General features: G+C 71.4%; 54 protein-coding genes and 1 pseudogene (2 of these 55 only partly in view). 30 read left to right on the forward strand and 25 right to left on the reverse strand.

Going from position 1 to position 56,510, the window contains the following annotated elements:
* A protein-coding gene (locus AB0I60_RS05600) for a helix-turn-helix domain-containing protein (protein ID WP_360726024.1) crosses the window boundary here: on the forward strand, nt 1–351 show its 3' end. It extends 1,863 nt beyond the left edge of the window; only the last 351 of its 2,214 coding nucleotides appear in the window; its start codon lies off the left edge, out of view; its stop codon occupies nt 349–351.
* A gap of 590 nt (nt 352–941) precedes the next feature.
* Nucleotides 942–1,175: a hypothetical protein gene (locus tag AB0I60_RS05605; RefSeq protein WP_360726025.1), complete on the forward strand. Its 234-nt coding sequence runs from the start codon at nt 942–944 to the stop codon at nt 1,173–1,175.
* Between the two features lie 773 nt (nt 1,176–1,948).
* On the opposite strand, the pseudogene AB0I60_RS05610 reads toward AB0I60_RS05605, so the two are convergent.
* The 6 genes and pseudogenes from AB0I60_RS05610 to AB0I60_RS05635 all read right to left on the reverse strand — a co-directional run.
* Nucleotides 1,949–2,161: pseudogene (locus AB0I60_RS05610) on the reverse strand (IS5/IS1182 family transposase); the annotation flags it as partial.
* 125 nt (nt 2,162–2,286) lie between these two features.
* Nucleotides 2,287–2,706, reverse strand: a complete 420-nt coding sequence (locus tag AB0I60_RS05615; protein ID WP_360726026.1) for a hypothetical protein — start codon at nt 2,704–2,706, stop codon at nt 2,287–2,289.
* 2 nt (nt 2,707–2,708) lie between these two features.
* On the reverse strand, nt 2,709–7,181 hold the full coding sequence (locus AB0I60_RS05620; RefSeq protein WP_360726027.1) for an RHS repeat-associated core domain-containing protein: 4,473 nt from the start codon (nt 7,179–7,181) through the stop codon (nt 2,709–2,711).
* Nucleotides 7,178–7,483, reverse strand: a complete 306-nt coding sequence (locus AB0I60_RS05625) for a type VII secretion target (protein ID WP_360726028.1) — start codon at nt 7,481–7,483, stop codon at nt 7,178–7,180. The genes AB0I60_RS05620 and AB0I60_RS05625 overlap by 4 nt, the downstream gene beginning before the upstream one ends.
* Nucleotides 7,484–7,487: 4 nt before the next feature.
* On the reverse strand, nt 7,488–7,934 hold the full coding sequence (locus tag AB0I60_RS05630; protein ID WP_360726029.1) for a YbaB/EbfC family nucleoid-associated protein: 447 nt from the start codon (nt 7,932–7,934) through the stop codon (nt 7,488–7,490).
* Nucleotides 7,935–8,487: 553 nt separating this feature from the next.
* The gene (locus AB0I60_RS05635) at nt 8,488–9,738 is read right to left on the reverse strand and encodes an FAD-dependent monooxygenase (protein ID WP_360726030.1); all 1,251 of its coding nucleotides are present in this window, start codon (nt 9,736–9,738) and stop codon (nt 8,488–8,490) included.
* A gap of 70 nt (nt 9,739–9,808) precedes the next feature.
* On the opposite strand from AB0I60_RS05635, the gene AB0I60_RS05640 reads away from it, so the two are divergent.
* From AB0I60_RS05640 to AB0I60_RS05655, 4 genes are all read left to right on the forward strand, one after another.
* Nucleotides 9,809–10,378: a TetR/AcrR family transcriptional regulator C-terminal domain-containing protein gene (locus AB0I60_RS05640; RefSeq protein ID WP_360726031.1), complete on the forward strand. Its 570-nt coding sequence runs from the start codon at nt 9,809–9,811 to the stop codon at nt 10,376–10,378.
* A 227-nt stretch (nt 10,379–10,605) separates the two neighbouring features.
* Complete coding sequence (locus tag AB0I60_RS05645) at nt 10,606–10,896, forward strand: hypothetical protein (RefSeq protein ID WP_360726032.1); 291 nt, start codon at nt 10,606–10,608, stop codon at nt 10,894–10,896.
* 174 nt (nt 10,897–11,070) lie between these two features.
* Nucleotides 11,071–11,343 (forward strand): hypothetical protein, encoded by a 273-nt coding sequence (locus tag AB0I60_RS05650; protein ID WP_360726033.1) that lies wholly within the window; start codon nt 11,071–11,073, stop codon nt 11,341–11,343.
* Nucleotides 11,344–11,403: 60 nt separating this feature from the next.
* Nucleotides 11,404–11,745: a DUF1877 family protein gene (locus tag AB0I60_RS05655; protein ID WP_360726034.1), complete on the forward strand. Its 342-nt coding sequence runs from the start codon at nt 11,404–11,406 to the stop codon at nt 11,743–11,745.
* A 108-nt stretch (nt 11,746–11,853) separates the two neighbouring features.
* Here AB0I60_RS05655 and AB0I60_RS05660 read toward each other — a convergent pair whose 3' ends face one another.
* Nucleotides 11,854–12,723, reverse strand: coding sequence for a helix-turn-helix transcriptional regulator (locus AB0I60_RS05660; protein WP_360726035.1), 870 nt, complete (start codon nt 12,721–12,723; stop codon nt 11,854–11,856).
* 170 nt (nt 12,724–12,893) lie between these two features.
* On the opposite strand from AB0I60_RS05660, the gene AB0I60_RS05665 reads away from it, so the two are divergent.
* The 3 genes from AB0I60_RS05665 to AB0I60_RS05675 all read left to right on the forward strand — a co-directional run bounded on the left by AB0I60_RS05665 (nt 12,894) and on the right by AB0I60_RS05675 (nt 17,353).
* A complete protein-coding gene (locus AB0I60_RS05665; RefSeq protein ID WP_360726036.1) occupies nt 12,894–14,384 on the forward strand; it encodes an MFS transporter in 1,491 nt (496 codons plus the stop codon).
* A 284-nt stretch (nt 14,385–14,668) separates the two neighbouring features.
* Nucleotides 14,669–15,859, forward strand: a complete 1,191-nt coding sequence (locus AB0I60_RS05670) for a hypothetical protein (protein ID WP_360726037.1) — start codon at nt 14,669–14,671, stop codon at nt 15,857–15,859.
* Between the two features lie 231 nt (nt 15,860–16,090).
* A complete protein-coding gene (locus AB0I60_RS05675) occupies nt 16,091–17,353 on the forward strand; it encodes a prolyl oligopeptidase family serine peptidase (protein ID WP_360726038.1) in 1,263 nt (420 codons plus the stop codon).
* A 615-nt stretch (nt 17,354–17,968) separates the two neighbouring features.
* Here AB0I60_RS05675 and AB0I60_RS05680 read toward each other — a convergent pair.
* Nucleotides 17,969–19,042, reverse strand: a complete 1,074-nt coding sequence (locus AB0I60_RS05680) for a hypothetical protein (protein ID WP_360726039.1) — start codon at nt 19,040–19,042, stop codon at nt 17,969–17,971.
* 148 nt (nt 19,043–19,190) lie between these two features.
* Between AB0I60_RS05680 and AB0I60_RS05685 the strand changes: the two genes are divergently transcribed.
* Nucleotides 19,191–19,595: a hypothetical protein gene (locus AB0I60_RS05685; protein ID WP_360726040.1), complete on the forward strand. Its 405-nt coding sequence runs from the start codon at nt 19,191–19,193 to the stop codon at nt 19,593–19,595.
* A 93-nt stretch (nt 19,596–19,688) separates the two neighbouring features.
* Here the strand turns inward: AB0I60_RS05685 and AB0I60_RS05690 are convergent, their stop codons facing one another.
* From AB0I60_RS05690 to AB0I60_RS05700, 3 genes are all read right to left on the reverse strand, one after another.
* On the reverse strand, nt 19,689–19,994 hold the full coding sequence (locus tag AB0I60_RS05690) for a hypothetical protein (protein ID WP_360726041.1): 306 nt from the start codon (nt 19,992–19,994) through the stop codon (nt 19,689–19,691).
* A gap of 14 nt (nt 19,995–20,008) precedes the next feature.
* Nucleotides 20,009–20,236 (reverse strand): deaminase domain-containing protein, encoded by a 228-nt coding sequence (locus tag AB0I60_RS05695; protein WP_360726042.1) that lies wholly within the window; start codon nt 20,234–20,236, stop codon nt 20,009–20,011.
* Nucleotides 20,237–20,582: 346 nt separating this feature from the next.
* The gene (locus tag AB0I60_RS05700; protein WP_360726043.1) at nt 20,583–20,906 is read right to left on the reverse strand and encodes an STAS domain-containing protein; all 324 of its coding nucleotides are present in this window, start codon (nt 20,904–20,906) and stop codon (nt 20,583–20,585) included.
* An 840-nt stretch (nt 20,907–21,746) separates the two neighbouring features.
* On the opposite strand from AB0I60_RS05700, the gene AB0I60_RS05705 reads away from it, so the two are divergent.
* Nucleotides 21,747–22,697: an AraC family transcriptional regulator gene (locus AB0I60_RS05705; protein WP_360726044.1), complete on the forward strand. Its 951-nt coding sequence runs from the start codon at nt 21,747–21,749 to the stop codon at nt 22,695–22,697.
* Between the two features lies 1 nt (nt 22,698).
* Here AB0I60_RS05705 and AB0I60_RS05710 read toward each other — a convergent pair whose 3' ends face one another.
* Together AB0I60_RS05710 and AB0I60_RS05715 are read right to left on the reverse strand one after the other, a co-directional pair.
* Entirely contained in the window at nt 22,699–23,694 is a 996-nt protein-coding gene (locus tag AB0I60_RS05710) for a chemotaxis protein CheB (RefSeq protein WP_360726045.1), read from the reverse strand.
* Nucleotides 23,695–23,750: 56 nt separating this feature from the next.
* Entirely contained in the window at nt 23,751–25,742 is a 1,992-nt protein-coding gene (locus AB0I60_RS05715; RefSeq protein ID WP_360726046.1) for a SpoIIE family protein phosphatase, read from the reverse strand.
* A 188-nt stretch (nt 25,743–25,930) separates the two neighbouring features.
* Between AB0I60_RS05715 and AB0I60_RS05720 the strand changes: the two genes are divergently transcribed.
* The 5 genes from AB0I60_RS05720 to AB0I60_RS05740 all read left to right on the forward strand — a co-directional run bounded on the left by AB0I60_RS05720 (nt 25,931) and on the right by AB0I60_RS05740 (nt 30,325).
* A complete protein-coding gene (locus AB0I60_RS05720; protein WP_360726047.1) occupies nt 25,931–26,548 on the forward strand; it encodes a chemotaxis protein CheB in 618 nt (205 codons plus the stop codon).
* Entirely contained in the window at nt 26,545–28,398 is a 1,854-nt protein-coding gene (locus AB0I60_RS05725; RefSeq protein ID WP_360726048.1) for a CheR family methyltransferase, read from the forward strand. Before AB0I60_RS05720 ends, AB0I60_RS05725 begins: the two co-directional genes overlap by 4 nt.
* A 50-nt stretch (nt 28,399–28,448) precedes the next feature.
* Nucleotides 28,449–28,928 (forward strand): DUF6301 family protein, encoded by a 480-nt coding sequence (locus AB0I60_RS05730; RefSeq protein ID WP_360726049.1) that lies wholly within the window; start codon nt 28,449–28,451, stop codon nt 28,926–28,928.
* 1 nt (nt 28,929) lies between these two features.
* A complete protein-coding gene (locus tag AB0I60_RS05735) occupies nt 28,930–29,409 on the forward strand; it encodes a hypothetical protein (protein ID WP_360726050.1) in 480 nt (159 codons plus the stop codon).
* A 190-nt stretch (nt 29,410–29,599) separates the two neighbouring features.
* Nucleotides 29,600–30,325 (forward strand): alpha/beta hydrolase, encoded by a 726-nt coding sequence (locus tag AB0I60_RS05740; RefSeq protein WP_360726051.1) that lies wholly within the window; start codon nt 29,600–29,602, stop codon nt 30,323–30,325.
* Between the two features lie 51 nt (nt 30,326–30,376).
* Here the strand turns inward: AB0I60_RS05740 and AB0I60_RS05745 are convergent, their stop codons facing one another.
* Nucleotides 30,377–31,048, reverse strand: coding sequence for a hypothetical protein (locus tag AB0I60_RS05745; RefSeq protein WP_360726052.1), 672 nt, complete (start codon nt 31,046–31,048; stop codon nt 30,377–30,379).
* A 43-nt stretch (nt 31,049–31,091) separates the two neighbouring features.
* Nucleotides 31,092–31,673, reverse strand: a complete 582-nt coding sequence (locus AB0I60_RS05750; protein WP_360726053.1) for a TetR/AcrR family transcriptional regulator — start codon at nt 31,671–31,673, stop codon at nt 31,092–31,094.
* Nucleotides 31,674–31,820: 147 nt separating this feature from the next.
* Between AB0I60_RS05750 and AB0I60_RS05755 the strand changes: the two genes are divergently transcribed.
* The 4 genes from AB0I60_RS05755 (at nt 31,821) to AB0I60_RS05770 (ending at nt 34,746) form a co-directional block, all read left to right on the forward strand.
* Nucleotides 31,821–32,168, forward strand: coding sequence for a DoxX family protein (locus tag AB0I60_RS05755; RefSeq protein WP_360726054.1), 348 nt, complete (start codon nt 31,821–31,823; stop codon nt 32,166–32,168).
* A 253-nt stretch (nt 32,169–32,421) separates the two neighbouring features.
* Entirely contained in the window at nt 32,422–33,408 is a 987-nt protein-coding gene (locus AB0I60_RS05760) for a hypothetical protein (RefSeq protein ID WP_360726055.1), read from the forward strand.
* A 104-nt stretch (nt 33,409–33,512) separates the two neighbouring features.
* Entirely contained in the window at nt 33,513–33,824 is a 312-nt protein-coding gene (locus AB0I60_RS05765) for a barstar family protein (RefSeq protein WP_360726056.1), read from the forward strand.
* Between the two features lie 262 nt (nt 33,825–34,086).
* Nucleotides 34,087–34,746, forward strand: coding sequence for a DUF4328 domain-containing protein (locus AB0I60_RS05770; RefSeq protein WP_360726057.1), 660 nt, complete (start codon nt 34,087–34,089; stop codon nt 34,744–34,746).
* Nucleotides 34,747–34,867: 121 nt separating this feature from the next.
* Here AB0I60_RS05770 and AB0I60_RS05775 read toward each other — a convergent pair whose 3' ends face one another.
* The 4 genes from AB0I60_RS05775 to AB0I60_RS05790 form a co-directional block, all read right to left on the reverse strand.
* Nucleotides 34,868–36,025, reverse strand: coding sequence for a M6 family metalloprotease domain-containing protein (locus AB0I60_RS05775; protein WP_360726058.1), 1,158 nt, complete (start codon nt 36,023–36,025; stop codon nt 34,868–34,870).
* Between the two features lie 198 nt (nt 36,026–36,223).
* A complete protein-coding gene (locus AB0I60_RS05780; RefSeq protein WP_360726059.1) occupies nt 36,224–38,977 on the reverse strand; it encodes a hypothetical protein in 2,754 nt (917 codons plus the stop codon).
* Nucleotides 38,974–40,647 carry a polyprenyl synthetase family protein gene (locus tag AB0I60_RS05785; protein WP_360726060.1) on the reverse strand — a complete coding sequence of 558 codons (1,674 nt, stop codon included), beginning with the start codon at nt 40,645–40,647 and terminating at the stop codon, nt 38,974–38,976. Before AB0I60_RS05785 ends, AB0I60_RS05780 begins: the two co-directional genes overlap by 4 nt.
* Nucleotides 40,637–41,662, reverse strand: coding sequence for a hypothetical protein (locus AB0I60_RS05790; protein WP_360726061.1), 1,026 nt, complete (start codon nt 41,660–41,662; stop codon nt 40,637–40,639). Before AB0I60_RS05790 ends, AB0I60_RS05785 begins: the two co-directional genes overlap by 11 nt.
* A 307-nt stretch (nt 41,663–41,969) precedes the next feature.
* Here AB0I60_RS05790 and AB0I60_RS05795 point away from each other — a divergent pair, with 307 nt between their 5' ends.
* Complete coding sequence (locus AB0I60_RS05795) at nt 41,970–42,821, forward strand: TIGR04222 domain-containing membrane protein (protein ID WP_360726062.1); 852 nt, start codon at nt 41,970–41,972, stop codon at nt 42,819–42,821.
* 495 nt (nt 42,822–43,316) lie between these two features.
* Entirely contained in the window at nt 43,317–43,853 is a 537-nt protein-coding gene (locus tag AB0I60_RS05800; RefSeq protein ID WP_360726063.1) for a hypothetical protein, read from the forward strand.
* Between the two features lie 13 nt (nt 43,854–43,866).
* On the opposite strand, the gene AB0I60_RS05805 is transcribed toward AB0I60_RS05800, so the two are convergent.
* Entirely contained in the window at nt 43,867–45,600 is a 1,734-nt protein-coding gene (locus AB0I60_RS05805; RefSeq protein ID WP_360726064.1) for a hypothetical protein, read from the reverse strand.
* A gap of 90 nt (nt 45,601–45,690) precedes the next feature.
* A complete protein-coding gene (locus AB0I60_RS05810) occupies nt 45,691–46,698 on the reverse strand; it encodes an NAD-dependent epimerase/dehydratase family protein (RefSeq protein ID WP_360726065.1) in 1,008 nt (335 codons plus the stop codon).
* A 229-nt stretch (nt 46,699–46,927) separates the two neighbouring features.
* Between AB0I60_RS05810 and AB0I60_RS05815 the strand changes: the two genes are divergently transcribed.
* The 4 genes from AB0I60_RS05815 (at nt 46,928) to vanX (ending at nt 50,000) form a co-directional block, all read left to right on the forward strand.
* Complete coding sequence (locus AB0I60_RS05815; protein ID WP_360726066.1) at nt 46,928–47,191, forward strand: hypothetical protein; 264 nt, start codon at nt 46,928–46,930, stop codon at nt 47,189–47,191.
* Between the two features lie 204 nt (nt 47,192–47,395).
* Entirely contained in the window at nt 47,396–48,352 is a 957-nt protein-coding gene (locus AB0I60_RS05820) for a D-isomer specific 2-hydroxyacid dehydrogenase family protein (protein ID WP_360726824.1), read from the forward strand.
* Entirely contained in the window at nt 48,349–49,377 is a 1,029-nt protein-coding gene (gene vanA, locus AB0I60_RS05825) for a D-alanine--(R)-lactate ligase (protein WP_360726067.1), read from the forward strand. Before AB0I60_RS05820 ends, vanA begins: the two co-directional genes overlap by 4 nt.
* Nucleotides 49,374–50,000 (forward strand): D-Ala-D-Ala dipeptidase VanX, encoded by a 627-nt coding sequence (gene vanX, locus AB0I60_RS05830; RefSeq protein WP_360726068.1) that lies wholly within the window; start codon nt 49,374–49,376, stop codon nt 49,998–50,000. Before vanA ends, vanX begins: the two co-directional genes overlap by 4 nt.
* 14 nt (nt 50,001–50,014) lie before the next feature.
* On the opposite strand, the gene AB0I60_RS05835 is transcribed toward vanX, so the two are convergent.
* The gene (locus AB0I60_RS05835; RefSeq protein ID WP_360726069.1) at nt 50,015–51,103 is read right to left on the reverse strand and encodes a HAMP domain-containing sensor histidine kinase; all 1,089 of its coding nucleotides are present in this window, start codon (nt 51,101–51,103) and stop codon (nt 50,015–50,017) included.
* A complete protein-coding gene (locus AB0I60_RS05840; RefSeq protein ID WP_360726070.1) occupies nt 51,096–51,788 on the reverse strand; it encodes a response regulator transcription factor in 693 nt (230 codons plus the stop codon). The genes AB0I60_RS05835 and AB0I60_RS05840 overlap by 8 nt, the downstream gene beginning before the upstream one ends.
* A gap of 198 nt (nt 51,789–51,986) precedes the next feature.
* On the opposite strand from AB0I60_RS05840, the gene AB0I60_RS05845 reads away from it, so the two are divergent.
* The 3 genes from AB0I60_RS05845 (at nt 51,987) to AB0I60_RS05855 (ending at nt 54,144) form a co-directional block, all read left to right on the forward strand.
* The gene (locus AB0I60_RS05845; RefSeq protein ID WP_360726071.1) at nt 51,987–52,409 is read left to right on the forward strand and encodes a M15 family metallopeptidase; all 423 of its coding nucleotides are present in this window, start codon (nt 51,987–51,989) and stop codon (nt 52,407–52,409) included.
* 297 nt (nt 52,410–52,706) lie between these two features.
* On the forward strand, nt 52,707–53,270 hold the full coding sequence (locus AB0I60_RS05850; RefSeq protein ID WP_360726072.1) for a papain-like cysteine protease family protein: 564 nt from the start codon (nt 52,707–52,709) through the stop codon (nt 53,268–53,270).
* A 10-nt stretch (nt 53,271–53,280) separates the two neighbouring features.
* Complete coding sequence (locus tag AB0I60_RS05855) at nt 53,281–54,144, forward strand: hypothetical protein (protein ID WP_360726073.1); 864 nt, start codon at nt 53,281–53,283, stop codon at nt 54,142–54,144.
* A gap of 23 nt (nt 54,145–54,167) precedes the next feature.
* On the opposite strand, the gene AB0I60_RS05860 is transcribed toward AB0I60_RS05855, so the two are convergent.
* On the reverse strand, nt 54,168–55,190 hold the full coding sequence (locus AB0I60_RS05860; protein ID WP_360726074.1) for a glycosyltransferase: 1,023 nt from the start codon (nt 55,188–55,190) through the stop codon (nt 54,168–54,170).
* A 63-nt stretch (nt 55,191–55,253) separates the two neighbouring features.
* Nucleotides 55,254–56,279 carry a glycosyltransferase family 4 protein gene (locus AB0I60_RS05865; RefSeq protein WP_360726075.1) on the reverse strand — a complete coding sequence of 342 codons (1,026 nt, stop codon included), beginning with the start codon at nt 56,277–56,279 and terminating at the stop codon, nt 55,254–55,256.
* Nucleotides 56,280–56,498: 219 nt separating this feature from the next.
* Between AB0I60_RS05865 and AB0I60_RS05870 the strand changes: the two genes are divergently transcribed.
* Nucleotides 56,499–56,510, forward strand: the 5' portion of a protein-coding gene (locus AB0I60_RS05870; RefSeq protein WP_360726076.1) for an ANTAR domain-containing protein. 1,080 nt of this gene lie beyond the right edge of the window; the window shows 12 of its 1,092 coding nt (coding positions 1–12); the start codon lies at nt 56,499–56,501; the stop codon falls past the right edge of the window.

Consider the following 56,510-nt stretch of genomic DNA (forward strand, 5'->3'; position numbering starts at 1 on the left):
GCCTGCGAGGCCATTGACCTCGCCCAACTCCCCGTCGAGGTCGCCATGGGCCTCAACTGCCTGGCCTGGGTCTGCTTCCGGGCAGGCCGGGTCGATGGAGCAGGCCTCCTCTACCAGAAAGCCGCCCGTCAAGCCGAGTTGGCGGACATCCCCTACGAACGGACTCGCGCACTGGTAGGACTCGGCAACACAGCAGCTCACCGTGGCTTGGCCGCCGAGGCGGCCGAGCTGTGGAATCAGGCGGACGGGTCGAGGGTGTCGGTCAACGCGCTGGTCGTGGGCGAGGGTGAAGCCCGCTCTCGGCTGGAACCGCTGATCGAGGCGAAGGTGCCAGTTGCTATGCATGGCTGAGCGGTTTCCCGGCCCCCACCGACGCCGGCCACGTGTTGCTCTTCAACGTGGCATTCTGACCTGCGTGACAAGTGCCTTGATACATAGTTTTCCGAACGTCGATCGCTTCGTTGTCCGTGGAGGCGGATGTGCGAAGTCGTTGACTCCTTTACTCGGCCCGCTACACTGGACCCCGACCTGGAAGAACAGGTCCGAGCACGTCGCTCAGTCGTTCTGCGACTGGGGGTCAAGGGGTCTCAGGTTCAAATCCTGTCGTCCCGACGGTCTGAGGAAGCCCGCTGGCTCTGGAGCGAAAGCCCAGGTCAGCGGGCTTTTCGTGCGTTCTTGTCGATCTTGAAAGTGGTTACGGGACGGTTCCGGAACGATCTTCGTGGATGCCGTGAAGGAGCGGATCAGGAGCGACTCGCTCCTTATCTTTGCCAACGCCAAGTGGGGTCGCCACCCGATCGGGTGATTCTGTCGAACCTGCCCGGTCCTGGTCCGATCTGCGCGGAACGACGTCAACCGACCCGAACCGGAAGACCCGTGGAGCGGCGCTGGTCGTGGGGTCGGCGGGGTGGCCGGAGTGGTGTGGGCGATGTCGTTTCAGGGTGACCGTCGAGGTGTTGGTCGAGGTGGTCGAGGAGTCAGCGTCGGAGCGCGCAGCTCTGCGGTCGATCGCCGAGGCGGACCAGGTGGTCGAGGACGGCTCCGGGCGGACTGTGAAGCAGGTCCGCGTTGAGGAGTCCGACGGCGTGTGGGGTGATCCGGTGCTGGTTAGTCGCGGCGCGATTCGCGTTGTGACATGTCGTAGACCGGCGTGCCTGGGGCTGCCATCGTGCTGAGTGCGGTTCAAGCACTGCTCGGACTGATTTCTGCGAACGTTATAGCAGTGTCGGTGATTGTCGAGGCGGACCGCGTGGAGCTTTCTTTCTAGGTTCGTCTACACACGCCCGAGGTCGAGGAGGATGCCGATCAGGCGATTTTTGAGATGGAAGCAATGTACGACGAGGACCAGCCGCTGTTCGAGTGCAAGATTCGCGCGGGGCGCCAGATCCGAATGTGCTACCTTCGTGCGGACGGATGATTTATTGGGCTAACCAGTAAACGGCCCGGAAGGCAACTAAGGTTCAGGTTGAGCCAGTTGCCCCGTCGACTGGTCTGCTCACGAGGCAACTGGTGGTGCGGCGGCAGCACGTTCAGGCCGGTGGAATCCTTTGGTCAGTGCCGATTCATCTGCGGCGGCCAGAGTGGTGATATCAGGTCGTTGTGAGGACTGTATTCATAACATGGTAAAACTCGTCCACAGTCCAGCGGTCAGATCAAGCCGCATTCGGCGACCCGGTGGTGGCGACCCGGGCGATGATTGAAGTCGACTCCGCAGCGGCCGAACTATGTGCCGCACAGCCGGGCGGTGTCGTAGGAATTAAGCCATTTCCGACTTGGAGGTGTGGGCGGCCATCGTGGTGGAGACATGACGAAGCTCCTGGTAGATGACTCCGCGACCAGGAGCAGGGCCATCACCAGGAGCTTCATGTGCTTGTCCACCCACCCGCGATCGACCTGCCCAAGGGATGTCACGTAACTGATCTTGTGGGTTGTGGCGGGCCTGTTCCGGTCAGCCGGTGATGGCGAGGTCGTGCAGGAGTGCGATGCCGGCGGCTGTGTCGCGGAGGGTGTGGGCGGCGCGTCGGTGGTCGCGCAGGATCTTCCAGTTCTTCATGCGCGCGAGGGTGTGTTCGACGCGGGCACGGATGCGGCGGTGGGTGGTGTTGAGGTCTCCCTGCCAGTCCGCGAGCGGGCTGCCGTCGCGGGGTTTGCGGTAGGGCATGAACGTCCTTGCACGGAGTGGGCGCCACCGGTGCGGGAGCGTTGTGCCTGCGGGGGATGTCGTCTGTGCCGGTCGGACCACGTGGTGGTCGTTGTGGAGGCTTTCCGGTGGTGAGGTCGCCGAAGTCAGTTGATGACGAGCCAGACGGCGTACTCCTCGGTGGTGACGCCGACGATCGCGGTTCCGTCGGCGGACGCGGTGACGAATTCGGGCTCGTTGGGGTTGGTGGTGAGGTGGCGGGCGAGGTGGGTGTGGTCGGTGAGCCGGACGGCGGTCCACGGTGCGGTGAACGCGCCAGAGCCCGGAGGGCTGATCAGGAAGGTGCCGTCATCGGCCAGCACGCCGTGTCGCAGAGCCAGTTCACGCCATTCGGCGTCGACTCGGTCGTCCGCGTCGGCGGTGTCGTCGGGGACCTCGACCGTGGGGCGGGCGGTGCCGGAGACGACCCGGCGCCACGCCTCCGCCGGCGCCAGGTCACCCGCGAGGTCGAGGGTGCCCAGGACCTCCAGGCCCGCTGCGGTGAGCATTGCCGTGCGGTCGGCCATCTCTAGGTGCCCTCCGGGTAGTAGTAGTGGTGCTTGCCGTCGACCTGACCGTACCTCTCGAACTCCGAGCTGCCGCCCCAACCGAAGTCGACGCCGTCACGAGCCGGATCTCCCTTGGGCTGTCCGGCGTGGAAGTGCGGTTGCGGTGCCCTCGGGTCGTTGGTGTGCTCGGCGATGACGCGCGAGCCGTCCGGTGTCTCGAATTGCGAGTAGTTGCCGTGTGCTCCTGGGTCCTCCGAGTACCGGTAGCCCGGCTCGCCCCGGCGCGACGCGTCACCACCGACCTCCCAACGGGCGTCCGGCTCGGAGCCGCGCGGGATGCCCGCCCGGTCGTATGCGGCGTCCAGTGCCTCCTGGCGGCTGTTGAACGGCCGGTTGTCGATGCACTTCTCCAACCCGAGCGGGTCGGTCCACCCCATGGGGTTGAACACGTAGGCGTAGGGGTTGGGCGACGGGGTCAACCCGAGCGGGTCGACGCTGGTGTACCGGGCAGTGGACGGGTCGTAGTAACGGTGGTGGTTGTAGTGCAGGCCAGTCTCCGGGTCGTGGTACTGGCCGGGGAACCGCAGCGGGCAGGTGACCTGGCCGGTGCGGGCGATGCCGGTGCCCCAGATGCCGGGGCGCGCGTGCCAGGCGACCGCACCGCTGCTGTCGACCAGTTCGGTCGGCGTGCCGACGACATCGGTGACGATGGCGTAGAAGCGGGCATCCACTTCGTCCTGATCGAGTTGGCTGACCGCGCGGAAGGTGCCCGGCTGCCACTCCCAGACCGTGCTGGAACCGGAGCTGTGCTGCTGTTCGGCGAGTACGGGGCCGTCCCAGGCGAACCGCACGGAATCGGCCACCGACCCGTCGGTTGCGAGCCGGTCCTTGGCGACCCGGCGGCCCAGCGGGTCGTAGCGGTAGCGCCAGCGGGCACCGTCCGGGGTGACGGCCTCGATCAGTCGGTCCTCGCTCGACCAGGTGAAGCGCCACTGTCGGACTGTGCCGGAGAGCGTGCGGCTGCGCCGGGCCACCACCCTGCCCTGCGCGTCGTGCTGGAAGGTCGCGGCACCCGCGCGCCGGACCTGTCCACCGGCGAACTCCCGGGAGCCGACCGCCGGTGAGTCGTGCTCGTCGGCCGGCCAGTGGCCTTCGGTGACATTCCCGGCGGCGTCGTAGGCGTACCGCTCGCTCCACTGTGGACCATCGACCGAGGTGACTCGTCCCACCGGGTCGAGCGAGTACTCCCGGACTCCGCTGAGCTGGTCGATGATCCTGCTCAGGTACCCGTCGCTGCGGTAGTTGTAGGACCGTCGCTGGATCAGGCCGGTGGTGCCCGGCCCGGTGACGGCCTGCGCCCTGAGCCAGTGGTTGGCGTCCCAGGTCTGGGTGAGGACCGCGGCGTCGGCCAGCGTGCGTTCGACCTCACGGCCCGCCGCGTCGTACCGGAACCGCAGGGAGTGCCCCGCGGTGTGCAGTTCGACCGGTGCGCCGGCCTGGTCGTAGACCCATCGGCTCTGCGCGCCGGATGGGGTGCGGCGGGAGATCCTGCGCCCGACCCGGTCGTAGGTGGACACGACGGACTCGCCGTCCACGGTCTCGCGGAGGACCCGGCCGAGCGGGTCGCGCTCGATGACCAGGTGGGTGCTGTCGTTGCGGGCTTCCAGCACGCGGCCCGCGCTGTCCCGGCGGAACACCGCGGTCGAGTCCGGGCCGCTTCGCTCGACGACGTACCCCACCGCGTCGCGGACGATTCGCACGGTCTGTCCGGCCCCGTTGGTCCGGGAGGTGACCCGGCCCGCGGCGTCGTGGGCGTAGTGGGTGTTGCGACCTGCGAAGTCGGTCTCGCGCAGGAGCCTTCCCGCCGGGTCGTGGTGGTAGCGCCAGGTTTCGCCGTTGGCGTTGGTGACCGAGACCAGCCGGAGGTTGGTGTCGTAGGCGAAGGTGACCCGTGCCCCGTCCGGTCCGGTCTCGCCGACGATCATGTCGAACGGGCCGTACTCCATGCGGCTCGACTGGCCGAGCGCATCGACGTGCTCGATCAGGTTGGCCTCGCCGTCGTAGGCGAAGCGCTCGACGGTGCCGTCCGGGAAGGTGCGGCGGGCGAGCTTGCCCTCGACGGTCCAGGAGGCTCGCGTCGTCCCGCCGACCGGGTCCCGGACGGCGATGACCCGACCGAAGCTGTCGCGTTGGTAGCGGGTGGTCGCGCCAGTGGCCGCAGTGACCTCGATCGGGAGACCGGCGGCGTCGCACCGGACGCGGCGGATACCGCCCTCGGCGTCGGTCACCTCCGACAGTCCGCCGTGCTCGTCGTAGGCGTAGCAGGTGGTCGCACCCGTCGGGTCGGTGGCGGCCAGCAACCGGCCCGCGCCGTCGTAGGACCAGGTCCACTCGTGGCCGTCCGTGTCGACGATGCGGGTCGGCTGACCTTCGGCGTCGAACTCGGCCGTCGACCGGCACCCGTCGGGACGGATCACCTCGATGAGGTTGCCGTTGCTGTCATAGCGGTACGCGTGGATTCCGCCGAGGGCATCGACCCGACGCAACGGGCGGTCGAACGCGTCCCACTCGGTGCGGACGGTGTTGCCCAGCGGATCGACCTCGGCGACGATCTGCCTGCGGTCGTTGAGGTGGAACGTCGTGGAGTGGCCGAGTGAGTCGGTGAAGACCGTCCGGTCGGGCCGGTAGTCGAACGTGCCGTCGAGGAAGCCGTTGCTGCCGACATTGCGCACGCAACGGCCCTGCTCGTCGTACGCGTAGCGGTACCAACTGCCGTTGCGGTCCTGCCAGCCGGTTATCCGCCCCGCAGCGTCGTAGTCGTACAGGAGAGCGGCACCCGACGAATTCCGGACGGCGACCAGGTTGCGCGCGTCGTCGTACTCGTACGCAGCCACCGCCGTGGTGCCGTCGGTGCCGACGACCCCCAGCGCGCCCGCGAGGCCGTCGGTGACCGGTACCGCGACGTGGTAGCCGCCGGAGTGGTGCAGGTCGATCCGGCCGGCCGAGCGGTGCACTTCGATGCGTTGCCCGGAACGGTGGCTCAGCGCCGTCAACGGGATGTCGGACCCGCCGCCGTCGAAGTGGCGGGTCACCCCGGCGCCCGGTTCGGTCACGGTGTAGCCGGACGGCGTGCGGCGCAGCGCCCAGCGCGGTCCCACCACCGGCAGGACCGGGCCGTCGACGGGCCTCGGGTAGACCAGGCGCATCCCGTCCTCGGCGACGTAGACGACACCGAGTGGGTCAACCTCCACCCGTTGGTCGAGCGTCGACGCCCAACTCGGGCCGAACAGCCTGCCCGCGCGGTAGCCGGACACGTGAACCCTTCGCAGCACGACCTGGAGGACCCCGGGGAGCGCCAGGTCGGTCTTGGCGATCACCATCTCGCCCGTGGCCACGTCGATCGGGTCGTTGACGCAGCGGCGCTGGTCCTCTGGTGTCCGGCTGGTCTCCGGGTCGGTCGGCCTGCTGGGTGCCGGTTGGTCGGCAGAGGCCGAGGTCCTCGGCTTGCCGGAACCGGGCTGTGGGCTTCCCGACGGTGTGGTGCTCCCGTTGGGTGAGCTGTCCGGGTTGGCGCCGCTCGGTGCTGAGCCGGACGGTGAGGTGGTTCCCGATGGCGATGTGGTGCCGGAGGGGGAGGTCGTACCGGATGGCGATGTGGTGCCGTCCGCACTCTTGACGGTGGGTGCGTCGGGAGCGCTGGGTGCGCTTGATGGGCTGGTGGTGCCGGGGCTGCTGGCGGCGTCGGCTTTGCGGCCGAGTTTGCCCAGCTTTTCCATGATTTCGCCGAGTTTGTCGAGGACTTTGCGGATGCGGGGGGTGACGTTGCTGATGGTTTTGACGAGTTTGCGGACGAGGTCGGCGATGCGGTTGCAGACGCGGGCGATGGTGGAGGTGGCCTGGGCGACGATGAGTGGGGTGGCGAGGCCGAGGGTGGCGACGGCTTCGAGTGCCCAGGTGATGAGTTTGCCGACGACTTCGGCGACGAGGTCGCGGATGATTTCGCGGACGGCGGCGACGACTTCGCCCATGACCATGACGCCGGTGCCGACGCCTTCGGCGAGGGTGGCGGTGCCGGCGATGGCGTCGGCGGTCTGGGCGGCGTGGCCGCGGTAGGCGTCGGCGGCCGAGCCTTGCCAGCCGGGTGCGTCCTGGGTGCCCAGTTCCTGGGCGATGCGGGTGACTTCGGCGGCGACGTTGTTCCAGGTCTCGCTGAAGGAGCGGATGACGGGTGGGTCGCCGGCGAACCAGTCCAGTGCTTCTTTGAGCGGTTGGACGTGCTCGATCAGCCAGGACACGCCGTAGGAGGCGACCGTGCCGATGGGGTCGAGCACCATGGACAGGACTTCCAGGCCGACGCCGATGCCACCGAGGCCGGCGGCGACCCAGCTGCCGTCGGAGATGCCTTGTGCGAGGTCGTTGGCGGATTCGGCGATGCCGATGCCGGTGACGGCGGTGGTGTCGCTTTTCGGGGTGGCGACCAGGGGCTGGTTCATGTGTTCATCCCGTCGAAGCGCGCGGACTCGCCGGTCTCCTGGGTGTCGTAGGCGCGTGAGGTCTCGCGCAGCTTGGCGGCGTTGTCCGACACCGTTTCCGCCGCCTTGGTCAGCGCGTCGACGCCCATGTCCTCGAACGGCTGGAGCAGCATTGCGAACGGTTGGCAGACCACGCCGTAGGCGGAGTCGTTCATCGCCACCGTCCGCGCCGCGTCCGCCGCCGCGCGCAACCGGTCCGCCAGACCTTCCACCCGCCCGGCCAATGCCCCGATCTCCCCGGTAACTGCCTCGTAGCCGGTCAACGCGTCACCTCAGATAGCTGTCGTCGGTGAAATCGCCGTCATCGCCCGGCCGGCGACGCGGCGGGGCTGCGGGTCGGGTATCGGGCTCCGGTTGGGGGAAGTTCCGCTCGGCCACGGCCACGATGTGCTGCCCAGAGGGTGTCTGGCCCACTGTTTCCCCGACGATCCGCGCCAGCTCGGCCGGGTAGCCGGCCTGTGCCTTGGCCATCGCCTCCATCACCGCCGCCGCGATCTGCTCCGGCCGCAACCGGCCCACGGCCTCGGTCATCGTTACGGCGCTGGGGATGCCGTTCGGCCCGACGGTCACGCTCACCGCGCCGCCGGCGGCCGACGCGGTGATGGAGATCTGCTCGACCTCCTGCCGCATCGACTCGTAGCGGGCGGCCTTCTCCTCGGCGTTGCGCTCCCAATCATCCACCAAGCGCTGCACGTTGGCCAACGGATCGGTCATCGGCTCTCCTCCGGTGACGACGAGATCGGGACAAGCTACTGCGCCTGGGATGACGCTGCGGGCCGATTCGCCCCCAAGATGACCGGATCGGCCCAACCGCTCGCCCCGACCGGTGGCCTCGTTCCTCGATCGTCGTCGGCATGAGCAGAAGTCGACGCATGTGCGCAACCCGGTCACGTGATTCATGTAGGAGAAGGAGTGCGAGGAGGGAGATTTCGTTCTACCGCAACGAACATGTCTGGTCGAGCTATGCCAAACGGGCTCGCATCGGAGGGCTCGCCGCACCTTTCCGCTGTTCAGCGCGTGATTGAGGCGCTCCTGGGGTCAAGGGGTCGCAGGACGGTACCGGAACGATCTCGGCGGTGGGAGGGAGCGGATCAGGAGCGACTCGCTCCTGATTTTCGACTTCGCCGATCTGCTTCCGGAGTGCGGGTGCGGGACGAGTCGTCGCGGTGCGCGCGGCAGCCATGCTCACACCGCGGTGAGGTGCGTGGGCGAGGCGATGGCGCTGCACCTTCGAGTCGACGGGTTCGTCGTCCACGCGCGCGTGTTCTCAGGTGGTGGCGACCGGTGGCGGGCTTGTGGGGAGTTGCCAGTTGCCTCCTCGGTCTTCTTTCGACCAGCGGGCGACGAGGTCGGGGATGTGCAGGAAGCACGCGAGTGCGGTGGCCGTCTGGAAGGCGTTGACAGCGCGTTGGGTCATCGGCATGGCCAGGCGCAGCAGGCGTGGGTTGACCTCGGCCTGGATCTCGTCGACGAAGGGACGCAGCACGGTGTCGTAGTTCGCCAGTGCGGTCGGCAGGTCGTCCGGGTGCTGGTTGATCTCGCCGGCTAGGACGTAGGCGCCGACCAGTCCACCGGAGACTCCCATGCCGCTGTACGGGGAGGCGCAGTGCGCGGCGTCCCCGGCCAGGACCACGCGGCCCCGGGACCAGGTGTCGGTGCGCACCTGGGCGACCTCCTGGGAGTGGAAGAAGGGGCTGGTCGCCATGCCGTCGAGGAAGCGCTCGGTCTGCCACCCGGCGTCGCGGAACCTGTTCGCCCAGAAGCGCTGCTGACGTTCGACGGGTTCCCGGTGGATCGCCGACGCCTCCTCGGATGCTTCTCGCAGCACGAAGTAGACCTGGGTCTCGGTCGGGTTGTGGCTGCGGCGCATGATCTGGCGGCCTCCCGGGGCCAGGTAGGTGTCCCGGATGTCGGTGTCGGAACCGATGCGCGGGACGAACCAGTACGCCATGTGGATGCCGACCCGCCAGTACGGGTCGACGCCTTCCGGGAGGATCGCCCGGCGGAGGCGTGACCCTTGCCCGTCCGCGCCCACCAGCAGGTCGAACGCGCCGGACGACCCGTCGGAGAAGTGCGCGACGACCTCGTGCTCGTTCTGCTCGAATCCCTCCACGCTCGTGCCGAAGACGTACTGGGCGTCGTGCTCGGTCGCGTCGTGGAGGATGCGCACCAGGTCTCCGCGCATGATCTCGTACTCGGACGTCAGCGTCTGGCGGCCCCGCCCGGAGGTGTTGGCCATGATCGTCGCCTTGACCCTGCCCCGGGCGTCGATGAAGGCGACCCCCTTCTCGTCCACGAGCTTGTCCCGGACTACGTCGAGCAGTCCCATGCGCCGGACGGCCTCGATGCCCTGGCCCCGGAGGTCGACCTGGGCGCCGGTGGCGCGGAGCGCGGGGAAGCGCTCGACGACGGTCACCCGGTGTCCGCCGCGCGTGAGCCAGAAGGCCAGCGCCTGCCCCGCGATCCCGCCGCCGGCGACGAGGACCCGCAGGGACGTCGTTCCCGGGACCTGTGCCATGGCCACCGCCCTGAAATCTATCGATGAATGGTTCTTCTCCAGAGTCATCTATCGGCGATAGATTGTCAACGTGGCGAAGATTCACCGCGAGGACGTGGTCACCGAGGCGCTCGACCTGCTCGACGAGGTCGGCCTGGACGCCGTCAGCACACGAGGGCTCGCGAAGCGACTGGGTATCGAGCAGCCGTCGCTGTACTGGCACTTCCGCACGAAGAAGGACCTCCTGGCCGCCATGGCGCACGCCGCGATGGCCCCCCACGCGACCGAACCGCTGCCCGTGGCCGGGGACGACTGGCGCGACTGGTTCCGGGAGAACACCCGCAGCTTCCGACGCACCCTGCTGATGCGCCGCGACGGCGCACGCCTGCACGCCGGCACCACGCCCGCGACGGACCTCGACCGGATCCGCCACAAGATGGCTTTCCTCATCGCCTCCGGCGTGCCCGAGCGGGACGCGCAGATGGCGATGCTGACCGCCGGCCGCTTCACGGTCGGCAGCGTCCTGGAGGAACAGGCGGACACCACCGGCGGCGAGAGCACGGACCCACCGGCCGGTGTGCCGCACATCGATCACGAATCGGCGTTCGAGGCGGGACTGTCCCTCATCGTGGACGGCTTGACCCCGCGCGTCACGGCGTAGCGGCCGAGCGTTCTGGGCCGGGGGTGCCCGACTGCTGATCACGGATTGGTGTGCGGTCCGTCCTGCGGGCGGGAGGGAGGCACGGGGGCGGTCGACGTGACGTGCCGGGTGCTGGGCTACGGGATTGCGGATTGGTTGAACCAATCGGCTGATGGTCGAGCTGCGGCCCACCTGCTGTGCTGGAGCGGGCCCGGGGCGGGTCCACCACAGCGGCGGAAGGTGGAGTTGTGCGGATCGGACGAGTGCTCGGAGTCTTGTTGTCGGCGGTGTTCTCGCTCGCCGTGGCGGTCACGCCCGCCACGGCGAGCGAAGGACGGTGGTCGTGCGGCAGCGTGCCGGCCGGCTACACCTACGTGACGGTGCGCGCCGACATCTGGTGCGAGCCGGTGTACTACATCCAGTTGCCCAAGACCGGGCTGTGGGCGTGCACCGTCCCCGCCGGCTTCACCTACACCGCGACCCGCGACAGCAGTGACTGCTTCGCGCCCAGGATCAAGTACCTGCTCGCCGCCTTGTGATTCGCGCTCATGCGTAGACCGGCGCGTCACCGCGCAGGGTGATTCGGTGCATCACCCTGCGCTGGTCGCCGTAGTCAGTCGTCCACCGCGTGGTGCACCCACTCGCTGAGCGTAGCGAGGCCACGGTTGGGCGTCGCCGCTGCGGACCGGTTCCTTCTGAGTGATGCTGGAGTGGTGGAGGAGCGCTACGTGGTGATCAACGGCCGGCGGTGGCGGGCCACTGATCCGGCGATTCCGGAGGAGACGGCTGCGCGGTTGCGCAAGGCCCTGATGTCGGCGCGGCGCGATGTCGGCGTGGCGCTGCGTGCCGGCGACGCGGTGGCGGAGGCTCAGGCCCGCCGCAGGGTCCACGCGGCGAAGGTGGCGTTGGGGGAGCGTGGGACGCCGTGGTGGGAGCAGACCGCCGAGGAACGACGACAGCGTTGGGAGTCCATAGAGGACAACTGACGGTGCGGCGTGGGAGGCTGTGTGCAGGTTGCTGCAGCCGTTGGGGGAGTTGTCGTGGGTATGACGCTGTCGTTCACGAGGGTCACGCCGGAGGAGTTGGGCCGGGCGTTCGAGGATCCGGTTTTGGCGGAGGAGTTCGTGGACGACGAGAGCCGACCGTACTGCTTCCTGGAGAAGTCGTGGGCCGGCATCGGGTTCCTGTTGCGGGCGGCCGGTGCGGACATGGACTTGTACGAGGACGGCGATCCGATCGATGAGGACGCCACGTGGTTCGGTTGGAGTGCGGACAAGGTGGCCAGGACTGCGAAGGTCCTTGATGCTGTCCCGGTGGAGGTGCTGGTAAGCCACTACGACCCGGCCAGGCTGGTGGGTGGCGCTGCGATTCGGGACTTCAGTTACTGATCAACGGTGTGCGGCGTCGGGTTCAGGGAGCCGGCCACGGCAGCCGTTTCCGTGGCCGGTGACGGTGGGAGAGTCCGGCGTCTCGGCCGCGGACATGGCCACCCATGACTACCGGGAATCAGTGCGCCGGGATGTGGTTGGGGCGAGTTGGTGACTGAGCAGCCGTAGTGCGTCGGCTGAACCTTCGTCGTTCGGGGTGTAGAGCTCCAGGCGGTGGTCGGGGCTGTCGGGTTGGAGCCAGACCTGGTAGTCCACGCTCAACGCGCCGATTGTCGGGTGCCGCAGGTCCATCGTGCCGGTGGTGCAGTCCGAGACGTCGCCGGTTGCCCACAGTGTTGCGAAGTCGTCGCTGCGCATGGTGAGTTCGCCGATCAGGGCGGCGAGGCGGGCGTCCGACGGGTGGCGGCCGGCGGTGAGTCGCAGGTAGGCGACGTGGATGCGGGCCAGCTCCGGCCAGTTGTGGTGCAGGTCGCGGGTGAGGGGGTCCAGGAAGAACATCCGGGGCACCGACGGGCGTCGGGTCGGATTGTCCGGTGCGTCGAAGTCCAGGTGCTCGGCGAACAGTGCGTGGCCGGCGCGGTTCCAGGCCAGCACGTCTCCGCGCCTGCCCAGGGCGATGGCGGGGGTTGCATCGGTCAGGGAGGACAGGAGGGCCAGCACGCGGGGGTGCAGGTGTTCTGCCGGGGGCTCGGTCAGGCCGGGGAGTGCGGGTTGGCGGGCCAGGTTGTGCAGGTGCGCGGACTCGACCTGGTCCAGGCGGAGGGCGTGGGCGAGGGCGTCCAGGACCTGCGTGGACGCTGTGTCCGCTTGGCCTTGTTCCAGCCGCGTGTAGTAGCCGGCGCTGACACCGGCTAGCTGGGCGAGTTCTTCACGGCGCAGGCCGAGGACTCGGCGTGAGGTGCCGTAGGTGCGCAGGCCGACGTCGGCCGGCGTGATGCGGTCTCGGCGGTTCTTCAGGAACGCTCCCAGGCTTTCCACGTTGTCGAGCGTAGCTCTTGTTCGGTGGGAGCGCGTTGGGCGGAGGGAATGTTGGGCGGGTCACGCGCGGGGTGTGGGGCGGGCTGTTGTGGCTGGTGGTGGGTGTACCTGTCAGGTGTACCCACGGCAGGGGGTGGTTGTCCGGGGTGGGGCGGCGGAACGTGCTGGGCATGGGGTTGAAGCAGGTGCGTGAGGCGTCGGGGTTGCGGGCGTGGTTCGGGTTGGTGGTGGTTCTCGGGCCGGTGCTGTTGGTGTCCATGGACGGGTCGATCCTGTTCTTGGCGATGCCTCGCATCAGCCAGGCGCTCAACCCGAGTGCGGACCAGGCGTTGTGGGTGCTCGACGTGTACGGGTTCGCGGTCGGGTCGTTGCTGATCGCGTTCGGGAACATCGGGGACCGGTACGGGCGGCTGCGGCTGTTGTGGGTTGGTGCGACGGTGTTCGGGCTCGGGTCTGCCGGGGCGGCCTTCGCTTCCGGTCCGGAGGTGCTCATCGCGTGCCGGGCGGTGATGGGGGTCGCCGGGGCCACGTTGCTGCCGTCGGCGTTGGCGTTGTTGAGCGAGCTGTTCCCGGACCCGCGTCGGCGGGCGCGGGCGATCGGGATCTTCGCCGCCGCTTTCGCCGCCGGGTTCGCGGTCGGGCCGGTGGTGGGTGGGGCGCTGCTTCAGCGGTTCGAGTGGGGGGCGGTGTTCCTGGTCAACCTGCCCGTCATCGGGCTGTTCCTGGTGTTCGCGCCGATCCTGCTGCGGGAGGTGCGGACTGCGCGGGCCGGTCGGGTCGACGTGCTCAGCGTGGTGCTGTCGGCGGTCGGGTTGCTGTCGGTCATCTACGGGCTGAAGCACGTTGCGACACAGGGGTTTTCGGCCCTTGCAGTCGGTATCGGGGTCGTGGGGGTCCTGGTGTTGGCGTGGTTCGTCCGGCGGCAGGCGCGGCTGGAGCACCCGCTGATCGAGTTCGCGCTGTTCCGGGACCGGGTCTTCACCGTCGCCATCGTCACCGGGGTGGTGCCGTTGGCGGCCTGGTCTGCGGCGGCCTACCTGGCCGGGGTGTACTTGCAGGAGGTGCTGGGGCTGTCGGTGTTGCACGCGGCCCTGCTGGCGCTGCCCGGTGCGGCGGTGCTGACGTTCACGTGCGTCGTCACGCCGATGGTGGTCGACCGCATCGGGAAGCGCACCGCGCTCCTGGGGTGCCACAGCACGATCGCGGTCGGTCTGCTGCTGTTGCTCCCGGCAGGGGCCGGTGGGGGAGTCGGGTGGTACATCGCCTCCACTGTGGTCGCCGGTGTGGGGTACGGGATCTCGTTCAGCGTGGTGGCGGACACGGCGGTCGGTGCGGTTCCTCCTGAGCGGGCCGGGTCGGCGGGTGCGATCGCGGAGACGGGGAACGAACTCGGCAACGCTCTGGGGATCGCGCTGCTGGGATCGTTGGCGGCGCTGGTGTTCCGGCTCGACGGGCCGGGCCTGGCTCCGACGCCGGCCGAAACCTTCCAGTTGCCTGCCTTGGCGGCCGAGGCCGTCGACCAGGCGAAGAACGCGTTCGTCTCGGGACTGCACGTGGTCGCGATCGCCGCCGCGTCGGCGCACCTCGTCTTGGCGCTGCTCACCCTGCGGTGGCTGCCGAGGTCGGCACGAACCGGCACTGATCACGTGCTGCCGGTCTGATGAGCCGGTGTCGTCGGTGTGTGCCGCCGCAGTGCGGATTCGGCCCACCGTCCCTTATTCCGCCTGGAATGGGGATGATCGGCAAGAGCACTGCCGGATGGAAGGGTGGAGTTGCTGCCATGTGGGGGTTGTGGCGATAGTCGTGACACGGCCATGATGTTGCGAGTTCCGCTGGCGAGCCGGTCTGCGCGGCTCCTTTCGGGGCACTCGCCGCCACTTCGAAGATCTGTTCTTCCGACGCTCATGTGGATGTCGGAACGACTGGACGCGGAAGGTGCGTGACCATGAGCGGGCGTCGGAGAAGCGGTTTCCTCAGGTCTGCCGGTTCGCTGGCTGTTCTGGTGGTGTTGACGGCGGGTGTCACGGCACCCGCCGCGACGGCTGCCCCGCTCACGATCACCGTCCTCGGAGCCCTCCCCGGTGACATCGCCAGTGCGGTGGAGGACCTGAACGAGGCGGGCACCGTCATCGGGCGGTCGCTTTCGGCGAAGGCGGCCGACGGCACCTGGAATGAACGCGCCGTGCGGTGGAGTCCCGAGGGCACCATCACCGCCCTGCCCCTCCCCGCCGGCGTTCCCCGCACCGCCTACAGCAAGCCGGTCGCCATCAACGACGCGGGCTTCATCACCGGCTACGCCCGCTACGGCCCGGCCGGTGGCTACGAGTACCGCGCCCTGCGCTGGGCCCCGAATGGCAAGGTCACCGAACTCAAACCCCTGCCGGGCGACATGCGAGCCACTCCGAAGGGCATCTCGCGGAACGGTACCGTGGCCGGTGAGTCGTACGACGTCAATGGCGAGCACCACGCGGTGAAGTGGGCACTGGACGGCACCGTGACCACGTTGAGCCCCCTGCCCGGTAGCACCGGTGCCCGGGTTCATTTCATCAACGCCAACAACATGGTCGTCGGGATTTCGGAAGGCGGCGGAAGTCCTTCGCATGCCGTCAAGTGGGACCCCGACGGCACCGTCAAAGACCTCCACCCGTTCATCGGGGTCGCCTACGCCGTCAACGACGCAGGTGTCATCAGCGGCTGGAACGAGAACGGGCACGGCTCCCGGCTGGACCCGAACGGCACCGTCGCCGACTTCGGCAGGCACGGGTACACGAGCAACATCGGTCCCGACGGCACCGTCGTAGGGTGCTTCTACATCAGCGTCTGGGCCACGACGGCCATGCGCTGGGCACCCGACGGCACCCCGACCACCTTGCCCGGCCTGCCCACCCACAACAACAGCCGGGCCGTGAACATGAACGCGTCAGGCACCGTCGTCGGGCACACCTCGCGGACCGAGCAGATGAACTTCGTGGAGACCAGCGCGGTGAAGTGGAGTCCTGATGGGACCATCACCGTGCTCGACACCCTGCCCGGGAGCAAGCACAGCAGTGCCGCCCACATCAATTCCGCCGGCACCATCGCAGGGACCGCCGAAAACGCCGACGAGAACTCGCACGCCGTGGTGTGGCGGTCGTAGCGATCAGTTCGGAGTGAGTCTGCGCGGGCTGGAGATTGAGCAGGGCAGGCCGAGCACCGCCCGGTGGACTTCGGCAGGGCGATCGGTGCGGGTGCAGAGCTGTCTCCCCCTCAACGCGGCAGGTGCGTCCCTCGTGCGAGGTAGCAGCGCTTCAGCCGGCAGGTTGACGCGCGCGCGGATGTCCCGTTGCCAGCATGACCCGGACATCGGCAACCGAGGGGACGTTCGAAGATGGGGACATCGCACAACCGCGTTGTGGCGCTGGCCGCCGGCCTTGCCGTGACGACGACGCTGGTCGTGGCACCGACGGCGACGGCGGCACCCGCTGCGTCCGGGATCAAGATCACCGCGCACGCGCTCAGCGGGCGCTACCCGGTCGGCACCACAGACCTGCACCTGGTGGACGAGGCCCGCCAGGACCCGTGGCACCCGGCCAGGAAGCGCGAGCTGATGGTCACCGTCACGTACCCGGCCAAGCGCGACGGGCAGCGCGCCGGCTGGATGACGCCCGGCGTGGTGCCGAGCCTGGACGCGTTGGCGTCCGAACCGGACCTGCTCGACCTGCCGACCGGCACCGTCGACTGGGCCGGGTCGAAGCGGCAGGCGCGCACCGGGGCCACCGCCGACCGATCGGGTGACTGGCCCGTCGTGGTGTTCTCGCACGGCTACGGCGGTGCCCGAGAACTCAACGTGGCCCTCACCGACGACCTGGCGAGCCGGGGTTACGTCGTGGCGTCGATCTCGCACACCGGCGAGGCGGCGGGCGTCGAGTTCCCGGACGGGCGGGTCGTGCTGAGCGCAGTCGACCAGCAGCACGACCCGCGCGCGAAGCTCGCGTTGGACACCCGGGTCGCCGACAGCCGGTTCGTGCTCGACGAGCTGACCCGGCTGGAGCGGGGCGACAACCCGGACGCCGAGCGGGACCCGCTGCCGCGCGGCCTGGCCGGGTCGCTGGATCTGACGAAGGTGGGCATCTATGGCCACTCCTACGGCGGCTACAGCGCCGCTGAGACGATGTTCTTCGATCGCCGGTTCGACGCGGGCATCAACGTCGACGGCTCGATGGCCTGGGACGTCGATGAGTACGGCGAGGCCGTGAAGCACGGCCTGGACCGGCCGTTCATGCTGGTGGGCGGTGACCTGGTGGACCCGGGCACGGGCGAGGTGTTCGAGCACTCGCACCTCGACACCAGGTTGGACCCGACGTGGGGCGCGTTCTGGGCGAAGCAGCGGGGCTGGAAGCGGGACCTGCACTTCGACAAGAGCACCCACTACAGCTTCACCGACCTCCAGGTCGCCGCGCCGCAGTTGGTATCGGTGCTCAAGCCGGGCAAGAAGGAGGAGTTGGTCGGCGAGATCGACGCGAAGCGGTCGCTGGCCGCGCAGCACGACTACTTCGGCGGGTTCTTCGACCACCACCTCAAGCGCCGCGACGGCAGGCTGTTCGGCCCGGCCGGCCCGGCGTGCCACCCGGACACGAGGTTCATCGCCTGAAACCGGCGAGTGCCGGCCGGTTCGCCTGCCGGTGTGAAGTCGTCGCGCCGCAGAATGAAGTCCCTGCGTCACCGCGGCGCGGTGACGCCGGATGAGAGACCGTGCACTCGTCTTCCCCGACGTGACCGGTGCGCTCCCGCGCCGGGGCACAGCGGTCGATCGGCCGGAGGTAGGGAGTTCGTCATGGCTCGAAACGCAGCGCGCGGGTTGATGTCGGTGATCACGACAGCGGCAGCGGTGGTCGCTGCGGTCCTGGTCTCCGTTCCGGTGGCGCACGGCACCGGAACGGCGGCGGACGTCAGGAGGTTGCACAACATCAGCACTGGGCAGTGCCTCACCGGCTACGGTCCCGGCAGCGCGACGATCGCCAAGTGCAACAACCGGTCCGGGCAGAAGTCGACCGGATCGCGTCCGAGCACGCCAGGATCTTCCGCAGTGTCCAGGTAGGACAGTGCCTGTCGAGTTTCGCCAGTGGCAAGGCGACTGTTGCCGACTGCGGTGGTGGTAATGGGCAGAAGTGGTCACGATGACCGACCGCCACACGGCACGGTACTCGGGGTTCTCCCGGGTACCGTGCCCGGTCTGGTCATCGGGGTGCCGGTGTACGGCTTGGCGTCACAGTTCGGTGATTTGGAGTGCGCCTTGGTACACGTTGGTGCCCGGGTCGGTTGCGGTGCCCACGTGAAGCGTCCGGCCGTGGGGGTGGACGATCAGTGAGGACACCCAGTCGTCGGTGAACCCGGTCAGGGTGTCCAGGGTCGTGCCGGTGGTGGCGTCGGCCACGGCAACGGTCGGCCCGTCGTCCTGCGTGGCCTGGTCGAGGCCGATGTAGAGCTGCTTCTCGTCCGTCCCCAGGGCGAGAGGGCCCGCGATGGGGTGTTCGGTGAGTCTCGTGGTGCTGATCAGCTTGCCCTGCACGTGGTCCACGATCATGAGGTCCTGCCTCAGGTGCACGCCGTAGAGCCGCCTGCCGTCCTTGCCGAGCACGGAGTGGCCCAGCGGGATGAAGACGTCGGGTGGCGTGTCGAGGACGAGGTCGGAGACGAGGGTGCCGGTGCCCACGTCGTAGGTCTCGATCGCGGACTCGTTCTTCTGCACGTCTTGGCGGTACCCGCCGGTGGTGACGTGGACCGTGTGCTGGTCGGGTGCTACCAGCAGGTCACCGACCCAGGCGCGCTTGAGGTCGAGTTCGGCGACCACCGTGGAGCGGGCCAGGTCGATGGTCAGCAGCCTGCCCGGCACTTCCTGGGAGAAGTCCGCCTGGTCGGCGACCAGCAGGGCCCGGCCAACCGAGGCGAGCGCCTCGCCGGTGAACTGGCCCCTGGACGGCGGCAGGGGGATGGTGGTCTCGGTGTCGCCGGTCCGGGCGTCGAGCACCGCGACCCGCTGTGCGGTCAGCACGTACAACTCGTTGCCGTCGCTGCTGATCGTCAGGTCGTTGATCCAGTAGTCCGTGGTGGGCACTTCGGGTGCGTAGGTTGCAGCAAGGGTGCGGGTGGCGTTGTCCACCACCTTGACCAGCAACGCCCCGGGGCGCTGGGTGGCGGCGGACAGGTAGGTGAACCGGCCGTCGGGGCTGACCACCGACTGGTTCGGGGTGAAATCGCCTAACGGCACCACGTCGATGTGGGGGTCGGACGTTGCTGTGGCCGGTGCTGCAACGCCGACCATCAGGGCTGCTGTCGCCATCGTCCGGATGGTTCTGGTGATCTGGGATGAGCTGGGCATGTCGGCCCTCTCTGCCTCGCTTTGCCCGTGTGATCCTGAGCAGTCCGAGCGTAGTGTCGGATCGAGGTCCGGGTGATGGGATCACCTGGTACGACGGGAAGAGGACCGGTTGCGAGCCCAGATCGATGAGTCCGGAGTGCTGTTCACCGCCCAGCGCTCCTTCTCGCTGTGGAAGTACGGAGTGGGGCACTCGCAACTGCTGATCCGATCGGTTCCGAGCGGATCGCAGGAGTTCTGCATGGACATCAAATTCGAGGGCGTCGCAGCCGTGAAGCTCGCGGCGAAGTACAACGGGGTGGCGATCAGGTTGGTCCCCGAGGAGGAGTCGGCTCGTCTCTGCGAGTACGCGGGTGTCCCGCCGAAGTGGCGATCGGAGCTTGTCGCGATCTCCCTCGGTTTGCACAGGGGGTCGGACCAAGTGCTCTGTCAGTCCGTGAGCGTGCTGTACGGGGGGTCGGATCCGATAGTGGTCGACCCGCGAGATCAAGAGGTGCTGTGGCAGTACGAAGGATGATCCATTCCTGGTCTGCTGTTCATCGCCGTGGTCCGGATCGTTCTGGTGATCAGGGATGAGACGGGCATGTCGATCTCTGCGACCTCGCTTGGCTCAAGGGGCATCACGGCGCACGGAAGCTTGGGCTTCGACCTGGCTGACGAGGAAGTCCAGCAGCTCCCGCCCCTCCGCCGCCGGCCCCAGGAGGGACGGGTAGAACAAGTCCGTGCCCCGGAGCAGGTCCCCGGCCCGGCGGCCGGCAGTGAGCAGGAATTCCTCGTGCTGAGCGGGCAGCCGTTCGGCCCGTTGGTCGGCTCGCACCTCCGCGACTTCCTCGGGCGTGCAGCCCCGGATCGTGTCCGCAGTGGCGAGACCTGCATCGAGCAGGGTTTCGATGAGCGTCGACATGGTGTGGGGCATGAATTTCCTCGTTCTCAACGGCCCAGGTCGGAATACGTCACGTCGATGCCGGGGAACGCTCTCCGGAAGTCGGCGATGACCGCCTGGCAGGACGGGCACACCGGGCGCTCGGACGTGATGTGGATGCGGCCGGTGGCACCCGGCTGGAGTTGGCTGCCCAGCTCCTCCAAGATCTTCCACTCGGAGTCGGAGTCGCGGGCGATGTCCGCCGGCCTCCTGCTGAACTGGGGTGACGTGGGCATCGGTGCCGCGTTGGGACACTGGTGACTGCTGCTGACGCCCAGCCGCTCGCCGCCGACCCCGTTGATCTCTCCGGCCGCAACCGGCTCACCCCGTCGGTCAAGGCCACCGCGCTGGGATGCCGTTCGGCCCGACGGTCACGCTCACCGCACCACCGGCCGCCGACGCGGTGATCGAGAACCGCTCGACCGCCTGCCGCATCGACTCGTACCGCGCCGGGGACGGCGGGCCGGTTCGCCCCCGAGATGACCGGATCGGACCAACCACTGCCCGATTCGGTGGTCGCGTTCTGAACCACCGTTCGGGTGCTGGGCGCAACGGTCGATGTGGTGCGGGGGATCGGGCTGGTCATTCAACCGGGTGACGGAGGCCGGTGATGGTGACGATTCGTTCCAGCCAGGCCGGGCCTCGGCTCAGTTCGAACGTCGCGCCGTGGTGCGCGGCGGCGCGTTGGAGGCGGAGCAGGCCCCGTGCTCCTGCGGCGGCCAGGAAGGTCACGCCGGTGATGTCCACGTCGACGTGGCGGACCTGGTCCTCGGTGATGGCGGCGATCGCCGTGTCGCACAGCTGGTCGCGGCTGACCAGGTCGATGCCGCCCCGGCAGGTGATCGACAACCTGTCGCCGTCGCGTCGCAACGTCACGGTGAGCTGGTCGGACATCTGGTGCGCCATGGGGTGCGGCCTCCGGAGTGGGCTCGCCCGCTGGGCGGTTCTCCGGACGGGGCGCGAGCGGTGTGCTGTGCCCTGGGCGGCTGCGGCCGACGGTGTCCTGTCGAGCTTCCTCGTCGCGACGGGGGTGCCGCTAGTCGGGAAACGAACTCGCGGTAGTCGGGAAACGAAGGACTGGTCCCACCGGGGGAATCACCTCCACAGGTGAATGTCCTGCGTCTCAACGGGTTGCCGGTGTCCTCGTTGGCGTGCGGTGACGTGGATTCCAGGTGGTGGGGCCGGGGGAGGGCCGCTGTCCTGGGCGGGGGTTCGCTTTCGGAGTGGGTGCTTCGTTTCGGCGCGAAGTGGTCTACGCTCGGGGAGCGACCTGTCGTCGCCGGACGCCTGTGGTCCGGTACCGGCGGGGGCGGTTGTGCACCTTGAGTCGGCCGTGGCCGGCCCTCTCCGTGCGCTGTCCGGTCGCCTCGGCCCGCCTGCCGGGCTTCGCAGTCCCACTCGCCCCCACGGGCTTCGTCGGGACGCGCTACGGGAGTCGGTGGACCCGCACCCGGTGCGCCCGGCGTCAGGAGACCCGTTGCCCACGTTGCACTTCGACCGCACCGCTCGGCCGGACAGAGGACACCACCGGCGAGGGTGGCACGGTCACGTACGCGCTGCGCTGCGCGAAGGGCGTCCGGGCGGCCCGTTGCACCCTGGTTCCCTTCGTCGCCGGGCCGCTGACCCAGGTGACGGCGACCGTGACCGGGGGCTTCCCGCCCAGGACGCGGTCACCCTGCCGGGCTCGGTTCGGCACGCCGCCCAGCCGCACCTCGCGCGATTGACGACCTCGGGAAGTCGGGACCCATGCAACCGGAGACGTTCGACAGCCACGACCTGGTCCAGGTCGAGGACTTCGTGAGCAAGATCTACTCGAAGATGCGGATAGGCGCGGTCGGGGCGTGCACCCGCGCGCGCATCGACCGGCGCGTGTTCGGCCTGGAGGTCGGGTTCGACAACCTCGACTACAGCTTCGACATGACCTACGCGGCCGATCCGGCGGATCTGCTGATCGTCTGCGACGTCCTGTCCAGCACCGTCCGCGTGGACGACGGGGGCGGAGAGGAGACCTTCGCGTCCGGCGACCAGTTCCTGATCAGCCGCCCCGGGCTGCCCTACGCCGGGGAGGCGCACTCGGCGCGGCTGCGGTTCACCCTCCTCGACCCCGCCCTGCTCGACCTGGTGGCCGCGGCCGACGGCGGCACCGGCCCGGTGCGGGTGCTCGGCCACCGGCCGGTCTCGCCGGGGGCACAGCTGCGGTTGCAGAGCACCATCGCCTACGTGCGCGACGTGGTCATGCCCGCTCCCGACCTCCCGGTGCCGCCGTTGATCGTCTCCACGGCCAGCCAGTACCTCGCGGCCCGCGTGCTCCAGACCTACCCGAACACCGCCTGCGCCACGGCCGGCCCCGGAGACCGCCGTGACGCCGGGCCGACCGCGCTGCAGCGCGCCGTCGTCTTCATCGAGGCCAACCCGGACACCGACATCTCCGTCGCCGACATCGCGCGAGCCGCCTGCGTGACGCCACGAGCGATCCGACTCGCGTTCCGGCGGCACCTGGACTCCACGCCGACCGCTTCCCTGCGCCGCGTCCGGCTCGACCACGCGCACACCGCCCTGGAGGCGGCCGAGCCCGGGACGGTGACCGTCACCGCGATCGCGGCCCGCTGGGGCTACGCCAGCCCGAGCCGCTTCGCCGCCGACTACCGCGCTGCCTATGGCAGGCAGCCGCGCCAGACGCTGCACGGCCTGTCGTGATTCACGGTGCGCCGTGCTGTCCGCGCAGCAGCGCGCGCAGCACTTCGGCGGCGTGGGTCGCCTCGTGCTCCGCGTCCGCGTACCGCTCGGAGATCCGGGTGCGGTCGCGCTCCGCCGCGCGCAGGCGCATCCGCTGGGCCAGCCTGGTCTTCTCGTCCAGGGCGCGCAGCGCGGCCCACAACGCGCGCTCGACCGCGTCGTCCTTCTGCTCGGCCAGCGCTTCGAGGGTCCAGGCGTGCCCGACCCAGCACCGGTAGCGGTCGGTGCCCGGCAGCTCCAGCAGGGTGCCGTCGCACTCGGGGCAGGTGAACCCGGACGGGGTGGCGACCTCGTCCACGGGACCGCTCACGCCCGGGTCGTCCTCGGCGATGTCCGCCTCGACCTCCGTCGCGTGCCGGAGGGGAGCGGCGGCCCGCGTCTCGACCACCTCGCGGGTCAGCTTGGCCAGCACCTCGCCCATCTGCGCGGCCGGGACCACGTGCTCGGCCCCGACCTCGCGCAGCGCGCTCTGCGGCATCCCCGGGTACAGCGCGTCGGACGGGTCCTGGACCACGGCCGCCCCGCCCCGGGCGACGATGGTCGCCAGGCCGGCGGCCCCGTCGTCCAGCGTGCCCGACAGCACGACCCCGATCACGCGCGGTCCCAGTGCCCTCGCCGCCGAGCGGAACAGCGCGTCGACCGCAGGTCGGTGGCCGTTCTCGGTGGGGCCGGTGGACAACGCCACCGCGTCGCCCGTGACGAGCAGGTGGTGGTCGGGACAGGCGGTGTAGACCCGGCCGTGGCGCAGCGGTTCGCCGTGTTCCGCCGTGCTCACCGGCAGGGGGCTCGACCGCCGCAGGATCGCCGGCAGGACGGACGTCGCGCCGCGAGGCAGGTGCAGGACGACGAGCACGGTGGCCGCCAGGTCGGCGGGCAGGCCGGACACGAACTGCCGCAGCGCCTCGACGCCCCCGGCCGAGGCCCCCACCACGATCACGTCACGACACGCCTCGGGCACGCCGACACCTCCCGGTAGTCAGACTCCTGCGCAGGAGGTACCCGGGAGCCGCCCGTTCATGCGCACGGCGGGCCGGCGTGCGGACCCCTCCGCTCAGCCGGCCGGGGGAGGTCGGGGTCGTGGGCGTGGTGGCCCAGCGCGACCAGGGAGAGGACCATCTCCGCAGTCGTCCCGATCGGCGCGTACAGCCGCAACTCGGTGTCGTTGGCCCGGTGCAGCGCGGCGAGCCGGTGCAGCGCGGACACCCCGGCGCTGGCCAGGTGGGTCACCCCGGTCAGGTCGACGGTGAGGGCGCGGGTCCCGGTCGAGCCGGCCGCGAGCACGCCCCGCTCGACCTCCGGGGTGGTGGCCGCGTCGAGGGGCCCGTCGATGCGGATGCGCGGGCGCGGCGCCCAGGGCTGGTCCAGCACCAGCACCGGGTCGGGGAGCGCCGGCGGTCCGGGGGTGGTCGCCCGGGACGGCGCACCGACCTCCAGCGCCCGGCTCACCCGGTGCACCGCGGTGGCGCGCGTGCCGCCCTCGTCGTGGTCGACCCGCAGGTCGTCGACGAGCTGGTCGGTGATCAGCAACCCGAGCCCGCGATCCGCCGACGGCGCGGGTGCACGCCAGCGGCCCTGATCGGTGACCTGGAGGCGCACCTGACCGGCGTCGGTGAGGGTCGCGGTGAGGGTGAAGTCCCGGTGGGCGGCGGCGGTGTCGACGTAGGCGTGCTGGATGGCGTTCGTGGCCAGCTCCACCGCCGCGTGCCGGAGCGCGTCCGCGTCCGGACCGTCGACCCGGGCCACGGCCAGCCACGTCCGCACCTGGTCGTGCAGGGGCCCGAGCGATTCCTCGACCGCCGTGAACCGCATCGCCAGGTCGGGTGGCGGGGCAGTCGGCTGCGCGGCGAGCAGGACGATGTCGTCACGGTGCCCGGTGTCGCGGGTGAGCAGGTCGAGGGCCCGGCCGCACACCAGGTCGGCCGACGCGCCGGCCCCGTCGTGCACGGCGCCTTCGGTGACCGCGTCGCCCGCGACCTGGGCCAGCTCGACGGTGGTCTGCGCCCACTCGCGGCCGGGGCGCTGGAGGATGCCGTCGGTGTAGAGCAGCACCAGGTCGCCGACCGCCAGCACCTCGGTGGCGAGCGCGGGCGCCGTGGCCCCGCCGCCGACCCCGAGCGGGCCCGCGCCCGTGGCGGGCAGGTAGCGGGCCTCGCCGCCGGCGGAGACCACGAGCGGTGCCGGGTGACCTGCGGTGCAGTACTCCAGGCCGCCGGTGGAGGGATCGAGCGCCACGACGCACACCGTGGCCGCGTGCGCGCCCCGGACCCACTCCGCGGCGGCGTCGACCGCCCGCACCGCAGCGGCCAGGTCCCCGGTGACCGCGAGGCGCTCGTGCAGGAGGATGCGCAGTTGCCCCATCGCGGTGCAGGCACCCACCCCGCGCCCCGCCACGTCCCCCACCACGAGCGCGACCCGCCCGTCGGGCAGCGCGACCACGTCGAACCAGTCGCCCCCGGCGGCGGGCCGGTAGCCGGCCGCGATCCGCACCCTCGGCAGCACCGGCACCCCGGAGGGCATCAGCGCACGCTGCAGCGCGTCGACCGTTCCGGGGGACGGCCCGGCCCCGGGAACGCGCTCGGTGACCCGTCGCCCGACCACCGGCTCGGCCTTCACCACCACGGGCGGGACCGCGCCGGAGCCGAGGTCCACCACGAGCTCCTCCGGGTGCCTGCTGCGGATGATCCGGCGGGCGGCTTCGTCGGAGAGGGTGAGGGCGCTGGAGGAGATCAGCAACCTGCTCACGGCGAGCTTGACGGTGGTGGCGGTCAGCGGGTCGGTGCTCCAGCAGCGCTGCGCGCGGCGGGCGGCGTCGACCGCGAGCGCGACCCGGTCCCGCCGCACCCGGGCCAGCCGGGTCAGCAGCGGGTCGAGGACCTGGTCCGCCTCGCGCGCGGCGGTGTTGGCGACGTCCAGCGGGGCATGGGCGAGCGTCCGCGCCGTGGAGTGCGCCAGGCTCTGCAGCCGCGTCAGCAGCAGGTGCATCTCGCGGCCGTCGGGTGTGTCCATCCGAGCATCCACTTCGACCGTCGGTGACAGCGGTGTCCGTACCTCACGCTAGACCTTGCTTTCCCGGGGAGCACTTTTCATGCGCGGAGTCGGTCGACCCGTCGGTCGGGACCGCTCGGTCGTGTGGTCGTCGCCCGCTGCCGCCGGGCACCGGACGCCCGGCGCGCGGCGCGGCTTAGTCTTCACGCATGAGTTCACCGCAGACGGACCTCGCCGAGACCGGTGGGGGCGAGCCGTTCGGCGTCGTCGCCGTCGCGTCGTCGGCGGGCGGCATCGTGGCGCTGGGCCGGGTGCTCGGCGGCCTGCCGAAGGGGTTCGCGGCTCCTGTGGTGGTCGTGCAGCACCTCGACCGCCGGCACCGGACGGTGATCGCCGAGGTGCTCGGGCGCCGGTGCGAGTTGGCGGTGGCGCTCGCGGTCCACGGGGAGCACATCGAGCCGGGGCGGATCTACTTCGCGCCGCCCGACCGCCACCTGCTGGTGGGCCCGGACGGCGTGCTGGCCCTGTCCGACAGCGCGCTCGTGCACTTCGTGCGCCCGTCGGCCGACCTGCTGTTCGAGTCGGTCGCCGGTGCCTACGGGGCCAACTCGGTGGCGTGCGTGCTCACCGGCACCGGCAGTGACGGCGCGATGGGCGTGCGCGCGGTGAAGGACAGAGGGGGAACGGTGATCGTCGAGGACCCGGCCACGGCCCAGTTCAAGGGGATGCCCTCGGCGGCGGTGGCCACCGGGGCGGCCGACCTCGTGCTGCCGCTGGACGAGATCAGCGCGGCGATCAACGGCTTGGTGGAGGCGAGAAACCCGTGAGGGCGACCGATCCCGACGAGGAGGTCAACGGCGACCTGGAGGAGCTGCTGGGCTTCATCCGCGACGCCCGGGGTTTCGACTTCACCGGCTACAAGCGGTCTTCCCTCGCGCGCCGGATCCGCAAGCGGATGCAGGACGTCTCGGTCGTGGAGTACGCCGACTACCGTGACCTGCTGGAGGCCAGCGCCGAGGAGTTCGGCCTGCTGTTCAACACGATCCTGATCAACGTCACCAGCTACTTCCGGGACACCGAGACCTGGTCCTACCTGCAACGGGACGTGCTGCCCGACCTGCTGGCCGACGTGAGCGGCGAGATCCGGGTGTGGAGCGCGGGCTGTTCCAGCGGCGAGGAGGCGTACTCGCTGGCGATCGCGTTCGCCGAGGCGCTCGGCGTCGAGGAGTGCATCGCCCGGGTGAAGATCTACGGCACCGACGTCGACGAGGAGGCGCTGCGCGAGGCCAGGGCCGGCGTCTACCCGGCGAAGTCGCTGGAGCCGCTCTCCCCGGAGGTGCGGGACAAGTACTTCGAGCCGTCCGGGACCAAGTTCGCCTTCCGGCCCGACCTGCGCCGCCGGGTGATCTTCGGCCGGCACGACATCACCAGGGACGCCCCGATCTCGCGGCTGGACCTGCTGGTGTGCCGCAACACGATGATGTACTTCAACGTCGAGACCCAGAAGCAGATCATCGACCGCTTCCACTTCGCCCTGCGCGAGGGCGGCTACCTGTTCATGGGCAAGGCGGAGATGCTGCTGTCCGACAGCGGGCGGTTCGACGTCGCCAGTATGCGCCGCCGCATCTTCAAGCGGCGGGGCGGCCGGCCCTCGTCCAGCGGTGCCGCGCCCCTCCGGTTCGACCACGCGGCGGGGGGCGAGGTGCGGGAGGTGTCCCGCCGCCGGCTGCTGCGCGACCTCATGATGGACGTCGGCGCGAACGCCCAGATCGTGCTGGACGACGCCGAGGCCGTCGTGCTGATCAACAGCCAGGCGCGGGGCCAGTTCGGGCTCACCTCGCAGGACGTCAGCCGCCCGTTCCGCGACCTGGAGGTGTCCTACCGGCCGACGGAGCTGCGTTCGCTGGTCGAGCAGGCGCGCACCGAGCGCCGCCCGGTGCGGCTGACGGCAGTGGAGCGCAGGCGGGGCGACGACGACATCCAGTACTTCGAGATCCTGATCCAGCCGCTGTGGAGCACCAACAGCGTGTGGATGGGCACCTCGATCACGTTCATCGAGACCACCTTCGTCACGCGGCTGCAACACGACCTCAAGCGCCACCAGGAAGACCTGGAAACCGCGTACGAGGAGCTCCAATCGACCAACGAGGAGCTGGAGACCACCAACGAGGAACTCCAGTCCAGCATCGAGGAACTGGAGACGACCAACGAGGAACTCCAGTCGACCAACGAGGAGTTGGAGACGACCAACGAGGAACTCCAGTCCGGCAACGAGGAACTGGAGACGATGAACGAGGAGATGCGGATCCGCACCTCCGAGCTGGAGGAGGCGCGCACCTTCCTGGAGGGCGTGCTGGCCAGCGTCGCCGCCGGCGTCGTGGTGCTGGACGGCGAGCTGCGGATCCGGAGCTGGAACCGCGAGGCGCAGGAGCTGTGGGGGCTGCGCGCGGACGAGGTGTACCAGCAGGAGTTCTTCGCCCTCGACATCGGCCTGCCGACCGAGCAGTTGCGCGACCAGGTGGAAACCTGCCTGTCGGCCAAGCGGCAGACCGGCCCCCTCCAGGTCGACGCGGTCAACCGCCGTGGGCGGGCCATGAGCTGCCTGGTGAACTGCTCGCCGCTCAACGGGCAGACCGACGGCGTCGTCCTGCTCATGGAGGTCGTGCACAGGGAGTGAGCGGGGGTCGTGGTGCTGTGATCATCGGAACGACGACGGAAGAACGTGCCATGCAGTGGAAGGCGATGACCCCGGCCGAGGTCTGGGAGGTGGTCGAGTTCTGGGCCGGTGGGCCGTGGCCGGTGACGCGCGACGAGGCCCAGCGCCGGGCCGTCGACCGCTTCGGCTGGGCGATCGAGGTCGAGAACGGCAAGGAGTACCTGGTCAACCCGGTCTCCGGCATCAGCCCGTCGGACGTGTCCGTGGTGGGCCACGGGACCGTGTCGTCGGTGAACTTCTGGATCGCGGACCTGATCCGCGAGGAGTCGGCGCGGTCGAGGGCATTCCTGGGCGACACGGCCGTGCTCGCGGTGCGCGAGGGGGTGACCCGGTGGGGTCGTCCGTCCCTGCGGCGGGCCCCGGCGCGGACCGACGCGACCTGGGACCTGCCCGGGGGTTGCCGGGTGACGATCACCCTGGCGTCGAAGTCGACGCGGGTACACGTCCACACCCCGCAGGGGATTCGGGCAGAGCGGGAAGAGGGGTACTGAAATGTCCGGGTGGGAGGAGTTCGGCGCGAGCCTGACCGAAGCGCTGCGGGACGTGGCTGACCGGGTCTACCTGATCGTCCACTCGCAGGCGAACCCCAAGGTGTACGTGCAGTTCCGAGGGGAAGCCGACCAGCTGCACGCCCAGGCGGCGGGGCCCGAGGTGGTGCCGTGGTCGGACGTCGACGCCATGGCGGCGGCCGGGTGGGTGCCCCCGGACGGCTTCGACCCGCCGAACTGGACGTTCTCGTTGCCGGTGCCGGCGTTGACCGGGGAGTACGCCGCTCTCGCGGAGCGCTGCGTCGTGGCGTTGCGGGACGCCTTCGGGCTCCCGGGCCCCGAGGGGTTGGTGTACAAGGCCTGGCGCGACGGGGAGTGGCCGCTCGCCGGCGAGACGTGGTCGCCGGAGCGGCTCGCGGCGCGGGACGTGGGCGAGAACCCGGTGACGATGCAGTGGCTGGAGATCCCGGCGGTCCCGGGCTGACGGACGGTCGGGTCCGGCGAAAACCGGTTGGCCGCCGGCGACGGCCCCTGCTACCTTCTCGGCGGCCGTGCGAGAGACCGAGGAGGTGGTACCCGTGGACGTTACGACATGGGTGCTCCCCTCAGGGGTCACGGTCGGGCGGTAGGTCGTCCGGGAGCGCCGTTCACGAGCACTCCCGAAAGGCACCACCGTGCACTTCACCTCCGAACAGCGCTTCGAAGACGGCGTCCTGGAGCGCAGGTTCACCCTCGGCGACATCCCCGGCATCCTGTGGACGCCCGCGTCCGCGCCGGCCCCGCTGATCCTGGTCGGCCACCCCGGCGGGCTGGACCGCATGTACCCCCGGCTGGTCGGCCGGGCCCGGCACGCCGCAGCGGGCGGGTACGCCTCGGCCACCATCGAGCTGCCCGGCGGCGGTGACCGGCCCCGCCTCCCCGCCGTCGAGCAGGCCCGAGCCGACCTGCACCGCGCCCTGGCGGCCGGTGAGCAGGTCTCCGACGACGTCGTGGACCGGCTGGTCCTGCCGCTGGTGGACCGGGCGGTCCCCGAGTGGCGGACCACCCTGGACGCGCTGCTCGCACTGCCCGGGATCAGCGGCCCGGTCGGGTTCTCGGGCGGGGTGGTCGCCATCGCCGTGCGGCTGGCGGCCGTCGACCCGCGCATCGCAGCCGCCGTCCTGTTCGCCGGCAGCTTCGTGCCGCGCGCCACGGTCGAGGAGGCCCGGCGGATCACCATCCCGCTCCAGGTCCTGTTGCAGTGGGACGACGAGGGCAACGACCGGCAGATGGCCCTGGACCTGTTCGACGCCTTCGGCTCGGCGGAGAAGACGTTGCACGCCAACATGGGCGGGCACACCGGCGTCCCGCAGTTCGAGGGTGACGCCGCAGCCTGCTTCTTCACCCGGCACTTGAGGTAGGCGGGGTGCCGCCGCCGTCGGGGATGCTTTTCGACGGCGGCGGTCGGCCGGTCACTGCTGCCAGAAGAACGCGCCCAGGTCGTGGGTCGGGCACAGGTAGACGTACGCGCTGCCGCCGCCGTAGTTCGCCCGCGTGCGGAAGTCGTGGCCCTCTTCGAGCTGCGCCAGGAACCGCAGCGGTTCCCGGCACTCCGGGCAGAACAGCGACTGCTCCCACTGCACCCACGACGCGGTGCCGCCGAGTTGGCCCAGGATGTCGCGCACCCGCTTCTCGGGGTGGCCCAGCCACTCCATGCGCGCGGTGTCGTACGGGTCGGAGAACTCGTCTTCGGGGTCCGGCTGCGCGTCCGACTCCTCGAACCGCACACCGCCCACCACCGGCAGCAGGGCCCGGCCCTCCTCGGGCGCCGGGCGGGCCGGTGCGGGACCCGGCGGCAGGACGACCACCGCGTTGGCGCCGGACAGCGGTTCCCACGTCGAGCAGCCGCCGGGGTCGTTGTCGCACATGAAGACCTGGGCCACGCGCCGGTCGCCGGTCGGTGCGCCCGCCTCGTCCACGACGGTGCCGTCCTGCTCGATGCGGGCGAGGAACTGCATGGTGCCGCCGCAGCACGTGCAGCGCGGCCACTCCACCTCCGCCGGCAGCAAGGGGAGCCCGCCGGTCCGGGTGGTGACGGCGTCCGGCTCGACGGGGCCCGAGTAGATCATCAGCCTGGTGGTCATGCGAGGACTGTAGGTTTCCTGCTCGCCCGGGTTCGACCAGGTCTCAGGGCCGGGGACCCAGGCCGGCGAACAGGGCGTCGAGCACGCGGTCGACGTAGGCGTGGGTGACCGGCTCCTGGGTGATCATGAACTGGAAGTACAGCGGCCCGGACAGGATCGACATGGCCAGGTCCAGGTCGAAGTCGGCGGACACCTGCCCCTGCTCCCGGGCGGTCCGGAGGCGGGCCTCGGTCTTCTCGGCCTGCGGGCGGATGAAGCGCTCGACGAGGCCGGCCGCGACGGCGGGGTCGTGCTGCGCCTCGCCCAGCAGCGCCCGGTACAGCGGGCCCCACGGCGGTGCGCCCAGCAGGTCCACCGCCGCGTGGATCTGGTGACGCAGGTCGGCCCGGACGTCGCCGGTGTCGGGGTAGTCGAGCGCGGGTTCGTTCAGCGACAGGATCGAGTCGAGGAACAACAGGCCCTTGGAGGTCCAGCGGCGGTACACCGCGTGCTTGCCGACGCCGGCGCGGGCGGCGACCGCCTCGATGCTCAGCCTGGCGTAGCCGGCTTCCAGGGCGACGTCCAGCGCGGCCCGCATGATCGTCCCGGCCCGGTCGTCGGCGCTGGTGGCGCGGTGCTGGATCATGCCGTCACCATACCGGCACGGCACGTGTCGTATTGACATGGCCGGCTCCGTCACGCAGGCTTGCCGAGGCAAAGCGGCACGGACCGTGCCGTTCTGGGGGTGGCACGGTCCGGCCGTCACGAGTTCCACCGAGAGGATCGATCACCGATGACCACCGCGTACTACGTCGTCGCCGTCGCCACTGCGCTGTGGGTCGGCTTCTCGGGCTTCTCCCTGTTCACCAGGCAGAAGTTCGTCGTGGAACCGCTGGAGCAGTACGGCGTGCCGCGTTCCTGGTGGAACCCGCTGGCCTTCGCCAAGTCGGCCGGGGCCGTCGGGCTGGTCGTGGGCCTGTTCCTGCCGGCCGTCGGCGTCGCGGCGGCCGTGGGGCTGGTCCTGTACTTCCTCGGGGCGGCGGCCACGACCGTCCGGGCGCGCTCCTACAACACGACCGCGTTCCCGTTGCTGTACCTGGCACCGGTCGTGGCGACGCTCGTGCTGCAACTCGCCCGGTGAACCCCGCGTCCGCCGAGGTGCCGGCCCGGAGGTGGCCACTGCCGGCGGGGGTGCCGCCGCTGTCACGATGGTGGCGCAACGGGTGCGGACCTCGGCGTGCGCCGCCACCCGCGCGACGACCCCACGCTCTGCTCCGGCGGAAACACCCGGCGACCACGATCATCCGATCCGGACTCGGGCCACCGCCGCCGAGCCCTCCTCCTGCCGCCGGGCCGGTACCCGGACTGCCCACCTGATCGGGGAGGGAGTTCCGATGTCTGCACGGGAAACACCGGTTGGCACCGCCGCCGACATGGACAGGCTGACCCGGATCGGGACGGCCGACGTGCGGCGGTTGGAAGCCGCCACGCGCGAGCTGCGCCGCGCGGACTACCGCGACGGGGGTGGGGCCTGCGCCACCGCGCGGGCCGAGCTCGCCCGGGGCCGGCGGCTGCTGCGCGTGCACGTCACCGAGCGGCTGCGCGGCCGGCTGCTGGTGGCGGTGGCCGACCTGCACAACTTCGCCGGGTGGACGGCGTTCGACGGCGGCCGGCCGCGCGCGGCCCACGCCCACTACCGGGTCGCGCTCAAGCTGCTGGAGCAGCACGCGGACCAGGACCTGGTGGCCAACGTCTGCTACCGGTCGGCACGGGCGCACCTGCACCGCCGCGACCCGGCCCGCGCGCTGCGGGCGCTGGACCGGGGCCGGATCGCCGCCGACCGCGCCGGATCCGCCCGCACGTCGGCGATCATCTCGGTCAACCAGGCGTGGGCGCGGGCCATGCGCGGGTCACCGGCGGAGACCCTGGCCCTGCTGCGCCGCGCCGGCGACGAGTTCGCCCGCGCGACCGACGCGTCCCGCCCGTGGTCGGCGTTCTTCGACGCCTCGGACCTCCAGGCCATGATCGGCATCGTCCACACCGAACTCGCGTGCAGCCACGACGTCGGGCACACGCGGTTGGCGATGCCCGCGCTGCGCGCCGCACTCGACGGCTACGGCCCGTCCATGCGCCGCAGCAGGGTTTTCAGCCTGACCGCGTTGGCGTTGAACCACTTGCTGGCCGGCGACCACGTCGGCGGGGCCCTCGTCGCGGCCCGAGCCCTGGACAGCGCGGACGGGCTCGCGTCGTCGAGGGTGGCCGACCGGATGCTGCCCCTGCTCCGGTACTGCGAACGCGTACCGGCCGGCGCGGGCCTGGCGGACACCGCTCACCGCATCCGGGCGTTGGTCGAACGGACCCGACCGCCGCGCCGATCCTGAGCCTGCCCAGGTCGCCGCGCCACGGTCGTTATTGCTTTGTGGCGCGGTGCTTTCCCCGTGAGACTGGTGGGATTCTGTTGTCTGACAGGGAAAGGGTTGCGGTGATGGACGTCGAGCTGGACGGGTTGAAGGCGACGACTCTGGAGGGGTTCCACTCGGAGATGGCCCGGCTGTTGGACTTCGGGCCTTACTACGGGAACAACTTCTCCGCGCTGTGGGACCGGCTGAGCACGGACGTCGAGCGACCGGTTCGGCTGACCTGGACCAATGCTCGGACCAGCCGTGACGGCATCGGAGCTGCGGACTTCACCGCGTTGGTGCGAATCCTGCGCAGGGCCGAGCAGCAGGACCGCGACTTCGGCCTGGTCCACCGCCTTGAAGTGACCATTCAGGACTGGTCCCCTGGTCCGGCGTGACCACCCCGCACCAGGCGGTCGCAGGCCCGTGCCGGACCGGCGAGCGGAAGGCCCTCGGCCGGGCCGGCGGTGGTCGGCGACCTGCGAGGGCGCTCCTCCGAGTGGGCCCCCTCGGGGTGCCGGTGATCGTTCACGAGCCGCTTGATCCGGTTTTCAGGCGCGACGAATCGGCTGTTGACCGGTTACCGTCTCCGACGGGTCGGGGGGCTCTCGTGGAAGTGGGAAACCCGTGTTCTCTTCTGTTCGCGGTCTTGGGACCGCGGTGTCGGTTCTGGTGGGGCTGTACGTCCTGGTCGGCGTGATCACCACGGGCTGGCTCTGGTTCTTCCGGAACACCTACAACGACTACCTGGCCGGTGAGGTGACGGACAGCGACCTGGTGTCGGCCGGGGCGGCCGGCCTGCCGCTGGCGTTCATCGGCACGGGGATCTTCATCGCCGCCATGGTCGTGACCGTCGTGTGGATGTGGCGGGTGGGGACCAACGCCCGGCTCGCCGAGCCGGGGGCCGACCACCGGTGGAACCGGGGCGCGGCGATCTGGGGCTGGCTGCCCGTGGTCAACTTCTGGGTGCCGCGCCGGTACCTGCTGGACGTGTGGCGGGCGAGCGCACCCGACCCGACGTCGGCCCAGGCGACGTCGCCCGTCAACTGGTGGTGGGGATCGTGGCTGCTCTTCCTGTTCCTCGACCGCTACAGCAGCCGCTACGCCGACCCGGACGGCCCCAGGTTCGACCTGGACAACGCCGCGCAGCTGTCGACGGCGGCCGTGGTGCTCTGCGCGGTCGCGGCGTTCGGCCTCATCACGACCGTCCGGCAGATCACGGCGTGGCAGTCCGCGCCGGGCTTCTACTCCCCGCCGGACGTCCTGTCGCCGCCGATGGGGCTGGTGCCGGTCGACATCCCCAAGAACGAGGGGGCTTGAGCGTCGGGAACGCGCGCAGCGCGCTCGCTCGCCGGCGGGGTGAGGGCCGGTCGGTGCCTTCGAGGTGACGGCCTGGGGCGGGGTCCTGTGGTGCGGTGGAACGGGGTTGCCGTGGCCGGGCTCACGGGGACGTGCCGAAGGCGATGACGATGCGGTGGTCGTTGCCGGAGCGGGTGGTGACGTCGATCGTGGTGTTGCTCGTCGGGTCGTGGAAGCGGCTGCCCGTGGTGAACGGCGCGTCGTTCAGCTCGTGGCCGTCGCAGCCGCCCGAGTTCGGGCGGGAGTCCTTGACCACCACGGGGCCGCTGCCGCTCGGTGTCGCCGCGTCCACCGCGTAGATCAGCACGCCCGTGGCGCACGCGGTCGCGTCCAGGCCCGTCCTGGCCCTCGCCTCGGCCACCAGCGCGGTGGTCGGGCCGGTCCGGATCACCACGGCCTTGCGCCCGCCGGGCGTGGAGACCGGGACCAGGGTGTCGGTGTAGCGGCCGGTCCGGCTGACGCAGCCGATCTGGTCGTAGCGCAGCCAGTTCAGCTTCCACTTGTGCCACGCCAGCAGGTCCGGGCCCGGACCGGAGATCAGGCCCATCACGTCCCAGCCGCCGACGAAGCGGTGGCTGTCGCCCTGGTAGCCGTACAGGTCCGGCAGGCCGAGGGCGTGACCGGTCTCGTGGTTGAGGACCTTGCTGCCCCAGTACCACATGTCCTGGCCGAAGGTGACCGACCGGGGGATCGTGCTGCCGTCGGGTGCGGTCAGCGGGTTGATGTACGCGGGGGAGAAGGAGATCTCGGTCGCTGCGCGGGTCGGCACCACGTAGAACACCTGCGTGCCGCTGAACGACACCGTGCGACCGACGGCGGTCAGCGCGTCGTTGAGGTAGCGGGCGTGCGCCTCGGCGGTGAGGCCGCGTCGCCAGCCGTAGTCGGTGGACGGCCGGGGCATCCGGTGGAAGCGGGTGGTGACGGCCTTCACCGACAGGTTCAGGTTGCCGTACGAACTGGCGCTGAACCAGTTCGGGCCGCCGGGCAGCAGGTTGTCGCGCAGGCTCGCGGGCGTGTCGGTGGCGGGCGCGTCGGGGAAGTCGACGAAGACCATCGTGGTCCGCACCGTGCCGTGCGACGGCGCGGAGCCCGCCGGCGTCGGGACGCCTTCGGTCAGGTGGGCACCGGTCGCCGGCAGCGCGCAGGCGCCGGCGGGCACGTCGGCGTGCGCCGCCCCGGCCGGCAGGACCACCGAGGCGATCACCACCGCCGCGACGAGGAGGACTCGGTGGCCTGCCATGGGAACTCCTCGCGCTCGACGCCCGGATGCGTCGAACGCTAGTTCCGCACCCGGTCCCGCACGGGGTGCGAGAGGGTGGGTTTCACCCGAACCGCCGCCCGGGCAAGCCGCCTCGGTGATGCGCGCGGCGACCCTCGTCGCCGACCGTGCACGCGGGGGCCTCCGCGCACCCCCGGATCGGGGGCGCGGAGGCGCCGGTCAGCGGTTGCAGCGGGACGGCTCGGCCCGGTCCACGACCTCGGCGTGCAGGGCGAGCGGGCGGGCGTCACCGATCCTCGCCTCGCCGTCGCCGCGCAGCCCGGGTGCGGCACCCCCGTCGGCGGTGAGGCCGAGGACGTAGGTCAGGTACAGCCCCTGGGACGCCCGGAGCGCGGGCATCCCGGTGATCTCCAGGACGCTGCCGCCCCCGGTGACCCGGTGCCGGATGTCGGCCTGGCCGCCTTGGGTGTGCCGGCCGCCGCTGTAGTAGGAGTACGAGACGTACCCGTTCCAGCGGAACCCGGACGGGGCGCGGAACACCTGGCCGAGGCTGCCCACGTCCGAGTCGACGGCGCGCTGGAAGCCGACCGTGACGGCCATGAACCCGGACTCGCCCGGCTTGGCCTCCAGCAGGGCCGGCTGGACGACCGGCAGCGCGGCGTCGTCGTTGGCGAACGACTGCGGCTGCGCGGTGCCCTGCACGGTGGCCGCCAGGGACAGCGGACGGGAGTCGCCGACGACGGCCGTGCCGTCGGTTCGGCGGCCGGGCCGGGCGTCCGCCTTCGCCCTGATGCCCAGGACGTAGGTGAGCACGTAGCCCTCGTGGGTCCGGAACCGCTGGAGCCCGGTCAGCCGCAGCCGCCGGCCGTCCTGCTCCAGGGCGGGTTCCAGCGCGGTTCCGCCGCTGCCCTCGCTCCCCCCGCCGGCGTGGTAGTAGGTGAACGAGAGCCGGCCGGTCCACTCGAACCCGGTCGGCGCGTCGAAGACCAGTTCGGCGCGCGCCACGTCGACCGGGGTGCCGTCCGGGTTCTCGACGCTGACGGCGAGGTTGCCCTCGGCACCGGGCGCGACCGAGGGCGCGGCGTGCAGGCACACCCGCAGGTCGTCCGCCGGGACGTGCTGTTCGGTCTCGGGCTCGTCCACGGTGACGGGCTCGGTGACGGGTTCGGTCTCGGTCACGGGGTTGCTCACGTCCTCGGTGACCGGGTCGCTGACGGGCTCGGCGAGCCGTGCGGTGTGCGAGTCGGACGTGACCGGCGCGGTGTTGCCGCGCGTCGACGTCGTGATCACCGCCGCGCACGTCACCTCGCCGGTGGCCTCCCGGTCGACGGTCCCGGTGGCGGTGACCGTCGCGGTGCCGCCGACCGGGAGGTCGAGCTGCTGCCGGAAGACCCCTTCGCCGACGCTGCCCGGGATCGTCGCCACCGCGCCGGCCTGCGAGACCTCGACGTCCACGTCCGCGAGCGATGGGGCGAAGGTGCCGGTGACCACGGCGTCGGGCACGTCGTTCGGCCCGTCGTTGCGCACGGTGACCACGAAGGCGGCCCGGCTGCCGGCGGGCACCTCGGCCGGCCCGTCGACGGCGAGCGGCACGGCGGCGGGCAGGGTGACGGCGAGGTCGCGCACGCAGTGCCGGGAGATCTTCCCGCCGGTGCAGGCGGACAGGCCCAGCTTGAACGTCTCCGGCATCGGTTCCTGGCCAGGGACGAGCGTGAGGTCCACCGCGTCGAACACGGTCGTGGTCGTGTCGCCACGGGTGACCCGCACGGTCACGACGGCGTCCACGACCACCACCTGGACGTGCGCCCGGTCCTCCCAGACGGCGTTCAGGCCACCCGGCGCGGGGACACCGCGGATGAGGTCGAACCCGCTGCGGCGGTCACCGGAACCGCGCAGCACGACGTGGCCGGGCTTGCGCGCGTCCTTCGGGGTGGGTCCGGCCGTCGCGCGGGAGAAGTTGCCCCACTTGTCGAAGCCCAGGCCGATCCAGCCCCGGGTGACGCCGTCGTGGCCGGTGCGGTCGAGCGCGTACCCGAGTCCGTCGCCGTAGCCGCCGGCGTCCGTGTCGTGAGCGCCGTCGACCAGGTAGACGGCGAACCCGTCGCCGCTGCCGCCGGCGCAGTAGAAGTCGAAGTCGACGGTGACACCGGCCGCCGAGGGGAACGGGGTGTCCAGCAGGGCCGTCCCGGACTTGCGCTGCGCGGCCGGGGTCAGCTCCAGGCCGTCGCCGGTGAGGGCCGCGTCGCCCCGCAGCGTCCACCGGTGGTCGAGCTGCTCGGGCGCGGTGACGCGGAAGGACTCCACGATGGGGAACACCGGGTTCGGGAGGGCGTCCACCGGCCGCGCGGGTTCCGGCGTCGTGGTCGCCGCGTCGTCCTCCGCAGTGCCCTCTGGGGCGGTGTCGGGGCCACGGTCCGGCTCGCCGGGCACGGGGGGTTCGGGCTCCGCTGCGCGGGGCAGGCGGGGGCCGATGACGTCGAACAGGCCGAGGACGACGTCCTGGTAGAGGCGGAAGCCGCCTTCCAGCGGCGGCAGCGCGTCGCCGACCGTGACTTCGACGCCGACCGGGGTGTCGTCAATTCCCGTGTCGGAGGCGGGAGCGGGGTCGGCCGGGGGTGGGGTCAGCGCCTCGGTCAGGCCGTGCACCACACCGCGCAGCGCCGGCACGTCCAGGGCGGTCCTCAGCTCGGTGCCCAGCTCGGCGGGGGACAGGACCGGCGGCGGCTCACCGTCGATCATGAAGTCCTCCCACTCCAGCAGGTCGAACAGGAACTGGCCGCCCTTGTAGAACGGCCACGGGGCCAGCGCGTCGAGGATCTGGCGGCCACGCGGCGGATCGTCCTGGCGCAGCGCGACACCGCGCCGGGCCAGCGTGCACAGCACCGCGCGCAGCCGGGCGTTGACCCGGCCCGCGTGGCGCAGCGCGGCCCGGTCGCCGTCGCGCAGCGCGGAGTGGTCGAGGACGTCGGTCACAGCGGCCTGGTGGTGACGTAGTGGGCGATCTGTCGCAGCACTGCTTTTCCCTCGTTCTCCGGGATGATGGCCAGGTCGCGCTCGAACCGGGCGATGCCCTCGGCGGCCAGCCGGTCGGCCAGCTCGGTGGCGTAGTCGATGGAGCCGTGCCGCCGCATCGCGTCGAGCAGCTCCTCGGCGTCGTCCTGGGTCTTCTCGACCCGCCTGCGGTGCAGCAGCTCGCCGAGCCGCACCCGCTCGCGCTCGCCCGCCTCGCGGAACAGGTGGATCAGCATCACGGTCCGCTTGCCCTCCAGCAGGTCGCCGAGCGCCTCCTTGCCGTAGAGCGCCTCGTCGCCGACCAGGTTGAGGATGTCGTCCTGGATCTGGAACGCGATCCCGATCAGCCGGAACGCCTCGTCGAAGCGGCCCAGCACGTCCGGGTCGGTGATGCCCGCGCACACCGCGCCCATCCGGCACGGGGTGATGCACGTGTACCAGCCGGTCTTCTTGGTGCTCATGGTGAAGTAGTCCTCGTCCCGGGGCGGCACCACGCGGCGGTGGATCCACCCCAGTTCCAGGGCCTGGCCCTCCACGGACTCCCGGCACATGTGCATGGCCTCCTGGATGAGCCCCAGCGTCCGGGCCAGCCCGAGCGTTTCGAGGTTGGCCAGCACGGCGTCGACCGCGAGCAGGTTGAGCGCGTCCCCGGTGTTGACCGCCAGCCCGTTGCCGAACTCGGCGTTCATCGTCGCCAGGCCCCGGCGGTGGGTCGACTCGTCGGCGATGTCGTCGTGCACCAGGAAGCCGTTGTGGAACAGTTCGAGCGCGGCGGCGGCGCGCACCGCGTTCTCGGGCTTCTCGCCGAATGCCGTGCAGGCGGCGAACACCAGCGTCGGGCGCAGGCCCTTGCCCTGGCGGGTGGGGTAGGACCGCATCAGGTCGTAGAGGTCCTCCTTCGGCTCGCGGTCGGGCAGCAGCCGGTCGATCTCCCGGTTGGCCCGCGCGCGGCACGCGCCCATGGTCTGCACCAGGTCGGCGTCGCAGACCGGGCGCACCTCCCACCAGCCGGTGCTGCGGCGGCCGTCCCACAGCAGGCGCGGCGCGGCGGTCGCGGTGCCGCCGACGACCACCTGGTCGCCCGGGTCGAGCGGTTGGCGCGCGGCGAGGAAGTCGACGGCGCTCCAGCCGGTCGACCCGTCGCCGTGCGGGGAGACCCGGGGCGCGGACTCCCCGGTCACCCGGCCCCACAGCTCGGGGACCTGCTCGCGGTACTCGCGCCAGAGCTGCTGCACGAACCGCAGGCCGGAGGCGCGCTGGGACAGCAGCACGAACGCGCGCCACACCGCCAGCACCCGGTCGCGCGGCCCGCGCACGTCCAGGCTCTGCGGCAGCACCTGCTCCACCGGGGGCCGCTGGGCGTCGAAGACCAGGTTCATCGCCCGGTCGTCGAAGGCGACCTCCACGTCCGGTTCGCCGACCAGGTCGGGTTCGACCAGCAGGCGGCTGTAGCGGGCGGTCATGGTCACCCGGCTGCCGTCGTGGAAGTGCAGCGCCAGCCGGACGTCCCGCATCTCCTCGGCCGCTGCGGCGACGATCGCCGGCGCGCGCTCGGACAGCGCGGCCACGGTCTCGGCCAGCAGCCGCGCCCCGGTGCGCGGCGGGGCGCCGGGCGGGGTCTCAGTCGTCACGGGCGTCCCCGGCGAACTCGACGATCCCCCGCGCCTCGAAGCCGAACTCCCGCCCCGACACCACGCCCGCGATCGCGCAGTCGCCGAGCAGTTCGTGCACGCTGAACGGTTTCAGGCTGGTCTCCGAGGGATTGGCGATGCGGGCCGCCGTGCTGGGCCGGAAGTCGAGCACGAGCCGGTCGTCGCCCAGCCGCGCGGTGATCAGCAGCCGGCTGGGCACCGCCGGGGCGGGTGCCGTGGCCAGGGTGCGCGCCAGCGGCGGGACCAGTGCGACCCGGTCGCGGTCCAGTTGGCCGTGCACCGCGACCTCCAGCCGGCGGCGCGGGAAGTGCCGCACCATCCGGCCGTCCCGCCACAGCATCACCGAGCCGTTGGCGGCGTCCGGCGGGTGCAGCGGCTGGATGAGGGTGAACACCACCGACCACGGCGGCGCGTCCACCCCGTCGCCGGAGGGCGCGTTGGCGAAGCCGAAGACCCAGCCGCCCAGCACCGGCCAGCTCCACCGGCCCCGGACGCGCTCGTGGTACCCGAGCAGCTCGCACTCGACGTCACCGCGCGGCGGGCGCAGCGTGCCCGAGCCGCGCACCCCCGGTTCGGACTGCCACCGCAGGTACTGGTCGTCCCCGAACGGGGCGGTCTGGGCCGTGCACGGCCTGCTGGTGCGGGACAGCCGCAGGTCGACGGCGGGCCGTCCCGCCGAGGCGGCGACCGGGAACCCGCCGGGCGACGCGTGCGGGTGCGGCAGCCGGAACGCCGACCATGCCGGGTCGGGCGCGACCGCGTTGAACTGGGTGGACGACCAGCCCTGGTCCGGGTCGTACACCAGGGCGATCGCCATCCGCTGCGGTGCCCACCGGTCGGCCGGCCCCGCCTGAGGCGGTTCCGGACCGAGCACCGACAGGTTGGCGATCACCGCGTGCGGGGTGGTGGTCGACAGGAACGCGTAGTGCAGCCACTGGCGGTCGAGCGGGTGGCACAGCTCCGCCTCCGGGAAAGGGCCTCGCACACCCAGCATCCAGCGCTCCTCCTGGGCCTTCGCGGCGGTGGGATCTCGTCCGACACCGCCCGCGCGGACCGGGCGGAGCGGAGGTCGGCACCCGGCGGCAGCTCGTCGTCGGTGACGTCCGCGCGACCGGGTGATCAAGGAATAGCGCACGGGGTCGAAGCCGCGCGAGCCGTTGTCGTCTATCGGGTGTGATCGTGCCCGGAAAGGGTGCAAGTCGGATCGGCGCTGCTCGACGCGCGGTGAGCGGTCGGGTGGAACCGCCGGTGCGCTCGCGCCATCGGAGTGTGATCACGACGGGGGGAGTGCGGTGGACTGGGTGTTGGTTCTGGTGGGGATCGCGGTCGTGCAGGTGCCGGTGGTCGTGCTGTGGTGGCGCGACGTCCGCCGGGTCGGCGCGCGGGCGCCGGGCGAGACGGCGCTGCCGTGGTCGGTGCTCGACCTGGCCCTGCTCACCGGCGGACCGGCGAGGGCGGTGGACGCGCTGCTCGTCGGTCTGGTCGAGAGCGGCGCGGCGCGCGCGGAGGGCGGTTGGGTGGCGCGGGCCGCCGGGCAGGCCCGGGACGCGGAGTCCGCCGCCGTGCTGGGCGAGCTGCCCGAGACGTGGGAGAACCTGACGAACGTCCGCGACCGGGTGGCCGCGAACCGGGCGAAGCTGTTCCTGACCCGCGCCGACGACCTCGTCCGCAGGGGGTTCCTGGCCCGGAGTCGGCAGCGGGTGTCCCTGAAGTGGATGTGCTACGGGCTGCTCGCGCCGTTCGTGCTGGAGATCGGGTTCATCGCGGTGACCGGCCCGCACCCCGGGCACAGCGTCGCGCCGCTGCTGGTGTTCCAGGGGACCGCGATGGTCGTCGCGTGGGTGCTGTCGGCGGTGCGGCCGGGCGGCTGGCGCGGGTACCGGCCGTGGACGGCCCTGGGTCGGGCGTGCGCCGGGACCCTCGCGGACCGCCTGGCCGTCCCCGGCGCGTCGCAGGCGGTGCTGACCGCGTGCGGCGGCCTGTCGGCGATGACCGACGAGGCGATGCGCGAGGCGGTCCGGGGCCGGGCCCCGGACGGGAGTTGGCGCCGCCCGCTGATCCCCGGCACGGCCCACGCACCCAACCGCTACCTGCCGGTGGCGTATGACCACGCGGTCGACGCCCTCACCGCAGCCGTCGTCGCGGACCGCTGACCCCACCGCGATCGGCGGTTGCCGCAGGCGAGCTACCCGATGTGATGATTGTCGGCGATTGCCTTGGAGCATCGGGGTGCGACATGTTGCAGTGTCAAGCACTTCAGTGACTATCCGCATTGGTGCGGAATACGGCTCAACGTCCCCTGAACGGCGTCTGGTCTCACCGATCGGTGGGGAGTGACGGCAGCGGACGGTCACCACTTCTCGCGCCCTGGACGAGTGACGGCACGCCCGCGCAGGCCGCCGACGTGACTGGTGACTGAGAAGCCGTCGTCACCGACCCGCGTGCGAGGAAAGAAGGACCATCGCCGCGCCGGCGGGGTCGTGTGCTGGTCAGCTCCCGGCCGCCGCCCGCCGAAGATCGACAGGGGCCTCCTCTTGACGCCTGTCACCTGCGCGGAAAGGGCGCATCACCCGACCGTGCTGCTCGTCACTGTTGGCACACTGCCGCCCTGTCCCGGTTGATCAGCGACAGAGCGGAGGAGGCCCGGAATGCGACGGCTGAGCATCACGATCAACGACGGTGTCTCCCGGTGGGCGTCCGGCGTCGCCCGGGAGCACGGCCTGGAGCACGCGCCGCTGGTGTGGCGGGTCACCCGGTACGAGCGCAAGGTCAAGGGCAGTCCGAGGAACGGGTGCCCGCCCGCCACGGCGTCGGCCATCCTGGGCCTGTGGGCGGACGTCCTCGGGCTGGTACACCGGCAGCCGACCTGCTACCGCGACGTCGGCAAGGTGATCTACGCCGGGCGGGTGGACAACCACCCCGTGGAGATCGTGGCGATGGTCGACCGCGCGGCGAACCGGCGCGCTCGCCTGGCGCACCGCGCCGGCCGGGGTGCGCTGCGGTCGACCGTCGTGGAGGGGACGTGGTCCGGGCCCTCGCTGTACCTGCTCAGCCCGGCCACCGGCCGCGCGGGGGCCGACGCGGAGGTCCTGGACGAGCCCCGGTCCGGCCGGCTGGCGACGGTGCCCGCCCAGGTGTCGCGGGTCCGGCTGGGGGACGGCGGCCTGCACGTCCCGAAGGTGTAGCGACTCGGCGCGGCTACAGCGGGTGCCACGTGCGGTCGTCGCGCCGCAGCCGTTCGATCCGCTGTTGCAGCCGGGCCACGCGTTCGGCCGCCGGCCGGTTGCGGGCGTCCGCCACCGCCTTCAGCGTGTCGCGGAGCAGCGGCGCGTGCTCGGCGTCGACCTCCCGCGCCCGCTCGTCCCGGATGATGTCGAGGAAGCCCGCCACGGCGTGGTCGTCCCCGAGCTCGCCCACGACGGTGACCGAGCGGATCAGGTCGCGCGCGGACGGGGTGCCGCCGCTCCCGCGACCGTCGACCGGCGTCACCACCGAGAACCCCTCCAGGGCCGGGTCGTCGGGGAGCAGCGGGACGGGGCGCGCCGAGGACGGGGTGAAGCCGGGGAGGGCGGCGCGCGTCCCCTGGCGGCTCTCCAGCAGGACCACCGCGTCCTCCACGCGGCCCAACTCCCGGATGGCGTCCAGCTCCTGGGCCAGCGGCGGCGTCTTCTCGTGCGCCCACACCACGATCCGCTCGGCGAGGCCGATGAGCAGGCGGACGTGCGGCAGCCAACTGGTGCCGGGCAGGTACAGCAGCCTGGGCGACCTGCGCCGGCCGTGCACCGACAGGGTTTCCCCGTCGATCTCCAGCGCGGCGGCCCCGGTGTTGGCCACCTGGACGACGTCGGTCAGGTCCACGAGCCGGTTGACCAGGTCCAGCCCGTCCGCGAAGTGGATCGCCCGCGCGTAGACCTCCTCCTCCCCGTGCGGGTCGGCCCAGGCCGGGGGCGAATCGGTGACGACCGCCCGCTCCAGGAGGTCGAAGTTCCGCAGCAGGAGGACCCACGGCTCCCCGAAGCAGGTGGCGTGCCGGACGAATGCGGCGGTGGCGTGGTGCAGCAGCCCGGCCGCGCGGAGCCGCTCGCGGGACTCCGCCCCCGCGCCGAACCGGAACTCGCGCCGGAACCTCCTCCTGCGCGCCTCGGCGTACGCGACGGTGAACTCCGGCTCCGGGAACCGGGCGTTGTCCAGCGCGTCCAGGGCGTGGCGCGCGATGGACACCCGGCTGCCGACCTCCTCGCCGTCGTCGCCGGCGAACGTCCCGACCACCCGCCGGTACTCGTCCCGCGCCGCCGGTTCGTCGCCGAACTCCAGCAGGCTCGTCGCCTTGTTCAGCATGGCCCCGGCCACGGTCGACCGCAGCCAGTTGTCACCGCTCGCGCCCCACCGCGCGATGATCTCGTCGCACACGTCGATGCTCGCCTGCGTGCGGTGCGCGATGTCGTCGGCGGTCCTGCCGACCGTGTAGAGGACGCTCAGGTCCGTCAACGCCTTGCAGGTCGCCCGGTCGACCTCGATGCCGCCGTCCGCCGGAGCGGCGCGGGCGACCCGCGTCAGCAACCCGATCGCGCGCCCGTGCAGGTGCGGGTCCTGCCCGACTCGCGCGCACAGCGCGACCGAACCCAGGATCGTGTTCCACGACCGGGTGCCGCCGCGCGGGACGTACTCGTCGGTGAGCCACTCGGACAGCGTGATCGCGTCGTCCCATCGACCGAGTGCCGTGCACCGCTCGACGGTCGCGGCGACACCGGTCCAGTGCGCGGCCTCGTTGTCGAGACCGGGACCCATGGCGTCGAGCAGTTCGGGCATGGTCCGCATCAGCCAGACGCGGAACTCGCCGTCACCGCGCGCCCCGCTGTCCCTGCGCGCCGAGTCCCACCTCGCCAGCAGGTCGTCCGCCGTCCGCACGGGGTCGAACCCGGCGTCCTCCACGCGATCCCCCCAAGCCCCGTTCCGCGATCGGGCACACGCGGGAGTATGGGCCGCCGGCGCGGGTGCCGGCCAGGGCGGGATCGGCCCGGGTCACGGGTGGAGCGCCGGGCTGGCGGGCTCCCCGTCCTTGCGGGCCATGCCGTCCAGCAGGTCGCGCAGCACGTGGCGGGCGTCGTGGCGGGGCGTCCAGCCGAGTTCGTCGCGCGCCCGCGAGGTGTCCAGCAGCGGTGAGGTGAGGGCGAGGTCGACCCACCCGTGCGACGTCGGCTGCAAGCGCAGGTTCCAGGACGCCCACGCCAGCCCGCGCAGGACGGGGGACGGGATCGGGACGTGCCTGGTGTGCAGGACCTCCGCCAGGACCTCCGGCGTGACCACGGGCTCGGCGGCCAGGTTGAGCGGTCCGCCCACCCTGTCCTGGAGCACGAGCGCCACCGCCTCCGCCACGTCGTCCGAGTGCACGAACTGGAGCACCAGGTCCTTCGGCACCGGCAACACCGGCAGCTTCACCCCCAGCAGCGAGGACGGCACCAGCGGGCCGAGGAAGTAGCGCTTGATCTCGGTGGCCGCGTCGGGTTGCAGGATCAGCGCCGGCCTGATGCGCGAGATCACCAGGTCGGGGTTGTCGTACTGGATGCGGTCCAGTTGGCGTTCGACGGCGGCTTTGTGGCGGCTGTAGTACGACGTCGGCACGCCCCCGGTCGGCCAGTGCTCGTCCACCTCGCGGTCCTTGGCCGCCGGCGAGTACGCGCCGACCGACGACATGTGGACCAGGTGCGGGACGCCGGCGTTGAGCGCCGCCGCGAACACGCGCTCGCTGCCGCGCACGTTGGTCCGGTACAGCGCCGTCTCGTCGTGACCGGGCTGGATCCGCCACGCCAGGTGCACGACCGCGTCCGCGCCGCGCAGAACGTCGGTCAGCGGCTCCTCCGCCCCGCTCTTGGACAGGTCCAGCGGCGTCCACTCGATGTCGTACGGGGGTTCGGGCTCGGGCGGTGGGCGGCGGGAGACGCCGTGCAGCTCCACATCCGGTTCGGTGGCGAGCCTGCGCAGCAGGGCGGTGCCCACGTTGCCGGTCGCGCCGGTCACGACGATCCTCATACGCAGCGGCTACCCGCGATGGTGCGTCGCAACCACACCCGACCAGGTCGTCCTCCGGCGGAGCGGGCCGGACCGTGGACGCAATCGCTTGCGCAGCCGGGAGAGCGACCAGTCGCTGTTCACCGTGACAGGTGATTTCCCGGCGTCCCGATGGCGACACCCGCGCGCTGTGCGTGTACTCGCACTGGATCAGCACGCCCACGAAGTGGAGGACAGGGTGAAGGCTCTCGTGGCAAGGATTTCCGTGGTCGGCTTCGCGCTGGCGATCGCCGGTGCGCTGGCACCCCAGGCGGGTGCCGCGACCGCCCCGCCGCGCAGCTTCGGCGACTGCATGGACATCGCGGTCGAGCACGCGGACGTGTGGGTCGCCCACGACGCCTGCGACGCCAAGTCCACCGTCGACTGCTACCGCATCTTCTACAAGGAGTACGGCCGGCAGGAGTGGGCGTTGCGCGCCTGCCAGGCCCGCAACAACGAGGACCACGACTCGTAATTCCCCGAGGCTCGCGCTCCCGGTCCCCACCGGCGCGAACTACCGGACGGTAGCTTATCGTCCGCATATCCGAAACCGCATACGTGCCGGCAACGCGCCGTTGGCTTGACTTGGGGCATGGCCAACCGCGAACCAGCACGCACCGGGGCTCGCCGGGCCCGTTCGCCGGCGTCCCGGTCCTCTCCGGTCGCCCCGATCACGGGGATCACGGTCTACGGCTGCGAGCCGGACGAAGCCGCCCTGTTCCGCGAGCTGGCACCCCGGTACGGCGTCGTGCCGACCATCACCGACGCGGCGGTGCGCGACGACAACGTCGCGCTCGCGGCCGGGAACCGGTGCATCAGCGTCGGGCACAAGACCCGGGTCGCCAACTCCACCCTGTCGGCGCTGCGCCACGCCGGCGTGTCCTACATCTCCACGCGCAGCGTCGGGTTCAACCACATCGACGTCGACCACGCGGCGCGCGTCGGCATCTCGGTGGAGAACGTCGCGTACTCGCCGGACAGCGTGGCCGACTACACGCTGATGCTGATGCTCATGGCGGTGCGCGGCGCGAAGTCGACCATCCGTCGCGCGGACGCCCACGACTACCGGCTGGGCGCGGTGCGGGGGAGGGAACTGCGCGACCTGACCGTGGGGGTGGTCGGGACCGGGCGCATCGGCACGGCGGTCGTGGTCAGGCTGCGCGGTTTCGGCTGCCGCGTGCTGGCCCACGACACCCGTCCCGGTGCCGTCGCCGACTACGTCCCCCTCGGTGAACTGCTGCGGTCGAGCGACATCGTCACGCTGCACGCGCCGCTCAACGCGAGCACGCACCACCTCCTCGACGCCGAACGCATCGCGCAGCTCAAGGAGGGCGCGTTCGTCGTCAACACCGGACGCGGCCCGCTGATCGACACCGCAGCCCTCCTCGCCGCCCTGGAGAGCGGCAGGGTGGGCGGTGCGGCGCTGGACGTCGTGGAAGGCGAAGAGGGGATCTTCTACGCCGACTGCCGCGACAAGCCCGTCAAGAACGAGTCGCTGGTGCGGTTGCAGGCGCTGCCGAACGTCGTCATCAGCCCGCACACCGCCTACTACACGGACCACGCCCTCGGCGACACCGTGGTCAACAGCCTCGTCAACTGCTTGAACTTCGAGAGTGAAAGGCGTCATTGGATATGAAGGTCGGCATTGTCTTCGGCGGCACCTCCGAGGAGCACCCCGTCTCGGTGAAGTCGGCGCGGGAGGTGGCGAGGCACCTCGATGCCGGGAAGTACGAGGCGTTCTGGATCGGGATCACGCGCGACGGTGCCTGGCGGCTCTGCGACGGCCCCGGTGAGGGCTGGGAGACCGGCGGTCGCCGGGTCGCGCTGTCGCCGGACCGCAGCGCACCCGGCCTGCTCGTGCTGGAGGGCGGCCGGTACGCGACGATCGGCCTGGACCTGGTCTTCCCCGTGCTGCACGGCAAGTTCGGCGAGGACGGCGCGTTGCAGGGCCTGTTGGAGCTCTCCGGCATCCCCTACGTCGGCTGCGACGTCCAGGCTTCCGCGCTGTGCATGGACAAGTCGCTGACCTACACGGTCGTCGGCGACGCGGGGATCGCCACGCCGAAGTTCTGGACGGTCGCACCGGATGAGAAGGTCGACCCGGGCCGGTTCGACTACCCGGTCTTCGTGAAGCCCGCCCGGTCGGGCTCGTCCTTCGGCGTCACCAAGGTCACCCGCGAGGAGGAGTTCGACGGCGCGGTGGAGGCCGCGCGCCGGTACGACCCGAAGGTCGTGGTCGAGGAGGGCGTGGTCGCCGCCGAGGTGGGCTGCGCGGTCCTGGGCAACGACGGCGACCTGGTCGTGGGGGAGCCCGACCGGATCACGCTGTCCCACGGGATCTTCCGCATCCACCAGGAGGACGACCCGGAGAGCGGGTCCGAGAACTCGACCGTCACCGTCCCCGCCGACATCCCGGCGCAGTCGCGCCTGCTCGTCCAGGAGACGGCGAAGGCCGTGTACCGCGCCCTGGGGTGCCGGGGGCTGGCGAGGGTGGACCTGTTCCTCAAGGAGGACGGGGCGGTGGTCCTCAACGAGGTCAACACCCTGCCCGGACTGACCTCCTACAGCCGCTACCCGAGGATGATGGCGGCGGCCGGGCTGTCGCCCGCCGACGTGGTCGACCGGCTCGTGGCGCTGGCGCTGGACGGGAAGCTCCGGTGAGGGACGACTTCGGCTTCCTGGACGAGTTCCTGCCCGGCCTGCGCTGGGACGCGAAGTACGCCACCTGGGACAACTTCACCGGCAAACCCGTCGAGGGGTACCTGGCCAACCGGATCGTCGGCACGGAGGCCCTGTGCGCGGCCCTGGGGTCCGCGCGGGAGAAGGCCGCGTGCCTGGGCTTCGACCTGCTCGTGTGGGACGGCTACCGGCCGCAGCGCGCCGTGGACAGCTTCCTGCGCTGGGCCGGCGAACCGGAGGACGGCCGGACCAAGCGGCGGCACTACCCGAACATCGGGCGCCACGAGATGGTCGGGCGGGGGTACGTGGCCGCCAGGTCGGGGCACAGCCGGGGCAGCACGGTCGACTTGACGCTCTACCACCTGGACACCGGCGAACTGGCCGCGATGGGCGGCGACCACGACCTCATGGACCCGGTCTCGCACCACGGGGCGCGCGGGATCGCGCCCGAGGAGGCGAGGAACCGCCGGCACCTCCGCACCATCATGGAGTCGTGCGGGTTCCGTTCCTACGACTTCGAGTGGTGGCACTACACGCTCAAGGACGAACCGCACCCGGACTGCTACTTCGACTTCCCGGTGGGCGGGCTCGACTTACCGGGGTGACCGCAGCACGACCGTCACCGGCCGTCCGAAGGGGGAGCGGCGGGCAGGCGCACCGTGACGCGGAGCCCGCCCTCGCCCCTGGGGGTGAGGGTGAGGGTCCCGTCGTGCGCCTGGGCGATGCTCTTGACGATCGCCAGGCCGAGGCCCACGCCCACGTGGTCGGTGCGCACCCGCTGGGTGCCGCGCTGGAACGGCTCGGTGAGCGTGGCGACCAGTTGCGGGGTGAGCTTGGACCCCGTGTTCTCCACCGCCAGCTCCACGGTGCCGGGGTGGACGCTGGTCGTCACCCACACCGTGCCGTCCGCCGGCAGGTTGTGCACGATCGCGTTGTGCACCAGGTTCGTGGTCATCTGCACCAGCAGGGTGTGGGAGCCGGTGGTGGGTGCGATGTCGCCGGAGGTCTCGACGGTGGTGCCGCGCTTCTCCGCCAGGGGCAGCAGCGTCTCGGTGGCCTCCTCCGCCGTGAGCGACAGGTCGACGTGCTCCCGGCTGAAGGCCCGCTGGTTGGCGCGGCTGAGCAGCAGCAGGGCTTCGGTGAGGTCTATCGCCCGGGTGTTGACGAAGTGCAGGCGCTCGATCAGCTCGCCGTTGTCGCGGTCCGGGTCGGTGCGGGCCACGTCGAGGAGCGTCTGCGTGATCGCCAGCGGGGTGCGCAGCTCGTGCGAGGCGTTGGCCGCGAACCGGCGCTGCTCGGCGTCGTGCGCTTCCAGCCGCGCCAGCATGGTGTCGAAGGCGTCGGCCAGCTCGCGGAACTCGTCCTGGCGGCCTTCCAGGTGGATGCGGTGGGACAGCGAGCCGTCGGCGGCCAGGCGCGTGGCGTGCGTGATGCGGGTCAGCGGCGCGAGCATGTTGCCGGCCAGGAACCACCCGCCCACGAGGCCGAACACCAGCAGGAACGCCATCATCGCCTCGGCCTTCGGGGTGAAGGCGCGCACCAGCTCGGTGCGGTCGGGCACCTTCGCCGCCGGGTTGAGCACCTCTGGCACGTAGCGCAGCAGGAACGCCCACACGACCGCGAGCAGCAGTGCGCCGGAGAGCATGATGAACCCGGCGTAGCTGAGGGTGAGCTTGAGGCGGACGCTCAGCCCCGGCCGCCTATCCACGGTCGCCTCCCCGGCTCCCGCCGGGTGCCGCGTCGATGCGGTAGCCGACACCGGGCACGGTGGTGATGATCCCGGGTTCCCCGAGCCGCTTGCGCAGGGCCGAGACCGTGATGCGCACCGCGTTCGTGAACGGGTCGGCGTTCTCGTCCCACGCCCGTTCCAGCAGCTCCTCCGCGCTGACCACACCGCCCTCGGCGGCGACGAGCACTTCCAGCACGGCGAACTGCTTCCTGGTCAGCGCGACGTAGCGGCCGTCGCGGTAGACCTCGCGGCGGAACGGGTCCAGCCGCAGGCCCGCGATCTCCCGCACGGGCGGCCGGTTGTGCGCCCGCCTGCGGTCGAGCGCCCGGAGCCGGAGCACCAGCTCCAGCAGCTCGAACGGCTTGGTGAGGTAGTCGTCGGCACCCAGCTCGAAACCGGACGCCTTGTCGTCGAGGCGGTCGGCGGCGGTGAGCATCAGGATCGGCATCCCGCTGCCGGAGGCGATGATCCGCTTGGCGATCTCGTCGCCGTCGGGCCCGGGGACGTCCCGGTCGAGGACGGCGATGTCGTAGGCGTTCACGCTCAACATCTCCAGGGCCGTGTCGCCGTCGCCGGCGATGTCCGCCGCGATCGCTTGCAGGCGCAGGCCATCGCGGATGGCCTCGGCCAGATACGGTTCGTCCTCGACGATCAACACGCGCATACGTGCGACGCTACGGCTCGCGGCATCTCGTCGGCATATCGAAAACCGCATACGCGCCGGCAACACGGCGACGGTTTCGCTGTAGGCGTGGCCTACAGCGAACCAGCACGGACAGCACCGCGCCGCGCCCGACCGCCGGCGACCTCCCCGACCACCGCGCGGTCCCTCGGGAAGGCGCACGGAGCAGTGCCCGAACCCGTGACGGTGTTCGACGACGGGACGCCGGCCGTGGCGAACCTGCACCCCGACCTGCTCGTCGCCCTGCGCCGGGCTGCGGCGGAAGCGGCGCGCCACGGTGTCGGGTTCGTGGTGAACGGGGGCTGGCGCTCGCGGGAGTACCAGCAGCGACTGCGCGGGGACGCGGTGGCGAGGTACGGCTCGGAGGAGGAGGCCGCCCGGTGGGTGGCCACGCCGGACACGTCCGCCCACGTGTCGGGGCAAGCGGTCGACGTCGGTCCTCCGGCGGCTGCGGCCTGGCTGTCCGAGCACGGGGCGAAGTACGGGCTGTGCCGCGTCTACCGCAACGAGCCCTGGCACTTCGAGCTGCGCCCGGAAGCCGTCGACGGCGGTTGCCCACCCCTGTACGCCGACCCGTCGCAGGACCCGAGGATGCAGCGCTGACTTCCCGTTCGGGTCTATTCCGGCCTGGCCGGCGGTGCTGTGTTCCTGCCGGTTTTCGGGGCCCGGTGTAAAATCGCCGCCTTTTGTCGGACTCGTTGTCGTGCGGCCGGGTGGTGGGGAGCGGTCCGTGCGCGGCGGTCCCCTCGACACCCGTCGGGTACCCGTTTTCCCGCCGGACAACGACGATTCACCCGGGTGGGCGCAGTTCCCCGGCGCCTCTGTGTTGCGACGACGATCCGCGCTGTCATTGCGGTGCGGATCACCCGGCACTTCGTCGTTCGCACGGGAGGCAGGGAAATGGGCAGGTTCAAGCTCGCCACTGCGGCGTCGGCCGTCGCGCTGGCGGCCTGCGGGATGCTCGTGGCCGTCGTGGGCACGGCCCACGCCGAGTCGGGGTACAACAACATCGGCATGTACAAGCAGGAGAAGACCCAGTGGTGCTGGGTCGCCTCCGGGCTCACGATCGCCAAGTTCCAGGGCTACGGCAGCACCCAGGCGGACTTCTGCACCCGGGCCCAGCCCTACTACGGCTGCAACAACCAGCCGGCCACGCTGGACGACATGGCCAAGGCGTGGCGGAGCCTCGGCATGGGGAACCCCGGAACGGGGCTGAACAGCGCGGCGACGTTCAACCAGGTCTACACCGACGTCAAGGCGGCGCGGCCCCTCGGCGCGCGCATCGGGTGGACCTCCGGCGGTGGCCACATGAACGTCGTCTACGGCTTCGACACGTCGAACAACACCATCGGCGTGGCCGACCCCTGGCCGGACACCACCACCTACACGTGGTGGAACTACAACGACTACGTCAACAACAGCTCGTTCAAGTGGACCCACTCCCGCATCGGCATCTCCCGGTAAGGCAGGCGACATGCGCGAATCACGAACGTCCCGCGAGCGGACGGTGCCACGGCTCGCCCGCCTGGCCGCCGGCCTGGCGCTGACCGCGTCCGCCCTGCTGTGCGCCACCGGCTCGGGCAGCGCGGCGCGCGACCCGCTGCCGGCGGACATCCCCGACTACCAGGCGGCCCTCGCCGCCGTGAAGTCGCCCGCCGTGCTCGACGCGGTCTGCCGCTTCCTCGGCGTGCCGCTGCCCGAGGGCGGTGCCCCGGCACCGCTGGAGGTGCCGGACGAGGCCGAGCCGTGCGCGGGCCTGCCGGCGTTCAAGCTCAAGGACCCGTTGCCGGTCAACGAGATCACGCCGGGCTTCGTCTCCGGCCAGGTCAAGCCGACCGCCGCCGAGGCGGTCAAGCTGACCCACCTGGTGTCGTCGCTGGACGTCGCCGTGAACAACCGCCAGGCCACGGTGATGCTCGCGCCCAGCGAGGGCGGCGGCTGGCACCTGGCGGCGGTGCGCGACGGCGACGGCGACGCGGTGCACGCCGGCAAGGCCGAGCTGGGCAGCCTGGTGTTCTCCGAACCGCAGATCCGCGCGTGGTACCAGCTCAAGCTGCTCACGGTCACACCGCTCAACGAGCAGGCCCGGCAGGGGCTGGACGGTCGGGCGTCGATGACGTTGGCGGACTACCAGAAGCTGGTCCAGGAGCGCTACGCCGACAAGCTGGGCGGGTCGGACTACGACAACAAGGGGTTCTCCAGCGGGTACGCCACCGCGAGCAGGGTTGCGGAGCACGACACGTCCTCGGCGCCGCTGGTCCTCGGCGGCTCGGGCGCGGCGCTCGTGCTGGCGGGCGGCGCGTTCCTCCTGCACCGCCGCCGGCGCACCACCGGCTGAGCCCGGTCCGGCCGGCGGTGCCGTCAGGTGACGGCCCGCCGGCCGGCCGGTGTGGACGCGATGGGCGCTGCTTTGTGGCGGCGCAGCCACCGCGTCGAGTGCGCGGCGGTCGGCAGGCGCTCACCGTGGTAGCGCACCCCGCCGAGCAGGACGCGCTGCGCCACCGCGATCCACGCGCAGGCGGCGCGTTCGGCGATCCACAGCGGGGCGAACGCGACCGTCGAAGCCGGGTAGACGCGCGTCCCGTGACGACGGCGACGCCCCCACTCGGCCAGCAGGATCCCGGCCACGGCGAGCGCGCCCGCGGTCCGGGCGGACCGGCGTCGCAGGACCGCCGCGACCAGGGCGGGCAGCACGGCGAGTTCGGCGCACAGGCGCGGGGGTTGGGCCAGGCTGTCGTACGCCTGGCGCACCCGCTGCGACCGGAAGTGGCGGGTGGTCGGCGGGACGCGCCCGACGAAGAGGTCCGGGACGTGCACGACCCGGCCGCCTGCGGCCCGGACGGTGCGCACCAGCTCCAGGTTCTCGAACAGCACGTCGTCGCGGTAGCCGCCCATGCCCAGGAACACCGCGCGCCGGACGCCGAGCGTGCCGGGGTAGTCGCTGCCGAACGCCCGGTTCAGCAGCGTCCGCGCGGTGTCCCACCGGGCGTGCCACGGCAGCGCGGTGAAGTAGTTCTGCGGCACCACGAGATCCGCGCCGTCCAGCACCTGGCGGATGCGCCGCAGCGCGTGGTCGTCGTAGCGCACGTCGTCGTCGGCGACGACCACCCGGTCGTGGGCGGCGGCGAGGACGCCGGCGCACACCCCGGCCACTTTCCCGTTGCGGGCACCGGGTACGACGTGGACCCGCAGGTGGGTGACGCGGCCCGGCCACCGCCGGGCGTGCCGCGCGAAGAGCGGGAGGGGCGAACCGTCCACCACGACGACCTGGCACCGCTCGGCCAGCCACCGCAGGTAGTCGGTCAGCTCGTCCAGCCCGCTGTCCTCGTTCCACCGCAACGGCACCACGTACGACAGCGGCGCGGGCACTTCTTCCGATTCCACGCCACAGAAGTGCCCGCAATCGCGCCGTTCATGCCGGAGCGGGCACCACCGACGAGAAGTGGCTCACACGTCCACTGCGGACAATTCCACGGCGGCAACCCGGCGGTCGGCCCGGTCGTCCGTCGCGGCGGTGTAGACGTCGGTCAGTTGGGCGGCCACGTGGTCCAGCGTGTACCGGGCCAGGACCCGGTCCGCTCCGGCCACCGCGTACGCCTCGCGCCGGCCGTGGTCGGTCAGCAGCGCGCGCAGCACCCGCACCAGACCGGTGCGTGCGCGCTGGGCGGGCAGCAGGCCGGTGACGCCGTGCACCACCACGTCGGACAGACCCCCGGCGGACGTCGTGCCGACCACCGCCACGCCGCACGCCATCGCCCGCAGGGCGAGCACAGACGGTCTGTCGTGCCACGGGCCGCACACCACGATGTCGGCGGAGCGCAGCAGGGACGGCAGTTCGCCGGTGTGACCGGCCACCCTGGTCACCTGGTCGGCGACACCGAGCCGGGCGGCCGTCTCGTCCACCGACGGCGGCCCGTCGAGCACCACCAGCTCGACGTCGGGCAGCGTCCGCACGGCGGCGACGAGGGCTTCGGGCACCTCGGCCCAGGCAGACGCGGCCGTCAGCAGCCGGAACGGCGAGCGCTGCACCGCGCGCGGCCCCTCGGGCGTGAACCGCGCCGGGTCGACGCCGTAGGGCACGACCGCGATCCGGGAGCGCCGGACGCCGAAACGCACCAGCACGGGCAGGTCGGCGGCGGAAGTGGCTACCACGCGCGTGGTGCTGCGGCAGATCGCGCGCTCCATGTTGGCCAGCGCGGCGGGCGTGTTCGCCATGTCCTGGTGCGTGTGCACGACGGGGATGCCGAGCGGGCGGGCGGCCAGCAACGCCGCCAGGCCGGACGTCCGGCGGTGCGTGTGCACCACGTCCGGCGGGTCGGCCGTCCACCTGTCGCGCAGAGCCGACACCACGGCGTCCAGTTCCGACGCCCGGGAACCGCCGGTCCCGGCGGCGTGGACGTCGACTTCGTGGCCCGCCGTGGTCAACGCCCCGGCCAGGTCGACGACCGGCGGGTCCTGATCGACCCGGGTCACCAGCGCAATTCGCATACAGCACGCCTCATCCGCGAGAGAAGGCTCGGCTGCTGGCTGAACCGTGCAGCCTCCACCGTACCTGCGCGGCGGTGCGGCGCAACTCCACTGCCGGGGGAACGGGCCGCTTCACGCGGTGGCGCCATTTCTGGGATACTCACCGCGAGACTCGTCCAGCAGCGCGGCAGCTCGCTCCTTCTGCGGCTGATTCGGGGTGTAGTCATGTACCACGGC

Origin of the sequence: Actinosynnema sp. NPDC050436, from assembly GCF_040655415.1 — a bacterium.
GTDB lineage: Bacteria > Actinomycetota > Actinomycetes > Mycobacteriales > Pseudonocardiaceae > Actinosynnema.

Bases quoted from the DNA above. Each gene is read 5' to 3' on its own strand.
- AB0I60_RS05720 (WP_360726047.1), top strand. From the start codon at position 25,931: ATGAGTTCACCGCAGACGGACCTCGCCGAGACCGGTGGGGGCGAGCCG.
- AB0I60_RS05765 (WP_360726056.1), top strand. From the start codon at position 33,513: ATGGACGTCGAGCTGGACGGGTTGAAGGCGACGACTCTGGAGGGGTTC.
- AB0I60_RS05760 (WP_360726055.1), top strand. From the start codon at position 32,422: ATGTCTGCACGGGAAACACCGGTTGGCACCGCCGCCGACATGGACAGG.
- AB0I60_RS05635 (WP_360726030.1), bottom strand. From the start codon at position 9,738: ATGGCACAGGTCCCGGGAACGACGTCCCTGCGGGTCCTCGTCGCCGGC.
- AB0I60_RS05705 (WP_360726044.1), top strand. From the start codon at position 21,747: ATGCAACCGGAGACGTTCGACAGCCACGACCTGGTCCAGGTCGAGGAC.
- AB0I60_RS05675 (WP_360726038.1), top strand. From the start codon at position 16,091: ATGGGGACATCGCACAACCGCGTTGTGGCGCTGGCCGCCGGCCTTGCC.
- vanA (WP_360726067.1), top strand. From the start codon at position 48,349: ATGAAGGTCGGCATTGTCTTCGGCGGCACCTCCGAGGAGCACCCCGTC.
- AB0I60_RS05655 (WP_360726034.1), top strand. From the start codon at position 11,404: ATGACGCTGTCGTTCACGAGGGTCACGCCGGAGGAGTTGGGCCGGGCG.
- AB0I60_RS05730 (WP_360726049.1), top strand. From the start codon at position 28,449: ATGCAGTGGAAGGCGATGACCCCGGCCGAGGTCTGGGAGGTGGTCGAG.
- AB0I60_RS05620 (WP_360726027.1), bottom strand. From the start codon at position 7,181: ATGAACCAGCCCCTGGTCGCCACCCCGAAAAGCGACACCACCGCCGTC.
- AB0I60_RS05630 (WP_360726029.1), bottom strand. From the start codon at position 7,934: ATGACCGATCCGTTGGCCAACGTGCAGCGCTTGGTGGATGATTGGGAG.
- AB0I60_RS05690 (WP_360726041.1), bottom strand. From the start codon at position 19,994: ATGCCCCACACCATGTCGACGCTCATCGAAACCCTGCTCGATGCAGGT.
- AB0I60_RS05670 (WP_360726037.1), top strand. From the start codon at position 14,669: ATGAGCGGGCGTCGGAGAAGCGGTTTCCTCAGGTCTGCCGGTTCGCTG.
- AB0I60_RS05810 (WP_360726065.1), bottom strand. From the start codon at position 46,698: ATGAGGATCGTCGTGACCGGCGCGACCGGCAACGTGGGCACCGCCCTG.
- AB0I60_RS05745 (WP_360726052.1), bottom strand. From the start codon at position 31,048: ATGACCACCAGGCTGATGATCTACTCGGGCCCCGTCGAGCCGGACGCC.
- AB0I60_RS05615 (WP_360726026.1), bottom strand. From the start codon at position 2,706: ATGGCCGACCGCACGGCAATGCTCACCGCAGCGGGCCTGGAGGTCCTG.
- AB0I60_RS05735 (WP_360726050.1), top strand. From the start codon at position 28,930: ATGTCCGGGTGGGAGGAGTTCGGCGCGAGCCTGACCGAAGCGCTGCGG.
- AB0I60_RS05680 (WP_360726039.1), bottom strand. From the start codon at position 19,042: ATGGCGACAGCAGCCCTGATGGTCGGCGTTGCAGCACCGGCCACAGCA.
- AB0I60_RS05665 (WP_360726036.1), top strand. From the start codon at position 12,894: ATGGGGTTGAAGCAGGTGCGTGAGGCGTCGGGGTTGCGGGCGTGGTTC.
- AB0I60_RS05695 (WP_360726042.1), bottom strand. From the start codon at position 20,236: ATGCCCACGTCACCCCAGTTCAGCAGGAGGCCGGCGGACATCGCCCGC.
- AB0I60_RS05755 (WP_360726054.1), top strand. From the start codon at position 31,821: ATGACCACCGCGTACTACGTCGTCGCCGTCGCCACTGCGCTGTGGGTC.
- AB0I60_RS05790 (WP_360726061.1), bottom strand. From the start codon at position 41,662: ATGCTGGGTGTGCGAGGCCCTTTCCCGGAGGCGGAGCTGTGCCACCCG.
- AB0I60_RS05715 (WP_360726046.1), bottom strand. From the start codon at position 25,742: ATGGACACACCCGACGGCCGCGAGATGCACCTGCTGCTGACGCGGCTG.
- AB0I60_RS05800 (WP_360726063.1), top strand. From the start codon at position 43,317: ATGCGACGGCTGAGCATCACGATCAACGACGGTGTCTCCCGGTGGGCG.
- AB0I60_RS05700 (WP_360726043.1), bottom strand. From the start codon at position 20,906: ATGGCGCACCAGATGTCCGACCAGCTCACCGTGACGTTGCGACGCGAC.
- AB0I60_RS05850 (WP_360726072.1), top strand. From the start codon at position 52,707: ATGGGCAGGTTCAAGCTCGCCACTGCGGCGTCGGCCGTCGCGCTGGCG.
- AB0I60_RS05750 (WP_360726053.1), bottom strand. From the start codon at position 31,673: ATGATCCAGCACCGCGCCACCAGCGCCGACGACCGGGCCGGGACGATC.
- AB0I60_RS05855 (WP_360726073.1), top strand. From the start codon at position 53,281: ATGCGCGAATCACGAACGTCCCGCGAGCGGACGGTGCCACGGCTCGCC.
- AB0I60_RS05840 (WP_360726070.1), bottom strand. From the start codon at position 51,788: ATGCGCGTGTTGATCGTCGAGGACGAACCGTATCTGGCCGAGGCCATC.
- AB0I60_RS05775 (WP_360726058.1), bottom strand. From the start codon at position 36,025: ATGGCAGGCCACCGAGTCCTCCTCGTCGCGGCGGTGGTGATCGCCTCG.